The sequence below is a fragment of the Armatimonadota bacterium genome (assembly GCA_037138755.1).
Classification (GTDB): domain Bacteria; phylum Armatimonadota; class Fimbriimonadia; order Fimbriimonadales; family Fimbriimonadaceae; genus Fimbriimonas.
Window position 1 is genome coordinate 450,785 of the sequence record JBAXHT010000002.1, and the last position, 42,824, is coordinate 493,608.

49 protein-coding genes (1 of these 49 cut by a window edge) are annotated in these 42,824 nt (G+C 54.9%); 24 read left to right on the forward strand and 25 right to left on the reverse strand.

The features are described from left to right. The 3 genes in view from gyrA to WCK51_12030 are tightly spaced (at most 45 nt apart) and all read left to right on the forward strand, a layout consistent with a single transcriptional unit that may run on beyond the window. Positions 1-927, forward strand: the 3' portion of a protein-coding gene (gene gyrA, locus WCK51_12020) for a DNA gyrase subunit A (protein MEI7577611.1). Its footprint begins 1,581 nt before the window's first position; 927 of the gene's 2,508 nt are visible here — the last part of the coding sequence; its start codon lies beyond the left edge, outside the window; the stop codon is at positions 925-927. Between the two features lie 29 nt (positions 928-956). Next, entirely contained in the window at positions 957-1,763 is an 807-nt protein-coding gene (locus WCK51_12025) for a hypothetical protein (protein ID MEI7577612.1), read from the forward strand. Positions 1,764-1,808: 45 nt separating this feature from the next. Next, on the forward strand, positions 1,809-2,258 hold the full coding sequence (locus WCK51_12030; GenBank protein MEI7577613.1) for a prepilin-type N-terminal cleavage/methylation domain-containing protein: 450 nt from the start codon (positions 1,809-1,811) through the stop codon (positions 2,256-2,258). Here WCK51_12030 and WCK51_12035 read toward each other — a convergent pair. Next, a complete protein-coding gene (locus tag WCK51_12035) occupies positions 2,252-2,806 on the reverse strand; it encodes a hypothetical protein (protein MEI7577614.1) in 555 nt (184 codons plus the stop codon). The two genes, WCK51_12030 and WCK51_12035, sit on opposite strands and share 7 nt — an antisense overlap. Positions 2,807-2,873: 67 nt before the next feature. On the opposite strand from WCK51_12035, the gene WCK51_12040 reads away from it, so the two are divergent. The 6 genes from WCK51_12040 to WCK51_12065 all read left to right on the forward strand — a co-directional run bounded on the left by WCK51_12040 (position 2,874) and on the right by WCK51_12065 (position 5,440). Beyond that, positions 2,874-3,461 (forward strand): AAA family ATPase, encoded by a 588-nt coding sequence (locus WCK51_12040; GenBank protein ID MEI7577615.1) that lies wholly within the window; start codon positions 2,874-2,876, stop codon positions 3,459-3,461. Continuing rightward, positions 3,458-3,631, forward strand: a complete 174-nt coding sequence (locus tag WCK51_12045; GenBank protein ID MEI7577616.1) for a hypothetical protein — start codon at positions 3,458-3,460, stop codon at positions 3,629-3,631. The genes WCK51_12040 and WCK51_12045 overlap by 4 nt, the downstream gene beginning before the upstream one ends. A 6-nt stretch (positions 3,632-3,637) precedes the next feature. Beyond that, positions 3,638-3,841, forward strand: coding sequence for a hypothetical protein (locus WCK51_12050; GenBank protein MEI7577617.1), 204 nt, complete (start codon positions 3,638-3,640; stop codon positions 3,839-3,841). Positions 3,842-3,948: 107 nt separating this feature from the next. Next, a complete protein-coding gene (rpmG, locus tag WCK51_12055) occupies positions 3,949-4,116 on the forward strand; it encodes a 50S ribosomal protein L33 (GenBank protein ID MEI7577618.1) in 168 nt (55 codons plus the stop codon). Position 4,117: 1 nt separating this feature from the next. Next, positions 4,118-4,300 (forward strand): 50S ribosomal protein L32, encoded by a 183-nt coding sequence (rpmF, locus tag WCK51_12060; protein MEI7577619.1) that lies wholly within the window; start codon positions 4,118-4,120, stop codon positions 4,298-4,300. Between the two features lie 267 nt (positions 4,301-4,567). Then, the gene (locus WCK51_12065; protein MEI7577620.1) at positions 4,568-5,440 is read left to right on the forward strand and encodes a hypothetical protein; all 873 of its coding nucleotides are present in this window, start codon (positions 4,568-4,570) and stop codon (positions 5,438-5,440) included. Here WCK51_12065 and WCK51_12070 read toward each other — a convergent pair. Genes WCK51_12070 through WCK51_12080 form a run of 3 tightly spaced genes read right to left on the reverse strand, consistent with a single transcriptional unit; the run spans position 5,437 to position 9,268 of the window. Further along, entirely contained in the window at positions 5,437-6,408 is a 972-nt protein-coding gene (locus WCK51_12070; GenBank protein ID MEI7577621.1) for an FAD-dependent oxidoreductase, read from the reverse strand. The genes WCK51_12065 and WCK51_12070 overlap by 4 nt on opposite strands. After that, positions 6,405-7,661, reverse strand: a complete 1,257-nt coding sequence (locus tag WCK51_12075) for an FAD-dependent oxidoreductase (protein MEI7577622.1) — start codon at positions 7,659-7,661, stop codon at positions 6,405-6,407. The genes WCK51_12070 and WCK51_12075 overlap by 4 nt, the downstream gene beginning before the upstream one ends. A gap of 8 nt (positions 7,662-7,669) precedes the next feature. Then, a complete protein-coding gene (locus WCK51_12080; GenBank protein MEI7577623.1) occupies positions 7,670-9,268 on the reverse strand; it encodes a hypothetical protein in 1,599 nt (532 codons plus the stop codon). Positions 9,269-9,322: 54 nt separating this feature from the next. Here WCK51_12080 and WCK51_12085 point away from each other — a divergent pair, with 54 nt between their 5' ends. Then, on the forward strand, positions 9,323-9,553 hold the full coding sequence (locus WCK51_12085; GenBank protein MEI7577624.1) for a hypothetical protein: 231 nt from the start codon (positions 9,323-9,325) through the stop codon (positions 9,551-9,553). Here WCK51_12085 and ruvC read toward each other — a convergent pair. Further along, on the reverse strand, positions 9,550-10,020 hold the full coding sequence (gene ruvC, locus WCK51_12090; GenBank protein MEI7577625.1) for a crossover junction endodeoxyribonuclease RuvC: 471 nt from the start codon (positions 10,018-10,020) through the stop codon (positions 9,550-9,552). The genes WCK51_12085 and ruvC overlap by 4 nt on opposite strands. 135 nt (positions 10,021-10,155) lie before the next feature. On the opposite strand from ruvC, the gene WCK51_12095 reads away from it, so the two are divergent. Next, the gene (locus WCK51_12095; protein MEI7577626.1) at positions 10,156-11,409 is read left to right on the forward strand and encodes a dihydrolipoamide acetyltransferase family protein; all 1,254 of its coding nucleotides are present in this window, start codon (positions 10,156-10,158) and stop codon (positions 11,407-11,409) included. A 97-nt stretch (positions 11,410-11,506) separates the two neighbouring features. Continuing rightward, the gene (locus tag WCK51_12100) at positions 11,507-12,475 is read left to right on the forward strand and encodes a pyridoxal-phosphate dependent enzyme (GenBank protein MEI7577627.1); all 969 of its coding nucleotides are present in this window, start codon (positions 11,507-11,509) and stop codon (positions 12,473-12,475) included. 11 nt (positions 12,476-12,486) lie between these two features. On the opposite strand, the gene WCK51_12105 is transcribed toward WCK51_12100, so the two are convergent. From WCK51_12105 to trxB, 3 genes are read right to left on the reverse strand one after another with little or no spacing between them, the layout of a single operon-like run. After that, on the reverse strand, positions 12,487-12,948 hold the full coding sequence (locus tag WCK51_12105) for a VirK family protein (protein ID MEI7577628.1): 462 nt from the start codon (positions 12,946-12,948) through the stop codon (positions 12,487-12,489). A 31-nt stretch (positions 12,949-12,979) separates the two neighbouring features. Then, complete coding sequence (locus tag WCK51_12110; GenBank protein MEI7577629.1) at positions 12,980-13,309, reverse strand: zinc ribbon domain-containing protein; 330 nt, start codon at positions 13,307-13,309, stop codon at positions 12,980-12,982. After that, positions 13,309-14,265 carry a thioredoxin-disulfide reductase gene (gene trxB / locus WCK51_12115; GenBank protein ID MEI7577630.1) on the reverse strand — a complete coding sequence of 319 codons (957 nt, stop codon included), beginning with the start codon at positions 14,263-14,265 and terminating at the stop codon, positions 13,309-13,311. The genes WCK51_12110 and trxB overlap by 1 nt, the downstream gene beginning before the upstream one ends. A 181-nt stretch (positions 14,266-14,446) precedes the next feature. On the opposite strand from trxB, the gene WCK51_12120 reads away from it, so the two are divergent. Next, on the forward strand, positions 14,447-14,803 hold the full coding sequence (locus WCK51_12120; GenBank protein ID MEI7577631.1) for a hypothetical protein: 357 nt from the start codon (positions 14,447-14,449) through the stop codon (positions 14,801-14,803). Positions 14,804-14,835: 32 nt separating this feature from the next. Here the strand turns inward: WCK51_12120 and WCK51_12125 are convergent, their stop codons facing one another. Next, the gene (locus WCK51_12125; protein ID MEI7577632.1) at positions 14,836-16,221 is read right to left on the reverse strand and encodes a deoxyribodipyrimidine photo-lyase; all 1,386 of its coding nucleotides are present in this window, start codon (positions 16,219-16,221) and stop codon (positions 14,836-14,838) included. Positions 16,222-16,266: 45 nt separating this feature from the next. Between WCK51_12125 and WCK51_12130 the strand changes: the two genes are divergently transcribed. Further along, entirely contained in the window at positions 16,267-17,250 is a 984-nt protein-coding gene (locus WCK51_12130; protein ID MEI7577633.1) for an aldo/keto reductase, read from the forward strand. A gap of 1 nt (position 17,251) precedes the next feature. Here the strand turns inward: WCK51_12130 and WCK51_12135 are convergent, their stop codons facing one another. Next, positions 17,252-18,193, reverse strand: a complete 942-nt coding sequence (locus WCK51_12135; protein MEI7577634.1) for a hypothetical protein — start codon at positions 18,191-18,193, stop codon at positions 17,252-17,254. 35 nt (positions 18,194-18,228) lie between these two features. Here WCK51_12135 and tilS point away from each other — a divergent pair, with 35 nt between their 5' ends. From tilS to WCK51_12170, 7 genes are all read left to right on the forward strand, one after another. Then, on the forward strand, positions 18,229-19,629 hold the full coding sequence (gene tilS, locus WCK51_12140; protein MEI7577635.1) for a tRNA lysidine(34) synthetase TilS: 1,401 nt from the start codon (positions 18,229-18,231) through the stop codon (positions 19,627-19,629). Between the two features lie 42 nt (positions 19,630-19,671). Next, positions 19,672-21,633 (forward strand): ATP-dependent zinc metalloprotease FtsH, encoded by a 1,962-nt coding sequence (ftsH, locus tag WCK51_12145; GenBank protein ID MEI7577636.1) that lies wholly within the window; start codon positions 19,672-19,674, stop codon positions 21,631-21,633. 73 nt (positions 21,634-21,706) lie between these two features. Then, positions 21,707-22,051 (forward strand): tetratricopeptide repeat protein, encoded by a 345-nt coding sequence (locus tag WCK51_12150; GenBank protein ID MEI7577637.1) that lies wholly within the window; start codon positions 21,707-21,709, stop codon positions 22,049-22,051. Between the two features lie 64 nt (positions 22,052-22,115). Next, positions 22,116-24,467: a hypothetical protein gene (locus WCK51_12155; GenBank protein ID MEI7577638.1), complete on the forward strand. Its 2,352-nt coding sequence runs from the start codon at positions 22,116-22,118 to the stop codon at positions 24,465-24,467. Further along, a complete protein-coding gene (locus WCK51_12160; GenBank protein ID MEI7577639.1) occupies positions 24,464-24,748 on the forward strand; it encodes an ATP-dependent Clp protease adaptor ClpS in 285 nt (94 codons plus the stop codon). The genes WCK51_12155 and WCK51_12160 overlap by 4 nt, the downstream gene beginning before the upstream one ends. Positions 24,749-24,753: 5 nt before the next feature. Then, positions 24,754-25,035, forward strand: coding sequence for an ATP-dependent Clp protease adaptor ClpS (locus WCK51_12165; protein MEI7577640.1), 282 nt, complete (start codon positions 24,754-24,756; stop codon positions 25,033-25,035). Positions 25,036-25,070: 35 nt separating this feature from the next. Beyond that, the gene (locus WCK51_12170; protein ID MEI7577641.1) at positions 25,071-26,372 is read left to right on the forward strand and encodes a S41 family peptidase; all 1,302 of its coding nucleotides are present in this window, start codon (positions 25,071-25,073) and stop codon (positions 26,370-26,372) included. Here the strand turns inward: WCK51_12170 and WCK51_12175 are convergent. Genes WCK51_12175 through WCK51_12200 form a run of 6 tightly spaced genes read right to left on the reverse strand, consistent with a single transcriptional unit; the run spans position 26,369 to position 32,933 of the window. Beyond that, the gene (locus WCK51_12175; protein MEI7577642.1) at positions 26,369-27,481 is read right to left on the reverse strand and encodes a hypothetical protein; all 1,113 of its coding nucleotides are present in this window, start codon (positions 27,479-27,481) and stop codon (positions 26,369-26,371) included. The genes WCK51_12170 and WCK51_12175 overlap by 4 nt on opposite strands. A gap of 2 nt (positions 27,482-27,483) precedes the next feature. Beyond that, complete coding sequence (locus WCK51_12180) at positions 27,484-28,305, reverse strand: ABC transporter permease (protein ID MEI7577643.1); 822 nt, start codon at positions 28,303-28,305, stop codon at positions 27,484-27,486. Beyond that, a complete protein-coding gene (locus WCK51_12185) occupies positions 28,298-29,290 on the reverse strand; it encodes an ABC transporter permease (GenBank protein MEI7577644.1) in 993 nt (330 codons plus the stop codon). The genes WCK51_12180 and WCK51_12185 overlap by 8 nt, the downstream gene beginning before the upstream one ends. Further along, complete coding sequence (locus tag WCK51_12190; protein MEI7577645.1) at positions 29,287-30,774, reverse strand: ATP-binding cassette domain-containing protein; 1,488 nt, start codon at positions 30,772-30,774, stop codon at positions 29,287-29,289. The genes WCK51_12185 and WCK51_12190 overlap by 4 nt, the downstream gene beginning before the upstream one ends. Continuing rightward, positions 30,771-31,631 carry an NAD(P)-dependent oxidoreductase gene (locus WCK51_12195; GenBank protein ID MEI7577646.1) on the reverse strand — a complete coding sequence of 287 codons (861 nt, stop codon included), beginning with the start codon at positions 31,629-31,631 and terminating at the stop codon, positions 30,771-30,773. The genes WCK51_12190 and WCK51_12195 overlap by 4 nt, the downstream gene beginning before the upstream one ends. Positions 31,632-31,685: 54 nt before the next feature. Next, positions 31,686-32,933 (reverse strand): ATP-binding protein, encoded by a 1,248-nt coding sequence (locus WCK51_12200; GenBank protein ID MEI7577647.1) that lies wholly within the window; start codon positions 32,931-32,933, stop codon positions 31,686-31,688. Between the two features lie 67 nt (positions 32,934-33,000). Between WCK51_12200 and WCK51_12205 the strand changes: the two genes are divergently transcribed. The 3 genes from WCK51_12205 to WCK51_12215 are packed head-to-tail and all read left to right on the forward strand — an operon-like array spanning position 33,001 to position 34,562. Next, the gene (locus WCK51_12205) at positions 33,001-33,342 is read left to right on the forward strand and encodes a P-II family nitrogen regulator (GenBank protein MEI7577648.1); all 342 of its coding nucleotides are present in this window, start codon (positions 33,001-33,003) and stop codon (positions 33,340-33,342) included. 1 nt (position 33,343) lies between these two features. Next, positions 33,344-34,099: a DNA alkylation repair protein gene (locus WCK51_12210; protein MEI7577649.1), complete on the forward strand. Its 756-nt coding sequence runs from the start codon at positions 33,344-33,346 to the stop codon at positions 34,097-34,099. Continuing rightward, positions 34,092-34,562, forward strand: coding sequence for a hypothetical protein (locus WCK51_12215; GenBank protein MEI7577650.1), 471 nt, complete (start codon positions 34,092-34,094; stop codon positions 34,560-34,562). Before WCK51_12210 ends, WCK51_12215 begins: the two co-directional genes overlap by 8 nt. Here the strand turns inward: WCK51_12215 and WCK51_12220 are convergent. From WCK51_12220 to WCK51_12260, 9 genes are all read right to left on the reverse strand, one after another. Continuing rightward, on the reverse strand, positions 34,559-35,263 hold the full coding sequence (locus WCK51_12220) for an FKBP-type peptidyl-prolyl cis-trans isomerase (protein MEI7577651.1): 705 nt from the start codon (positions 35,261-35,263) through the stop codon (positions 34,559-34,561). The genes WCK51_12215 and WCK51_12220 overlap by 4 nt on opposite strands. A 136-nt stretch (positions 35,264-35,399) precedes the next feature. Continuing rightward, complete coding sequence (gene ribD / locus WCK51_12225) at positions 35,400-36,485, reverse strand: bifunctional diaminohydroxyphosphoribosylaminopyrimidine deaminase/5-amino-6-(5-phosphoribosylamino)uracil reductase RibD (protein MEI7577652.1); 1,086 nt, start codon at positions 36,483-36,485, stop codon at positions 35,400-35,402. Next, positions 36,472-36,756: a hypothetical protein gene (locus tag WCK51_12230; GenBank protein MEI7577653.1), complete on the reverse strand. Its 285-nt coding sequence runs from the start codon at positions 36,754-36,756 to the stop codon at positions 36,472-36,474. Before WCK51_12230 ends, ribD begins: the two co-directional genes overlap by 14 nt. A 2-nt stretch (positions 36,757-36,758) precedes the next feature. Continuing rightward, a complete protein-coding gene (gene rpe, locus WCK51_12235; GenBank protein ID MEI7577654.1) occupies positions 36,759-37,409 on the reverse strand; it encodes a ribulose-phosphate 3-epimerase in 651 nt (216 codons plus the stop codon). Further along, positions 37,406-39,202, reverse strand: a complete 1,797-nt coding sequence (locus WCK51_12240) for a PASTA domain-containing protein (GenBank protein ID MEI7577655.1) — start codon at positions 39,200-39,202, stop codon at positions 37,406-37,408. The genes rpe and WCK51_12240 overlap by 4 nt, the downstream gene beginning before the upstream one ends. Then, on the reverse strand, positions 39,199-39,414 hold the full coding sequence (locus WCK51_12245; GenBank protein MEI7577656.1) for a hypothetical protein: 216 nt from the start codon (positions 39,412-39,414) through the stop codon (positions 39,199-39,201). Before WCK51_12245 ends, WCK51_12240 begins: the two co-directional genes overlap by 4 nt. Continuing rightward, positions 39,404-40,411 carry a 3-dehydroquinate synthase gene (aroB, locus tag WCK51_12250; protein MEI7577657.1) on the reverse strand — a complete coding sequence of 336 codons (1,008 nt, stop codon included), beginning with the start codon at positions 40,409-40,411 and terminating at the stop codon, positions 39,404-39,406. Before aroB ends, WCK51_12245 begins: the two co-directional genes overlap by 11 nt. Beyond that, complete coding sequence (locus WCK51_12255) at positions 40,408-40,911, reverse strand: shikimate kinase (GenBank protein MEI7577658.1); 504 nt, start codon at positions 40,909-40,911, stop codon at positions 40,408-40,410. The genes aroB and WCK51_12255 overlap by 4 nt, the downstream gene beginning before the upstream one ends. A gap of 65 nt (positions 40,912-40,976) precedes the next feature. Continuing rightward, entirely contained in the window at positions 40,977-42,650 is a 1,674-nt protein-coding gene (locus WCK51_12260) for a hypothetical protein (GenBank protein MEI7577659.1), read from the reverse strand. Positions 42,651-42,824: the final 174 nt, after the last annotated feature.

A 42,824-nucleotide genomic window follows, 5' to 3' on the forward strand; every position in this document is an offset into this window, starting at 1 on the left:
CAGAAGCGCGGCGGAAAGGGAGTGAACAACACCCTAAAGGCTGATGACGAACCGGCACACCTCTTCCAAATCAGCACCCACCACACGATCCTGTTCTTCACAGATCGAGGCCGGGTCTACAAGCTCAAAGGCTATGAGATTCCCGAAAGCGGTCGCTACGCAAAGGGAATGCCGGTTATCAACTACATCAGCATCGTCGGCGGCGAGCGGGTCACCGCGACCGTCAGTGTCAAGGACCTCTCCAGCGATGGCTTCCTGGCGATGATCACCAAGGGAACTGGACCCAAGCATAATGCCGAAATCAAGCGAACACCGCTGTCCGCGTTCGCCAACATCCGTAACAACGGCCTCATTGCCTTCGACATCGAAGACGGTGACGAACTTGGCTGGGCACTCCGAACCACCGGAAAAGACGACCTCATCCTCGTCACCCGCGAGGGACAATCGATTCGGTTCTCCGAAGAAGACGCGACCTCCCGAAGCCGAGCAGCAGGCGGCGTCCGCGCCGTCCAGTTCAAGGCCGGAAACCCGGATGACCAGGTGGTCACTGCGGCGGTCGTTGACGAAGAACTTTCGCTCTTGGTCGTCTCCGAAAACGGATACGGCAAGCGAACTGGCCTTGACGAGTACCGCGTTCAAAGCAGAGGCGGCTCCGGAATCCTCACAATGAACTGCACAGAGAAGACCGGAAAAGTCATCGGTGCCGAAGTCGTGGAGAACGATGACCGACTCCTCCTGATGTCCACCAAGGGCAAAGGAATCCGAATGAAGGTTAAGGAAATCCGCACCACCGGTCGCGTCGCCCAGGGCGTCAAGCTCGTCAACCTCACTGGGGATGACCAAGTTGCCTCCATCGCTCGAATCGTCAAGGGAACCGACGACGGCGAGGGCGAAGGTGAAGAAGCGAGCGAGGGTAGCGAAGAATAGACCATCCTCAAAAGAGATAGAATTGGGCAGTGCTAAGCACTGCCCTTTTTGTTTTTTCGGTTCAAGCTTCGACAAAAGCCGTAGCGGTCCGCATCGGCGACACCGAACTGACCTGTTTCAATTGGAAGCCCGAAGCGCCCACCAAAGAGGCCAGAACGCTGTTCGTCTTCCACGGCACAGATCGCAACGCCCAAGAATACGGCGACCACACGATCCCTCTCGCCGCCAAAGTTTCATGTGCCCTAGTAGCACCTTTGTTCGACAAAGAGCGATTCCCCAACTGGCGGTATCACCGAGGCGGAATCCAGGACGCCAAGGGCAATCTACAAGCAAGAATCGAGTGGACATACACCATTCTTGAAAAACTCCTTGCCCAAACGCAGGGTGAAAACACCCTCATCGGCCACTCAGCCGGAGGGCAGTTCCTCAACCGAATGTGCGCCTTCGCCGGAACCTCTGCTAAACGGGTCATCGTCGCCAACCCCGGCTCCGTGATCTTCCCACGAAGCGACTGGAGCTTCCCCTTCGGAATGGGCGGACTCAGCCCAGCCCTCAGCTCCGAAGAAGCCATCAAGAGCTATCTTGCCCAACCCATGACCTTCCTCCTCGGAACCGCTGATAACAAACCCGATGAAAACTTTGACACTTCTAAGGATGCTATGCGACAGGGTGGAGGTCGCCTTCAACGCAGCACCAACTGCTTCAACTACGGCAAAGCACTTGCTCAGCGAAACGGCTGGCATTTTAACTGGGGACTCGTTCAAGTACCTGGAATCGGACACGACCATGAGAAGATGTTTAACAGTTTTGAGGCAATCAAAGCCTTTGAGCGATGATGCATCCAACCTACGTGGAATTCACTTTGCGGAAGAATGCGTAACGTGCGAAGATGTGCCAGGGCGTTTACTCTGGTTGAGCTACTTGTCGCCGTCGTGGTTGTCACGATATTGGCAGCGGTCGCCGTACCAAAAGCGGCATCGTCAACAAGGCGAGCCAAAGAATCTGCGCTCCGCCAAACCCTTACCCAGCTCCGAAACGCGCAAGTTCAGTTCCACGTCTTGTACGAAGCCTATCCTAATGCACTATCGGACTTCACCAACCCAAATCCACCGTTGAGGGTGTGGACGGATTCGATTTCTCCAAAGCTCTGGGGAACCCGTGTCTATCGGGGCGCGCTCTTGCAGCCGGGCGTAGCACAGAGTAGTAATTTGATCCTAGATCCTGTCAGTGGAAACAACTTCTCCGTATCGCGACTGGCTAACGGCGAGCTCAGAATCCGGAGTAGTGCTACCGGAAGAGATTCGCGCGGAGTGCGCTTCTCCACTTACTGATTTCTCGACACCTTGAACGCCCCGCAAACAAAGCTCCGATTCACATCTGACAAAACCAACAAAATCTGACCCAAAAACTGATCCCGAGAGGGAATCAGATTGAGCTGCAGCGCAACCCTATCGCGATACACCTTCGTCTCCAACCTCTGAGTCTTCGGATTCAAAAAGGTCATCTGCGCCGACGTCAGTCCGATCGGTACCCGTCGACCAGCCGGAAACATCGTCTTCAAATAGTCCGAACTACCCCTCATCATGGCTGCCTGCCGAATCCCAATCGGAAACGCCAACGAATTCCGAGCCGTCGTGAAATAGGCCGCAAACCCTTGCCCATCATCACCGCGAATCACGAGCGAAAACACATGAGCGGAGTCGACAATCGCCCCTGAACGATCTTTCGTCTTCAGCACCGAAACGGGTTTGATCTGAAACGACACCGGAGTGAATAGCTGGTCCCGAACCCTTCCATAAGCCCTCTTGGTGGGAATCGGTACGCGGCTGTAATCCCCCGCCATGGATGTGGCGGTAAAGAATATCACAGCAACGCTCAAGCTCTTCACAATCAACTGCCTGTGCAATCGCCGTACCAATCGACTCAGGCGAAGTACACTTAATCCAGTGGATTCCACATCTCCTTCTCCGCAAGCCGTTATCATTGCGGGACCTAATGGCTCGGGAAAATCCACTGCCGCCACACGACTCCTTCCCGAAGGAATGGTTTTCGTCAACGCCGACATGATCGCCCAGCAGCTCTCTGGTGAAAAAGGAACGAGCGCCGATATCAACGCCGGACGGCTCCTCCTTTCCCAAGTCGAGGAGCTAGAATCCAGCCGAACCGACTTTGCGTTTGAAACAACGCTTGCTAGCAAAATGCTGGCGACAAGGGTTGCCGGATGGCAACAGAGGGGCTACCAAGTCCACCTCATCTTCTTCTGGCTTCCCAGCGAAGAACTCGCTTGCCTTCGCGTCGAAGGCAGAGTTCGCGACGGGGGCCACCGTGTTCCCGAAGAGACGATCCGGCGGCGCTATCAGTCCGGGCTGAAACTGTTTTTCAATTCGTACATTCCCATCGTTGACACCTGGCGGCTCTATGACAACTCGGTCAACGCCGCGCCGAAGCTGATCGCCCGAGGCGACTCTGCTGGTTCTTGTGTGGTGAAGATGCCCGAGGTCTGGAATAAACTGAGAGAGGAGTTTCAGGCATGAGCAACCGCGACGAGCTGGCGAATCGGTTCAACCGTGATGAAGAAGTTCATCAGGCGGTCAGCGACGCCGTTCGCGACGCCCTTCAAGAGCACGCCCGAAAAGGAAATCATGTCGTGGTTTGGAAGGACGGGAAGGCCGTCTGGGTTCCTGCAACCGACCAAACTGAATAGGAACGAATGTTAAACGAAGAAACCAACGTTGTCGCCGTCCAGATCACCATCGCGGTGGCAACTGTTTTGTTCCTGATCGTAATGTGGGGTGGTTTGTGGTACTTCGTGAAATTCAAGGGTAAAGACACCGCGTATCGCGGAAAAGTGATTGACTACTTCGAGAAAAACCCTCTCGAAGAGCCTCAATCAACAGACGAACAGCAAAGCTGAAACCTCTTTTTCTATCGCGCGGATCGTTTTCGGGTTGCAAACCGTCCCAACAATCAGCCATACTCTTCTTTCGGCAAGACGTATCGTCATGCCAAGAGGTTTGAATCATGGCCAAGAAAGGCGAAGTCCGCGAAATCATCCGCCTCGTATGTACCGAGGATGGCAAAAGCTATTACACCACCACTAAGAACAAGCGGAACACGCCTGATCGACTTGAGCTGAGAAAGTTCAACTCCAACCTCAAGAAGTACACCTTGCACAGGGAGAAGAAATAAAATGCCAAACCCAAAACGACGTTTTAGCCACCAGCGAACCGCTCTTCGCCGAACAAACTACACCGCTACCCTTCCCGAGATCACCCTCAGCAAGCAAGTGGATGGCGAGCCGTTCCGACTCAACCACAACGCAAGTCCAGAAGGCTACTGGAAAGGCCGACGCCTTCCCGGATTCAAAGGCTGATTTCAGTCTAGGCATCGATTTCAAGTCTCAAGCTCCATTTGCTTCGGCAAATGGAGCGTTTTTGTGTGAGCAGCCCTGTTAGCTCCCAACTACCAACTCCAAACGAGCGGCTCGTCCGCGTAGGGCACGGGACCCAAGGCGGCTTCGTTCCCAGAGCAAACGCGGCGGGAACGGAGACGTCCTGGGTGGGGATTGGCCTTGGGCAAGCGCGGGGCCGTCACAGGGACTATCCGCCCGACTGCAACTCCAACAACATATAATCTATTCATGCGCCAGTTCTGGAAGTTTGCGAAGCCGAAGGGGCCGGGGTTTGGGATTTCGAAGAACTTCTATCTGTCTGTCCTCGCCGGAGTTCCGGTTCTGCCACCGATCACCGAGCTAATCGCCCCGAAGCCGGAAGGCGGCTCCCTGGATGGCTTCGGCGTGCCTCTCGTCAACACGAACGACAAATCCCTACTCAAACAGCCGATGCAGCGCGGGATCTATGCGCTCTCGACCAAAGACCAAAAAAACGTCGTCCGCATGATGGTCATGAACGCCGATGAGGCAGGGTTTAGCCCGGAGGCCATCGCGACCTCACGGCTCGCCGAGCGCGTCACCCCGGAAGTTCTCACCCGGATTCGATCCACTTGGCACCTGCTGCAACTCAGCTGGGAAAGTCACGACCCCGAAGTCTATCCAGCGCTGGATTTCTTCTTGAGCATCGCAAACAGACTCGCCGAGATCGCTGACGGAATCGTCGCTGACCCAATCAGCGAGCGCTATCTCCTGCCTGGACAGGTCTTTGTCCAACCAAGAGTGGACCCGCTGGTCGATGCTCGAGAACACGTTTACGTCCACTCCCGGCCCGACCAAGGACAGCTCAGTGTTTACACGAAAGGGCTCGTCAAAATCGGCCAGCCAGAGCTAGAGATCTGTGCTGTCCCGCCAGAGTCTTACGAACAAGCTGGCAAACTCCTGATGTCCGCGGCTCAAGGGGTCTTCATGGGCTTCCTGATCGGTTCCGGTTCCGATGTCGCCGGGTTCGAAGCTCGCGAAGGCGGACACGACAAAGCCCGCTGGGAAGGAATCCCCGTCCTCGAACTCCTGCCGCCGACCGGGGTCCCGGTCGAGCAGGTGCTGAGTAACTGGGAGCGTTAACCAACCATTTCTGCAGCTCGCCAGCCACACTCGAAGGCGTCTTCGATGTGACCACCCATCAGCCCGTCGCTTGCGACGAGAAGAGTTGAACCAGGGGGGTTAACATTCTCGAAGCGAGCCAGCGATTCCGGTTGGCTGTACTTCCACTTCTTGACCATGGCAACCTCGGGAGAATCAAAGCCTGCCCCATACAAGTGCTTAAGAAAAGACGTGACGGCATCGATGAAGAACTCGTCGGGTTGAGAATAGTTTTGCTGCGAGAATCGGGCACTAAGCTGGGCGACAAAGGTCGAGCCCCCTTCGGGCGCACGACCGGGAGACTTTGCGCTCTCGACCGAGAGCCAGGTCAACGGATGAACCTGCTCGACATCGATCAGGGCGTGATAGGGCGTATCAACCTCGGCCTGATATCCCAGCATGACGGAGACACAAGAGCGGTAGGAGACGTTCGCAACTGGCCTCGATTCACCCAGCGACCAAAGCAACTGGCACGTCTGGGGGATTGGCGGAGTGAGGATGACCGAGTCAAACGCTTCGCCGACGAGTTGATAATGATCTCCCTGACGCGCGATTTCCAGGACGTCAGTTTTGAGCCGAATGTCGGTTCCATCACCGAGACGGTTTGCGAACGTCTGGATCCCGTTTTGGTAGGTGTATCGGCTGGTGGAATTCTTGGAAGAACTCCCCGGAGCCGTGCGAAGTCCCGTGTGGGTCCAAATGGGCTTTTCAACCTTAATGAGATCACCACCGGATAGTGCTTCGAGCATGATTCGCTCGATGGTCTTACCCCGCGGAGTGATGCTGGTTGCGCCAACATCGAAGGTGTATCCAAGCTTGTGCTGACGTGAGTTAACCCGCCCGCCGAGGCCGCCGCTCTTTTCGAAAACGACAACTTCCCTTCCAAGTTGCCTCAATCGATAAGCCGCCGCCAGCCCAGAAACTCCCGCGCCAACGATTGCGACTCTCATTTGTTCTTTAAGTATGCCAGAGCGGCTTCGGCGGCAAGCCGCCCGCTCTTGAGGGCGTCGTTGATGCTCGACGAAGTCGTCATCTCTCCAGCGAGGAAGACGCCAGGAAGGTGGGTTTCGATCGAAGGAACCCGATCCTCAAACCCCGGCTCTTGCAGAAGCTGAGCTTCTTTGATTCGGTAAGCCTTTTTGAACTCCAATGGCGGGAGGTTCATCCCCCACGTATTCATCTCGTTGATCGCCATCTGGGCGAGCTCTTCGTCGGACTCCGACCAGTCGCCGATGATGGTTGCGGAGCAGAGGTGCTTGCCTTTCGGCGTGCAGGCTGGGTTGACGTTAGAGAGAGGGACGAGTTGGTTAATAAGAGCGTCTTTCGCTGGATTGAGGATGATGTACTTCTCCTTCGTTACGGGCCGATTCGAGGCGAAGTAGAGGCAGATGGATTGCTTGTACTCGGTTTGCTGGGTTTGACCCAATAATTGAGCAACGGCACCGTGGCCTCCGGCGATAACTACAGACCTCCCTAGGTACTCAGTATCTGCTGAAATGGCATAGATGTCGTCGACTCGATTGAGTCGGGTGACGATTCGATTCACTTCGACTGTCGGGGAGGTATTTGGATCATCGAAAGCCCAGGCGTGATCGATCGCGTGTACGAGCCCGGAGATGCCTCCAGAAAAGGTCGCCGTCCTCCCAATCGAAAGAAAGTGCCAAGTTTTCAAAAACTGCCTCGAACTCCCCCCCAGAGTCCGATCGAGGGATATTCCGCCATAGAACGGAGCGAAAAACCTCTCAACAGTAGATTCAGAGAAACCAAAGCCAAGAAGGAATTCTCTTACTGTTCCCGATGTGGATTCAGACTCCCACTTTCGAGCCCGCAAGTTGAGGGAAAGAAGCCTCGGAAGGTCAATCGGGCTAATCGCCTTGCAGGTCAAAGAACGCAATAGATTCCACTTGCTCAGTGTGCCCATGCCGGCGATTGTCGCCCCTGAGGAATAGAATTGCCAATCGCCTTCGGGTACCGCCGACCAATTACCGAAATGTTTCAACTCTTCGTAGCCCGTAAAGCATACTTGGAAGCCTCGATCATACTGAAAGCCCTGTTCGTCACGGTCAGTTCGCAATTTTCCACCGATGTCGTCGGACGCTTCTAACAGGATCGTTTTCAAACCCGCAGTTGAGCTTTGAACTGCGGCACTGAGCCCCGCCAACCCACCGCCGACTATCGCAACATCGTAGATCACGTCTCTCATCTACGATTTCACATCACGACAATACTGCGGGGTGGAATCATCGTCAGCGGGTTGTGCGACTCTGGGCCAGAGAGGATTTTGCGCCAGTCGGCGAAGTTATCGGCAGTGATGAGGCGGTAGGCGTTCCTCATTCCGTTCTCCATGTTCTCCGGGCGGTCGATGGGACACTGTTTGTAGAGGTCGGTCGGCACCCATCCAAAGTTGGCAAGTATCGTCCGACTTCCGCGAATCATGAGGAAGAACGGCTCCCACTCGTGAATCTCGATCTCCCCCTCAGACCCTTTCAGCAGGTCCAACGCAAGGGCGAAACCGGACTGAGGAAGGCGAGACCCGTCTGCGAAGATTGCGTAGTCTGCATGACCCTTCGCGGCTCCTGTGATTGCCCCAAGCGCGTAGAGTGCGGCTTCAATCGTGTTTAGCCGAGGGTCGGTAGGGTCGTTGGAGAACTCGATTGGGCCGACCAAATTGGTCTTCGATCCAAATCCCCGGGCCGTCTGGATCTGGTCTTGGATCGTCCACCCACCTTCCAGGCAGGTCAGAGTGTCGGGAAGATGAATGTCGGGCCGAACTGACCATGCTGATCCCTCGATTTCATCGTAAGCGGGACGCGAGCCGTTGAGCTGCATGAATGCCCAAGTAGCTGTCGAAAGCCGCTTTCCGCCGCGCACCCGATTTAGTTTCTGCCACTCACCGGGCGGGGCCAGACATATCCCGTCGTTCGGCGATAGTTCAGCAGGATAGGATGCGACTTCAGTTTGCAAAAACACTGGCCCGCCAAGCGTCTTCGCCTGTTCGATACCGTTAGCCCCCGCTAGCCAGCAGCCAAGTCCCAGACTTCGTAGGCTTTCTGTCTCAGATTCTGAGAGGGTGCGATTCACAAAGGTGCCCAGGCTGGGAAGCTTCCCTTGGTGAGCTTGCAATTTGATCTCCAACTTGACGGTCGCAAGGTCAATCACAACCTTAACCCGCTGGTGAATCTTGTCGCCACTCTTGATGTCAAATGGCTTCTGCCACTCCTGTGGTCGGGAGTACGTTTTGTACGAAGCGTCTGAATAGTTGCGCTGATCTTCGGTTTCAAAGACTTCGCCAAAGAACTCGGTGCGGACGTGGATTCCGGGTGCAACATCAAGCGAAATCGCTTTGACATCCTTAAAAGGCTGGTCGGGTTTGATCGACTTGGGGAAGGCCGTTTGGTCGCATTCGCCGTGATTGTGCTCCACCTCGCACTTCATCCCTTGATGCGAGCGCGGATGAAGGACACAGATCCCGGTTCGGTTGGATTTGAAATCAGACTTCCCTTCCCCTTCGAACTCATATTCAATCTCGACTCGGTTCTCGGTGAGAACCGCTGAAACTGATCCTCGCCAGTCGAACTGGACATCACCCTCGGAGACTCGGGCAGTCCAGTTAGCCTTCCACGTTTTGTTGGACGATTGCTGTCCTGTCGAGGTCATTCGGTTGGTAGGTGTTCCCCAATCGGCTTTTCTCACGGCCCCATAGATGCCCCGGATCAGCTCAACCGAGCCGACTCGTACATAACGAAGGTAGCCGGAAGCAGGTTCAAAGTCAAATTCGACCTTGCCTAGTCGAACATGGATTGGGTTCATCCCTAAAGGTTATCTCGCTCGAAGCGCAAAATCTGTCAGAATCATAGGAAAGCCATGACCCAGATTCGCGAGAACATTTTTCGAGTCACCGTCGACGAACTCGGCAACCCGCCAGATCGTGGCTACTATGCAGTCGAAGGTCTCGGAGAAGTGCTGATCGACCAGGCTGATCTCCGGTACATCAAAGAGATGGAGACCTTGGGATTCGAACCCATTTTTCATGTCAGCCGCTCGAAAGCGTTGAATGGCGCTTTCGTCGTTGTCGGGCGTCAGCAAAAGGCCTAACGCGGAGCGCGGAAGGCGTGGCAGATCGCGATGGCTAAGGCATCGGCGACGTCATCCGGCTTTGGATCTTCTTTCAGAGCCAGCAACCTCCTGACCATAAACGTCACCTGCTTTTTGTCGGCACTGCCATTTCCGACAACGGCCTGCTTGATCTCGGGCGGCGAATACTCGGTCCAAGGAATGCTGGTCTCGGCGGTTGCAAGCAGGATTGTTCCGAGAGACTTGGCGACATCCATCGCCGTCGTGACGTTCTTGGTAAACAGAAGCCGCTCCGTGGCAATTGCATCCGGATGGTGCTTATCAATGAGTTCGACCACGCCGTCATGGACCATCCTCAACCGGTCCGGCAGGGCAATCTTGGGCGTCTTGATGAGGCCATAGTCCAAACACTCGAGCTTTGACCCGATACGGCGAACGACGCCGTACCCGACGCGTTCAAGTCCGGGGTCGATTCCTAAGATAAGCATGAGAGAGCTTGCCAAATTATGCATTGTGGAAGAGCGACTCCGTTTGCGCCCTCATACCCACGCTTGTTCCGCACACTCCAAGCGACTCGCCAAGGTAATCTCTCGTAGAACCCGATTGGGTTTGGAAGACGCAATATGACCGAAGTGATCATGCCTAAGATGGGCGACGGAATGGAAGAAGGGACCCTTGTTGAGTGGACCGTGAAGGACGGCGACAAGGTCAAGTCAGGGCAGGTCATTGGGAATATTCAGACCGACAAAGCGGTTATGGAGTTGGAAGCTCCGGGAAGCGGAATTTTTACTGGAGTACTCCTTACCGCAGGTCAGACGGTTCCAGTTGGCGTTCCAATTGCTGTGATTCTTAAGGACGGAGAATCCGTTCCGTCCGGATGGGGGTCAGGTGGCGGTTCGGCTCCGGCAGCGCCAGCGGTTGCAGAAGCTCCGGGAGCCTCGTCTTCCACTTCGGGAACGGACACCTCGAAGCCTGCGGCGACTACCTCTGAGCGTGTCAAGGCTTCGCCTCTGGCAAAGAAGATTGCCGCGGAACTCGGCGTCGATTTGTCTTCCGTTGCCGGAACCGGACCCTCGGGCCGAATCGTCCAGAAAGACGTCGTTGCCGCAGGAGCCGGCGGCGGTTCGCAATCAGCTGCGCCAGCAGCTCCAGTGACGAAGGTTGCACCTGCTTTCGCTCCAGTCGCAGCTTCAGCTGAAGATGTAAAAGTTTCACTCAACAAGATTCGACAAATCACCGCGAAACGAACCCAGGAGAGCAAGCAACAAGTTCCCCACTTCTATGTCACCGTGGAAGTTGATGTCGAGAAGATCATGCAGCTTCGCGAGATGTTCAAGGCAGAGGACAGCGGGAACGTTTCGATCAACGACTTCGTGGTGAAGGCATCGGCTCTGGCCCTGCAGGACATGCCGCAGGTCAACAGCGTATTCCAAGGCGATCACTTGCTCCAGCACGGGGGAGTTCATATTGGAATCGCAGTTGCGCTTGAGGATGGACTAACGGTCCCGGTAGTCAAGAATGCGAATCTCAAGCCAATTCGCCAGCTCTCGGCAGAAGTCAAAGATTTGGCGTTCAAAGCAAAAAGCAATAAGCTGTCGATGGACGAGCTAACCGGTTCGACGTTTAGCATTTCCAATATGGGAATGCTGGACGTAGACACGTTCCTCGCGATTGTGAATCAGCCAAATGCAGCAATCGTTGCGATTGCTTCGGTGCGGAAGAAGGTTGTGGTCAACGACGAGGACGAAGTCGAGATTCGCCAAAAAATGAACATCACTGGTTCGTTTGACCACCGAGTCGCCGACGGCGCAGTTGGCGCGAAGTTCATAAACTTGATCAAGGGCTATCTCGAGAATCCCACTCGGTTGCTGAGTTAGTTTTCGCCAGTTACAACAGCTCCACCGGTTCGACCGGACTCTCACCGACTCCCCAATTCTGGGGAGTTTTGCTTTGCCCGTCTGCCACAATAATAGGGTGGCTACAACCGTTGCCCTCCCGAAGCAAAACTTAATCATTACTCCCACACCGCTCCATCCGCTTCCGCGGCTTTCGGAGGAGTTAGGGATTGATCTTTGGATCAAGCGCGACGATCTGACCGGGTTCGCCTTCGGCGGAAATAAGGGCCGTAAGCTGGAATACCTGCTGGGCGAGGCAGTCGCCCGTGGGTACGACACGATTGTAACCTGTGGTTCAGCCCAATCGAACTTCATTCGCCAGCTTGCTACGGGCTGCGCGATGCTAGGAATTCGGTTCATCGCGGTGGTGATGCAGCTTCCTTACGAGTTCGAGCCAGCGGTCGGCGGGTTGCAGACTTCGGGCGGAAACCTCCTTTTGGATGAATTTGCAGGTGCCGAGATGCGGTTGATCCCCAACGACAAGTGGGACGTTCTCATGGCGGCATCGACGGCTCTTAAGGCCGAACAAGTGGCACGAGGTCACAACGTTTTTGAGATACCAATTGGCGGTTCCTCACCTCAGGGAGCATATGCTTTTTACGAAGCCGCTTCCGAGCTGACAGAGACTTTTGATGTCGTGATTTCTGCTTCGTCTTCGGGCTCAACCCAAACCGGGCTGACCTACGCATTTAACGGTTCTGCAACTCGGTACCACGGAATTGCTTGTGACCCAGAACCGGAAATGATTCTGGAGTTCGTCGCGCTAGCGCGGCAATTGGATGAAATGACTGGACTCGGTCGCGGACTGACTCTAGAGGACTTCACTTACGATTTACGGTTCGTGGGCCCTGGCTACGGAGTGCCGTCAGACGGATCGATGGACGCAATTCGAGTTGTTGCTCAGCGCGAGGGCATCTACCTCGACCCCATCTATACGGGTAAGGCATTTCACGGCCTGCTTGAGATGGCGCGTAGCGGAGAGTTGAGTGGCCAGAAGGTCTGTTTCTGGCACACGGGCGGTACTCCCGCATTGTTCGCGTTGGGATAGTTTTTACGGATTCACCGGTAAAAGCTGACGCCTTCCACGTCCTTGCCGTTCGAAAGCTTGCCTTTGAAGGTTTCGTCCATAACGACTTTGTAAGTGCTTGCTTCCAGGTAGCGGGCAGTGATTTCGATAGAGTTGTCTTCGAAGATGCGGAATCTGACGTAGTTGTGGACGTGTCCGTACCGAGGATGAGCGATGAGGTTAGTTTGCGAGAAACCGATGTAGGCTTTGTCGTTTCGCACAACGCCTTTAGCGAACTGCTCCCAGGCTCCGACCGTCAATCCGCCCGTTGCGTCGACGGACTCCTCTTCTTTGCCATCGCTAAAGAGCTTCATCTTCTTGTATTCCGCCACAACTCGCACTTGTTTTCCCGCTTTCAGGGATTTGAAGAGGTCGGCATAGTTGCTGATTCGCTGCTGAGCGGCGGCAAAGGCAGTGGTCGAGAGAAGCGTAACGATAACGATACTGCGGAGCATAGGCTTCACTATACTTCGGAGCGCGGGCAGGCTAGAGCGGGTCGTCGTCGAGTTTCCCTTCCAGGTCGGCTTCGAGCATTTCTTCCATGTCGTCCGCTACGTCATCATCAGCGGCGCGGCCAAGCTCTCGAACTAGTTCGCGCATTTCCGCCGTTGATTCGGGATCACCGAAGTGTTCAAGTCGGTCCGCGATTTCGTCAATGCGGTCGTCCTCGGTTCGGAATTTTCCGGGGCGACTGACAAGCTTTTCGCCCCTGGAACTGTTGCAATGCTCACACTCAACCGAAGCATCGGCAGTCATTCCGACAAGGGCGCGGTATTTACGCCCACACTCAAGGCAGCGGTACTCAAAGATCGGCATTAGTCGCTGATGGGAACGTGATGGGCGAGCCAGCGTTCGGCATCAATGGCGGCCATGCAGCCCGAACCGGCAGCGGTGATCGCCTGTCGATAGGTCGAATCGCTGATGTCTCCGGCGGCAAAAACGCCTTCGATGTTGGTTCGCGTCGTCCCTGGTTGGACGAGGAGATAGCCGGTTTCATCCATGTGGAGAACGCCTTTGAATAGGTCGCTGTTCGGCTTGTGGCCGATGGCAATGAACACGCCATCAAGATCAAGATTGGTGAGTTCGCCTGTGACCGTGTTCTTCAAGCGAACGGCATTGACCTTCGGGAACGGATCAGTTTGCCCAAGAATTTCGTCGAGAGCGGTGTTGTAGATCACCTCGACCTTTGGGTTAGCAAGAACCCGGTCTTGCATGATTTTGCTGGCACGGAATTCGTCTCGACGGTGGATCAGATACACCTTGGCGGCGTGCTTTGTGAGATAGTCAGCCTCCTCCATCGCGGTGTCCCCACCACCGACTACCGCGACGGTTTTGCCTCGGAAGAAGAAACCATCGCAAGTTGCGCAAGCACTGACTCCGTAGCCGCCGAAGGTGACCTCTGACTCAAGTCCAAGCCACTTGGCGGATGCGCCAGTGCTGATGATGATGCTCTTCGCTTGGTACTCCTTTTCGCCAACCCAAGCCCGGAAAGGACGTTGGGAGAAGTCGACTCGATCGACATGTTCATGAATCACTTCGGTCCCAAATCTCTCGGCTTGCTTCTTGAACAGCTCCATCATTTCAGGTCCCATGATGCCGTCTGGGAAGCCGGGATAGTTCTCCACATCGGTGGTAATGGTGAGTTGTCCGCCGGGCTGCGAACCCGCAAGGACAACCGGGTTCAGATCAGCGCGGGCCGCGTAGAGGGCGGCTGTGTAGCCAGCGGGACCAGAGCCGATGATGAGCACGTTGTGAACCATATTTGTTGCCATAAGGGTACCTGGCAGATGCTCGGCGGGGACTTGTTGTTCCACGAACAGTCTCGAAGGCGGTGACTCGGATGAGTAGATGCCTGGAGGGCAGCAAGGGGCGCATTAACGGAAATGGTACTTTTTACCAGTTATTATAAGTATATAGTATACTGTATAAATTGATTAGTAATATTTAAGTGTCATGAAATTAACACTTAAGCTACTATTGACAACTCTCGTCATCGGTTCCGTCGCCGCCGCAGGTCTGGCTGCAGGTCAGGTCACCTGGGAGAACGTGACTACTTTCGTCGGCTCCAACGCCACTTACGTTCATCCGAACGCTTTGGCGGACATCCAGGCCGAAAAGAATGCCGGTATGAAGACCTGGCAGGTCTTTACAGGCAGTTCAAACGGTGTGGTTTGCTGTCACGGGGTTGGCTGGCCATCAACTGGTGAAGTTATCAACTTCGAGACGGCTACGGAAGCCACGATCGCTGGCTCCATGATTGATGCATGTCCTACGGGAGTCGATCCAGGGCAACTCGCAGCAACCCGCTAACTTAGCGAGCGGCACCCGGTGCATTCAAATTTCTACCGGGTGCTTTCACCAAAGAGACTCAGTGCGAGCTGTTTCTGGGTCGCATGGTCAACGATCTGAGAGACGTAACCTAGTGCCGCACGACGGAGCGGCGGTAGGTCGTGCAACTCGGGAACCGAAGCTTCCCGGAGCTCGGGCACCCATTCTCGAATAAATGTCCCTTCGGCGTCAAACTTGACGCTCTGCAAGTAAGGATTAAAGATCCGGAAGTAAGGCTGGGCATCCACTCCGACCGAAGCCGCCCATTGCCAGCCGCCGTTGTTGCTCGCAAGCTCAAAGTCGAGAAGCTTGGAGGCGAAATAGGCTTCGCCTTTCTTGTAATCCACTAACAAGTCCTTCGTGAGAAAAGAGGCGACGATCATGCGGAGGCGGTTGTGCATCCAGCCGGTTTCTTTGAAGCAGCGCATAGCCGCATCTACAATCGGATATCCTGTTTGTCCTGCCTTCCAGAGTTCGAAGTGCTCGTCGGAACCCGGCCAAACCAAATCTCGATAGGCTGGGTTAAAAGTGGTTTGCACGACATGCGGATTGTTCGCCAGAACATCAGCGTAGAATTCTCGCCAGATGAGTTCATTCAGCCATTTCTCCGACCCTTTTGATTCCCTCGAAAGGGCTTGCCGGAACAGTTCGCGAATTGAAATCGTTCCGAATCGGAGATCAACAGATAGGTAGCTCGTCCCCTCATTTGCAGGAAAGTCTCGCTCGTCGCCGTAGGCATCCATCTTGGGAAGGAACTTCGCCAAACGGTCCTTTGCCGCGTCTTCTCCTGCCTTGAGCCAAGGGTTTTTCGGTTTGAAGCCGATGTCTTCAATAGTCCAAGGTCGTAGGACATCCGTAAGCTCCGATTTAGGAAGCAGTTTTGTGAGATCAGGCGTGTACTCGACAAGGTCTTTTTCTGGAACGAGTGCAGCTTTCCACGCCTTGCTGTAGGGGGTGTAGACCCTAAACGGCGTGCCGGACTGGCTCAGAACTTCGTTCTTCTGCCGTACGAGATGATCTTTGCAACTTCGAAACTCGGTGCCTTGATCAATGAGCCTTTGCCGAACCCTAAGATCGCGTTCGAGCGCATCAGGTTCAAGGTCGTGCGCAGTAAAAACAGCCTCCGCGCGCAGTTCTCGAGCGAGGTTAGGAACGATCTCAACGGGGTCTCCATACCGAACCACTAAGCTTGAGCCTTGTTGCTTGAGCCTGCTATCAAGTTCTATCAAGGATTGATGAATAAAGTTGACCCTTGAGTCGTCCCGCTCCAGCGGATCAAGTATCGCTGGATCGAAGACGAAAACGACCGCGACAGCAGCAGCGGCTTCCGAGGCGAGAGTCAGCGCTCGATGATCCGTAAGTCGCAGGTCGCGGCGAATCCAGCAGATGGCACGTTGCACTCTCGCGTTCTACGCGGGCCAACAGGGAAAGGTTAAACTCTGCCCGTGAAGTATCGATCTTATGGCCGGACAGGATGGGAAATCAGCGAGGTCTCGTTTGGAGCTTGGGCAATAGGGGGGACCTGGGGGCCGGTTCAGGATGAAGAGTCGATGGCCGCTCTTAACAAAGCTCTCGAATGCGGAGTGAACTTCATTGACACGGCCGACGTGTACGGAGATGGGCACAGCGAGCGATTGATCCGGAAGTTAAGATCGGAAACCACAACACCGTTTTACGTCGTTACAAAGGCGGGAAGGCGGTTAAACCCACACAACGCCGATGGCTACAACGCAACGAACCTAGAAGCATTTGTCGATCGATCCCGGGAAAACCTGGGAATGGACACGCTTGATCTAGTTCAACTTCACTGCCCGCCTACCGACGCCTACTACCGCCCGGAGGTTTTTGGAGCACTTGAGGAGCTGAAATCCAAAGGCAAAATCCAGAATTGGGGTGTCAGCGTTGAACGCGTCGAGGAGGGTATGAAGGCGATGGAATACCCCGGTTGCCAGTCGGTTCAAATTATCTTCAACGCTTTCCGTCAACGACCCTCAGAGCTATTCTTGGAGCAAGCCAAAGCCAAGAGAGTTGGCGTCCTCGCTCGACTGCCTCTCAGCAGTGGAATGCTGACCGGAAAGCTTACAGCGGCATCGACATTTGCGCCCGACGACCACCGAGCGTTCAACCGTGATGGAGCGGGTTTCGATAAGGGTGAAACCTTTTCCGGTGTCCCCTACGAAGTCGGGCTAGCGGCCGTCGAGGCAATGCGACCGCTAGTGCCGAAAGAGTTGACGATGGCGGAGTTTGCTTTGAAGTGGATACTGATGCACGACGGGGTAACTGCCGTGATTCCCGGTGGCAAGAGGGCCGAGCAGGTAGCTATGAACTGTTCTGCCTCCGATGTGTTGCCGCTGGGAGATGCCGTGATGACAGCGGTTAGGTCGGTCTATGACCGTCTGATCCGCAGTCATGTTCACGATCGCTGGTGAACTAGCTTTCAGGATCAATATCAAGCGTTGCGGTCTTTTCGGCCCCGGCCTTAGACTTGTAGACGAGAGATTCTATTTTGCGTAATCGCTTAATGGCAGCAAACCGATCCGAGCGAAGAAGTGACAGAATGTCTATCGCGGAAAGTCCACCACCGCTGATAACTTCCCGGAAGGGCTCCTCTTCGTCCTCGGACGAATCTTCGTGGGCGTAATAGGCAAGTGCGATGGATTCAATCTGAAAAATCTCGTTGACTCCAACGTATTCGCCAAGAATCAACTCGTTGTCGTCGTCCTTCTCTGCCGACCATTCGAGTTTGTTGTTCGCTAAGTCAAACCTAACAACGCGACCAGGAACAAGTGTAAGTCCAAATCTCGGACTCGGTCCGGTGCTGAACCAGACTGGCCAGTTCAAGGAGGTCAAGGCAAAGTTTGAGACATGCCGATCCGTGTTCCATTCGGCGGGGACTCGGTCAAACTTTCCTCCGTACCTGAGTACACCCAAGGGCATTGAACCCGAGATGTCGCACGTACCGTTCATCTCTACTTCGACAGCGTCATCTCTCGGCTTCAATGTGACTGATCCTGTGATGGATTCCAATGCCTCCTCGCCAATGCTGATTGAGTGATAGTTTCGATCAAAGTCGAGCTTGTGCGCGAGGAAGAAGTCTCTTCCAAAGACGTAGGTGCAAGAACTCAGAACATCGTGGGGCAGAGTATCAATCTTTTTGAACTTAATCGAGTTTCCGCCAAGGAGCACTTCAGTCGACGGAGCTTCCGGTGAGCAATACGAGGTTTCCGCTGTGAAATCGAATCCGAAGTAAAACTCGCCTTGCTCGGTGTCGGCATGTCCCATCGTGACCATAGTGTCGTTGGTCAAGTAAAGTGAGTCACCACAATCAAGCGGCTCGGTTGACAGGATGGCGGCAAGCAGGAGCGGTACCATTGGCACTAATCATACGCGACTGGTACGCTTTAGCGGTGCTTGACAAGCTCCAAGGGCATCTTTTTGCAGCAAATCTGATTCCAGCGGGTTCGCGGGTTCTGGTTGGTTACAGCGGCGGAGCCGACAGCACTTGCCTAGTTCACCTTTTGGCTCAACTTAAAGTTGATTTCGTGGCGGCCCACTTGCACCATGGTCAGCGCACAGATGCTGACAAAGAGATGGCCCTTTCCGAGGCGTTTTGCCAATCGCTCGATGTACCTTTCGTGAGTGGAAGAGCCGACGTTCCTCGGATGTCGCGGGATCTGAAGATTGGGTTAGAAGAAGCTGGCCGAATGGCTCGCTACAACTTTCTGAATCAGGCGGCGAAACGATTTGAGTGCGATCTTGTTGCGACCGCTCATACCGGAACAGATTCGGTTGAAACGATTTTATTCAACCTCGTACGCGGAACCGGGCCGAGCGGTCTCACTGGCATTGATTCTTCTCGAAATGGATTGATTCGACCATTGCTACCGTTTTCGCGTTCCGAAACTTTGGCGTATTGCCAAGAGAACGGCCTCTGGTTCCACAATGACCCTGCCAACGAGTCCATGGACTTTTCCCGGGCCCGGCTGAGGCACCGAGTTTCGCCGGAGCTGGCCCTTGTGAACCCTGGGTACGAGTCGGCGATCCTCCGATGCGCTTCGATCATTAGCGAAGAAAATCAGTTTTTGAATGGCGCAGCCGCCAACGCCCTGGAGCGAGCCGAGATACCACTGAACGGCCCTTTGGGATTCCTCACCCGAGATGCCGAGGTCGCGTTTGACCGGGAGTTGATCGGTTCGTTACCGCCCGTCCTGTTCAAGCGCGCTTGTAGGCTGGCCGTTTCTGCCCTTGGAGCTTCGATTGATTTCGAACAAACGGAGGCGATCACTTCGGGATTTGGATCAGGGGTCTCAGGCTCGGTCACCTCAGACGGAGGCACGGTCGTTGCAGAGTGGGATGAAAAGCTGCTCCACTTCCGTCAGCTTCAACCAACTGAGCCGTTTCGATTTATGCTCACCTGCCCTGGCGAAACCGAGAGCGAAGAGTTCGGGTGGAAAATCACAGCCCACCACTCGCCCAGGACAAAAAAGAGGAACGACCGGACGGCGTTGCGCGTCGAAGTCAGCATAGCTAAGACTCAAGGCGAACTTTATTTCCGCTCCACTCAACCTGGCGACTCGATGCAGCCTCTAGGATTTGAGGGAACGCGAAAGCTGAGCGACCTACTCTCGGAGGCCAAACTGACCAAAGCCGCACGGTCGCGATTACCGATTATCTGCGACTTTGTGGGTCCGATTTGGGCACCTGGGGTGTGTTTATCGCACAGAATAGATAAGGAACCCGAGTGTGAGCGGGTGTTGGCGCTTGAATTTGAGCCGATGATAGGTTCTACTCAAAGCGGCAACGATTGATGCCGCAAGCGCGTATTTGAGCTTACATCTGTTGGAGAAACATTGAGAAATAACCGAAATGCCCTGTTCGCCGTGGTGTCACTGATCGTAGTGTCGCTGCTCGTGATGATGGTGGCAAATCCAAACAACCTTCGCCTTGCAGGCAAGACTGAAACTTGGGACAATTCAAAGTTTATCGATCGACTAGAGAAAGGCGAAATCGCCGAGATCACGTGGAGAGGACGCGAAGTCTCTGGCAAAGATTCCAAAGGCGAAAATTTTGAGTTCAATTGGGCCGAACAAAACTCAGAGGCTGGCAAGTCGCTACTAGGTCGAATTGACAAGGCCAACGATAAGTTGACCGGTGAGGGAAAAACGGCTATTCAACTCAAGTTTGAGGAGAATACGGCCGGAAACGCACTGATCGGACTCCTCTCCTTCTTGGCTCCGATGGTTCTCGTTGGGCTGATGTTCTACTTCCTGGTGTTCCGCGCTGCTCAACAGAACGGCAACCAGGCGATGAACTTCGGCAAGAGCAAGGCTCGCCGGGTCGGAGAGAGTGGACCAAAGGTCACATTCGATGACGTTGCAGGAATCGATGAAGCAAAGCAAGAGCTCTTTGAAGTCGTCGACTTCCTCAAGAACACCAAAAAATATGCCGCTCTAGGGGCAAAGATCCCCAAGGGAATCCTGCTGACGGGCCCTCCAGGTGTTGGTAAGACTCACTTGGCCCGAGCCATCGCTGGCGAAGCGGGAGTTCCGTTCTTCCACATTTCCGGTTCTGACTTCGTGGAAATGTTCGTCGGTGTCGGTGCGGCACGAGTCCGAGACCTGTTCGAGACCGCCAAGGCTCACCGACCTTCTCTTATCTTTGTTGACGAAATCGACGCAGTCGGTCGTCAGCGAGGCGCCGGCATGGGGGGCGGCCACGACGAGCGCGAGCAAACCCTTAACCAGCTCCTGGTTGAGATGGACGGCTTTGACCCCAACTCAGGTGTCATCATGATTGCTGCAACGAACCGACCCGATGTCTTGGATCCGGCACTTCTTCGGCCAGGTCGCTTTGACCGTCAAATCGTTGTCGATGCTCCGGACCAATCCGGTCGCAAAGCGATTCTGAACATTCACTCCAAAGGCAAGCCGTTGGATAGCGATGTCGATATTGAGACCCTTTCCCGGCGAACGCCCGGTTTCACCGGTGCGGACTTGGCAAACACTTTGAACGAGGGAGCCCTTCTCGCCGCACGGCACAATCGAACGAAGATTGGTATGCGCGACCTTGAAGAAGCGCTTGATCGTGTCATCGCCGGTCCTCAGCGCAAGAGCCGGATCATGGACGAGGAAGAGCGAAAGGTTATCGCTTTCCACGAAGCTGGTCACGCCGTCATCGGTGAGGTACTGGAGCACTCGGACAACGTTCACAAGGTCACGATCTTGCCACGAGGCATGTCGCTTGGCTCGACCTGGCACTTGCCTGACCAAGACAAGTACCTCGTTTCAAAAGAAGAGCTTCTTGACGACATCACTTCGCTACTCGGTGGTCGCGTGGCAGAGGAACTGGCGTTTGGACGAGTTTGGACGGGAGCTTCAAACGACCTTCAGCGAGTCACTGCCATCGCTAGAGCCATGGTGACAAAGTACGGCATGAGCGAAAAGCTTGGAACTTTGGCGATCGGGACCTCGAAGGAGAATCCGTTCCTTGGTAGGGACTACTACGAAGAGCGCAACTACTCGGAGGATATCGCCAAAGCGGTTGACGAGGAAGTCCACGCCATTGTTGATCGATGCCGAGCACGAGCGATTGAGATTTTGACGTCTCACAGGGAGCAGCTCGACGCAGTCGTCGCCGCTCTTCTGGAGCGCGAGACGCTGGACCGAGAAGAGTTCCTAGCCGTAATGGCGGGCAACGAGCTTCCCGCACTCAAGCATGTGGAAGAGCCTCCTGTCGCGACGGAACTCAAGGAAGCCGAAAAGCCGTCGACCCCAGCAAAAACGCCCCCAAGGTTAGAACCAGGGACGATTTAAGCGAAGAATGCGGGACTGAATGCTTTACAGTCCCGCGATGATTTCTGTATAATCGGCGGACACATCATTTTCCATGAACATTGAGGATCTTTACCAAAAGGGTTTCGAGCAACGGTGCGAGGGGAACTACGGAGACGCGAAGGCGACTCTTAGTCGCGTTTTAGCGGCGGATCCGAATCATGTGAATGCTCGTCACCAGCTTGCCCTGATCCAGGGTTTCGAGGGGGATTTCGACGGTTCGCTTGCCGCACTTGAGGCACTCGCTAAGCAGGCCCCCCAGAATCTTGATGTCCGCTACGACTTCGCAATGACCATGATGATGCTCGGCGACTACGAAGGCGCTTGTAGCCACCTTAAGTTCATTCTGAGCGTGAATCCTAACCACGACAAGGCAAAGCAGCAAGCGATTTATTGCTAACTTAGTTTGCAGTTAGCGGTTGGCAGTTAGCAGATTTGGCACGGGTCTGCGCCAAACTTATGGAATGACCAGCGGCAAGTCGGTTCGGCTCCCTGTTATCCTGCTGTTCCTCGCGGCCCTGATTCCTTTTTTGCCTGCCATTCTCGGCGGGAAGCAACTTGGACCGACCGAGCATGTTCAGGCAATGGTGGGCGGGCCAGCGCCATCTTATGGCTGGGACGTTCTCCAGGCGGACGGCGTGCTTCAGTTTTGGCCTTGGAGAGACATTGTCTTTGATTCCTGGCGGCAGGGACAGATGCCGTTGGTCAATCCCTACCAACTCGCCGGTCAGCCCCTTGCCGCAAACTCGCAGAGCGGAGCCTTTTACCCTCTCCACATTCTGTTTGCCTTCTTGCCGGGATCGGTGCCTTTCAAGATGCTCGTGCTGGGAGTGATCCATGCGTTTCTGGCGGGGCTTGGACTGTTTGTTTGGTTAAGGCGGCTTCGAGTATCGGAGACCGGCGCCGTGGTGGCCGGAATTGGGTTTGCCATGTCGCAGTTCATGATCGCCTGGGCGCCTCTGGCTAGCGTTCCCACAACCGTGGCATGGATTCCTTGGGCTTTGGCCGGGCTTGTTGCGGCTTCTTTGCCCCGGCGGGTCGCAGAGGTCGGACTGGCCGTCGGAATGATGCTCCTTGCGGGACACTTGCAGTTTGCGGCTTATGGCTTGATGGCCGTGGCTTTGGCAGGTTTGCTTGGAGCACTTTCGGATCGTCGGGCTCTGGTCGGGCTTCTAGGGGTTGTCTTTGGAGCCGTCATTGCCTGGCCGCAAGTCTCGCTCGTTCTGGAAAATTCAGCGAATTCACACCGCAAGAATGTGCCTTCGGAAGAGGGGTATTCGGCCTACGTTGCGGGTGCTTTGAAGCCCTTTGAAGCATTATCGATCGTCCACCCAAGACTGCTTGGAGATCCTTCGGCGGACAACTCGGTGTTGGGAGATTCCGGATTGCCAAATGCCTACTGGCCGATGTACGCCAAGACAGGTTCGAATCCCGCTGAGTGTGCGCTCTGGGTTTCGCCGGTGGTTCTGGTGCTGGCTTTGGTGGGTGTGTTTGCTCGCAAACAAGTCTCAAGCGATGACAGCAGCCCCACCGGTTCGTCAGGAGACTCACCGACTCCCCAACGAGTGGGGAGTTTTGGGTTCCCAGCAGTTCCGTTTTCGTTGGCTATTCTCGGGCTCCTGCTCGCCTTCGGCACGCCAGTGAACCGCCTCCTGTTCTTCTACTTCCCGGGGTGGAGTGCGACAGGATCGCCGGGTCGGTCGCTGGTTCTCATTGTTTTGGGGGTCTGCGCGCTTGCGGGTTTTGGGTTTGATCGGTTGCCGGAGAAGGCGGTCAAGAAGTGGTTCGGACTGGCGGCAGTGCCGATGTTGCTGTTGGCAATTGGCTATAACGGAATCAACATTGCGGGCTCGACCATGGAGGTGGAGAACATGCTCAAGATCATCACAGGATGCACGTTCCGTCAGCTTCCACTAGTTGGATTGACAGCCGTGCTGGGTTCTTTGATGGTGGCTTTAGTGGTTCGTCAGCGGTCTTTGGTGGCGGTAGGGATTGCGGTGGTGTTTACTGCCGCATGGCAGTTCCCGCTGAGCGGCAAGCCAGTGGAGTTGCCGAAGCTGGATGTTCCGGCACAGGAGCGGGTGGCGTTTGAGTCGAAGGCTTGGAACATCGCGAAGACACCACAGGCGTTTTGGCCGCCAAATTTGGCAACGGTGGCGCGGGTGCATGATCTGTTTGGATATGACTCGATCCTTGACGGGCGATTCGTGAATCGGTTGAAAATGGCAAGTGGCTCCGAACCGGCTCCTCCCGAAAACGGAAACATGATGTTATGTCGAAGTTCAATCTTTTCTTCTCCTGCCCTCGGAGATTTGGCGACAAAGCGAATGCCTGAGCGAGGGGAGCGAATCAGTGATGACTTTCCGTCGATGAGTCCGAGTCCAACTGACCAAAGAGAAGCAGGTTTAATCGAGCTAAATCCAAGGATCGAATCCCTTGAAAATAGGGCTATCATAGAAAGCCCAGCCAAGCTCATAAGAGATGCGCCGCAACCAGGGAGAGATGTGCTGAAGTGGTTTGTCAAGTATCGAATCGAACACCCTTCCATGATCACTGAAGACGGTTTCGACCACCAAGTCTTGGAGATGCCCCGATCCGGAAGGTACGTCTTCGTCCGCGACCGATTCATCGAAGGAATGACTTCTGACACCCCAGGTTGCGAAGTTTCGGACAAAGACGGCTTTCGTTTTGTACAATGTAAGGAAGGAACGACGCGGGTGGTGCTTCGCTACCCTGGTCCGAAGGCGATTTACCTTGGGCTAGCGGCTTTGGCGACGTTGGCGAGCCTCGCGGTCGTGTTCCGAAAGACGAAATGAGTCAGACAATTTTTGAGCAGCAGAAGGACGAGACTGGTTATGCCGGTCGCTACATGGCGGTGATCCATAATAACGATCACACGCCTTACGATCTTGTGCTTCTGACCGTCATGGCCGCCACCGAATGCGGCGTAGAGGAAGCGGAGATCGAGACCTGGGAGGCGCATCACTATGGCAAAGCCCCGATTCACTTTGACACTCAAGCGGAGTGCGAGCGGATCGCACAAGTCGTCGGAGCTATTGGAGTGAAAACCACCGTCTGTCCGGAGTGGAACGACTAAGCAGAATGACTGAGACGATCACAAGGCCCGACCTCGAAGGCGGAACAAACACCCAGACCGAGAGCTGGATTGTCGTCGTTTACAACAACGAGCAGAACACCTATGACGAAGTCATGATGATCCTCATGGTCGCCACTCATTGCGACGAGGAGGAAGCCTACATCGAGACCTGGGAAGTGGACCACCTCGGAAAGTCCGTCGTCCATAACGCCGGAAGAGAAGAATGCGACGATGTGGCAAACATCATTCGACAAATAGGCATAAAAGTCGAAGTCATCGCTGAGTAATCTGGTCTAACTCCGCGTAAAGCATTACACATTGTATGAAAACCTTCCGCCTTCTACCGTTGGTCGCCTTGCTGATCGCAAGCAACGGATTTGCCCAAACCATCGACAAAAACCCAGAGGCACGTGCGGAGGTCCTGGAATCGCTCACAACAAAGATTGAGCAAACTGCCTTCATTCCGGGAATCGACTTCAAGAAGTTCAGGGAGTTCCTCGCTGCTGAGAAGCCGCGAATCGACGAAGCGAAAAACGACGAGGAGTTTCGAAACTCGGTCAATGTGGCCCTTCGAAAATTTGGCTTCAGTCACATCCTTCTCGCCACGCCCAAGGACATGGATCAGCGAACCACCGGGAAAACAACCGGAATCGGGATCACCAGCATCTTCTCTGACGGTGGTCGACTCGTCACGCGAGTAGTCGAGGATAGCCCCGCGTCAAAGGCTGGCCTTGAAGTTGGTGACCTCATCATCGAGATTGACGGGAAGAAGATCGACGAGAAGACAGTGATGGTGGGCGAAGCAGGCACCATCGTCAAGCTCCGAGTTAAGAAGGCGGATGGCAAAACATATGACTTCACCATCACACGACGACTAGTTTCTACCGTCGTCAAAGACACGATTAAGGAGATCGCTCCAAAGACGATGCTCCTGACCATCCACACGTTCGACCGAGCCTACGACCGGTCGGCAGTGGATGCTCTGATGAAGCAGGCAATCGGTTCGGACAATCTGGTCGTGGATTTGCGCCTGAATGGTGGAGGCGCGGTCCTAAACCTTTTCCACTTGGCTGGCTACTTCTTAGACTCGGACGTCAGGATGGGAACGATGCTCAACCGCGCTTCGCTCACCAAGTTCCGCTTAGAGCAAAAGCGCGAGCCGGCCGACCTGAAGGAGCTTGCGCCTTACTCGACGATTCAACTCAGCGCGGACGAGCAGTCGATCGGTTTCCGTGGGAATGTGGTGATCCTCATCAACGGCGGAACCGGAAGCGCCAGCGAGATTTTCACGGCCTCGATGCGCGAACAGTACGGCAAGATCGTGAACGAGAACGGTAATGAAGAGTACGACCCAAAGATCGGACAACTCAACGTCGTCGGCCAGAAATCTGCAGGTGCGGTGCTATTCTCCACCTATAATCCCATTGCCCAGGGCTTTTATGTTCAGCTTCCGATTGCAGATTATCTGACCAGCGCAGGTGTCCGACTCGAGGCAAATCCTCTATCACCAGACGTTATGGTCGAAGCACCGCCCTTCATCTTGCCTGGAAAGCCAGACAAGGCCCTGGAAGCTGCCCTCGCAATATTTGAGAGGATCAAGATTAGAAAACAAAGAGGCGGTTAGCGGTAGATCAGCTTTAGGCGCGAAGCCGTGATCCAGTTTCCGCGCCGATCCCGAGTCTCGTTAGAGACCATGACGATACGGTTTGAAGCCGCATCGGCATACAACCGTATCCGATTCCCGCTCCGTTCCAAATTAATGATCTTTGACATCTTGCCGTCCACGCTGATCGAAGGACCGTCAGAAATCTTGTCAGCGCGATTGAAGATATCTAGAAATGGGATTTGACCATTCATCAGGTACCGCGAGATCGGTGAGACATAAACGCCAATTGCTTTCAGGTTATCCAGAGCCATGCTGGCGGAAACGGGCTTGGTCGATCCACTCACCGTGAGCTTTCCACCGCTGAAACTCCACGGCTTGGCTCCGCCTTTTTCAGAGATCATCCCCGGACCAAACTGGGTCTCGAACTTTCCGCTATCGCTGACTTGCTTCACTGAGCCTGCCCCGAGACGAGACATAGATCGCCAGACAGCGAACACCGAGATCATGATCTTTGGGCTGGTGGTGATCGGAACCTGGGGACGAGCTTGTAGTGCCGGCTTGACTTTAGCTGTAGATGGGATCCTGGGCACTTGAGAGTCTGAGACGTGCTCGAAGATGTTGTCGAGGATCGGCTTCTTGTTCTGGGTCACCGTGAGCCTGGTGATCCGATTTTGAGAATCGAACTGAATCATGGTCACACCTTTATTGCGATCCGTAGCCTTCAAAGTGCGCCCGGCGAGTTTCCAACCTGGGATCTTTGAGACGGTGGTCAGAAAATCTTTCTTGATTCCGTCATCGATAAGGAACGCCATTGCTCCACGATGGACGACTGCGGACGCAACCAAATCCTTTTCAGGATGCGCGGCGGTCCGAGCTTCTGCCGTCGCAACTTGGCCGAAGATATCGTCATAGAATCGCATCTTCGTTGCGCTGGCCTCGACAATTGTCTGATTCGGCAACCAGGCTCTCCCTCCTTTGGGTGAGAAAGTGACCTTGATTGGTAGTGCGTTGCTATTTCCTTCCCGCACAAAGACCGAACCGCTGGTCATGGCGAGGTGCTTTGACACAACTTGTTTCAAGACGCTGTTTGCGTCGGCATGTGTTACAAAAAGGAATACTGGAAGCATTGCTAGGGTTTACCGAGTCCAGCCGGTGTTCGGTTCTTTCCCAGGAAACCGGCGATGGCGAAAAGTGTCACGATGTACGGAAGGCTCTTCCAAGCTTCCGAGGGGATGTATTGCCCATTGTACTGAATCTGAAGCGCGCTGGCGGCTCCGAAAAGCAAGCAAGCCAATGCGGCATTGACCGGTCTCCACCCACCCAAAATGAGCGCGGCAAGGGCAATGTAGCCTCGTCCAGATGTCATTCCGTCGGTGAATTGAGGCGTTTCGGCGACGAGCAGGGAACCGGCCAGGGCGCAAAGCACTCCGGTTCCGACCAGAGCCGAAAAGCGTATGTTTTGGGGGTTGATGCCGAGCAGACGCGCCTTGTCGGGATCGCTTCCGGCGCTGCGATGCTGGAGGCCAAACTTTGTCTTGTGGCTCAGCCAGTAGAGCGCGATCGGAGCGATGATTCCTAGCGCGTAGAGAAGCATCTTGGGCGGAACGGCGGAGTCCTGAAGCCCGTCGGCGGCGAACCTGAACTTGAAGAAGCTCGTCGCCCCGGTGGCAAGTAGGTTGATTGCCATTCCGCTGATGATGTGGTCCATCCGGTAAACCTGCGTTAGTAGCCAGTGGATCAGCGAAACCAGGCTCGTTGCGATGATGGTGAGAGCCAGGCCCGGAATCGGGCCAAACTTCGAGGAAAAGGCCACGGAGAAGAAGCAGGCGAGAAGAGTCTTTCCTTCCAGGCCAATGTTGATCACTCCACCACGTTCGCTGAAGAAACCTGCCAGGGCGATGAGCACGAGCGGGATCGACATTGTGATGCACTGCTTCACAAGATCAATCATTTCGACCTCCTCGCTGGCGATACTTAACCGCCGCGAAAATGATAATGACAATGGCGAGCACCATCGTCGTAATACCCTTATCGATGCCCAGCCCCATCAGGCTCGTTCCGCCCTTGTTGAGGGCACCGAAGAGGAAGCTGCTTGCGAAGAGACCGTAGGCATTCCCGCCCGCCAGGAGAGCGACACCGAGCGCGTCGAAACCATAGCCTACGCTTGAACCGTCATAGAATCGGTGCTCGAACTGAGCGATTTGAAGGGCACCGGCAATCCCGGCGATCGCTCCGCTGAGGAACATCGCCTTGACGGTAACCTGCTTAGTCTTAACCCCCGCGAACTCAGCGGCGGTAGGGTTTGCTCCGGCAGCCCTCAGTTCATAGCCGCTCGTCGTTTTTGAGAGCCAATACCCAACTCCAATCGTTAGCAATACGCCTACGACCACCGCTTGAGGAAGCTCGAACTGACCGATCTTGAAAAGCGGAGTGAGCTGAGAGTTGACAGGAAGAGTTGCACTGGTTGCGCTCACCGCTTTTTCGCCCTTAAACGGGCCGCTCACTAACCACTTCGTGAGGTTGATCGCTATGTTGTTAAGCATAATCGTCGTAATGACCTCGTGCCCGTTGCGGAACGCCTTGATGTAACCCGCCGGAAGTGCCCAGAGTCCACCGCTAATCGCTCCAACCAAGACTCCGGCGACGACCCCTAGTGGTCCGCCGATGGCGAGCATCGTCGCTGCAGAGAAACAAGCGCCAATCACGAACTGACCTTCGGCACCGATATTAAACAGACCCGCCTTGAGCGCGAGAAAAACGGAAACCCCGAGAATGAGGAGCGGGGTCATCTCTCGGACCGTTCCGCTCAGAGCACTTGCCGAGCCGACAGAGCCCGTGACGAGCTGGCTTATTGCCGTCACGGGATTCGCTCCGGCAGCCCATAGCGAGGCTAAAAACAGGACAATTCCACCGGCGATCAGAGCGAGGATCTTCATGCCGCTCCCACCATCAGCCGCCCAATGGCGGCTCGATCACGAGCTTCAGCCGGCTGAGGCTCAAACATCTCGCCGTGATTCATCACGAGGATTCGATCACAAAAATCGAGGAGCTCGTCCAGATCAAAACTGACAATGATTGCTGTCGCGCCTTCGTCGCAGCGGCGACGGATCTCCTGATAAACCTTCGTCGTACTGTTCAGATCGAGGCCGCGAGCCGGCTGGAAAGCAAGGATGAGGTTCGGAGACAGTTGCAACGCCCTACCAGCAACGAATCGCTGCTGGTTGCCGCCGCTGAGGCTGCTCATCGGCTGACTCAAGCCACCATGCTTGGTGCTAAACTTTTCCGCCATGGTCGCGGCAAGCTCTTGTTGACCGCTGGCGATTTTCGCAAACTCTGGGAGCCGCTGGAGCCCGAGCGAAGAGTTTTCGTAAAGACTCCAGTCTTCGATAACGCCTTCGTGGTGGCGGTCTTCAGGAATTACCCGCAGGCCCGCAGAAATTCTCTCTGCGATGCTCGAGGAGGTCCAATCCTTTCCATCGTGCTCAACTGAACCAGCAATCGGCTTGGAGTGACCGATGATCGCATGAAACAGCTCTCGTTGACCATTCCCATCGACTCCGGCGATTCCAACGAGTTGCCCCTTTTTGAGTGCAAACGAAACGCTCTTGACCGCGATTTGCCCCTTGTCGCCCTTGACCTGCAGGTTGTTGATTTCGAGGCTGTTCGTGGTCCGGGCGTTGGAAACCGGAGTTGGCCGTTCGATGACGCTTCCACCGACGATCTCCTCCGCAAGCTGGGTCGCAGTAACCTCGCTGACTTCGTGGTCGGCAATGTGGAGTCCGCCCCTCACGACGGTGACCCGCCTGCAATGCTCGAAGACCTCCGGAAGGCGGTGGGTAACGACAATAATTGTCGTCCCCTGCTCTGCAAGCTGCTTCAAGCTGGCGTAGAGCGCATCGCTGTCTTGCGGCGACAGCATTGCGGTTGGCTCATCCAGGATCATGATCTGGGAGTTGCGCCACAAAAGCTTGAGAATTTCGAGCTTCTGCCCACCAGCCGGGCTCAACGTCGAGCTTTCGGCAGTCCAGTCAAACTCAAATCCCATTTGTTGAGCAAGGTGCTGCGCACGCTCTTCATTCCAAGCCGAATTCAGGACCGAACCATCTTCTGCTCCAAGAATCAAGTTTTCGAGGTTGGTGAGCTCTCCGATGATGCCGTAGTGCTGGCTCACCATTCCAACCCCTTGGGCAATTGCCTCTCGGCTGGTCCGGAGCGTGACCGGGGCACCATTGATTGAGATCGAACCTGAATCCGGAGACATCGCCCCGTATAGAGCCTTCATTAGGGTCGTTTTTCCTGCGCCGTTTTCTCCGACGAGGGCGTGAATCGTTCCTTTTTCGACTCGCAGGGAAACCGAATCCAGAGCCTGTACGTCGCCGTACCGCTTGCTGATCTGGCTCATCTCAACAGCGAGGTTCATAGGCGATCAAGGTATACGTCGTAAAGTGCGGCGGTAGTGTCTTCTTCCCGTCCGACTTCGGAGAGCCGCTTTAGGAGTTGATTGACCAAAGCGGTCATCGGAACTTCAACGCCGAGCTCAGCAGCAGCCGACTCACAGTATCCAAAATCTTTCGTCTGGTTTTTGACACTGAATCCCGGAGTCCAGTCAGCCGTCAACAGCTTTGGTCCGTAGTTCTGAAACGCCCAGCTACCCCCGGCTCCACCGCCAATCATAGCATGAGCTTGCTCGACATCAAGTCCAGCTTTGGAGGCAAAAGCAAGGCTCTCACAGAGTCCCACAAGCGCACCGCCTACGGCAACTTGGTTGGCAAGTTTCATCATCTGACCAGCCCCAACCTCGCCGACTCGCTCGGCTCGTTTGGAGTAGGGTTTCATGACATCGATTGCTTCCGAAACATCTTCATTGGAACCGCCGCAGAAGATGGTGAGCGTTCCGTTTTGGGCACCCATCGAGCCACCAGTGACGGGCGCATCTACGAATCGAAGTCCTTTCTCGGCAAGCCGCAACGCGAGTGAGCGCGCCATAGCTGGTTCAATAGTGCTCTGATCGATGAAGAGCGTGCCTTCGGTTGCGCAGTCAGCCATCGCGACGACGACTTGCTCGACATCTTCGCTTCGGCCAACGCAAGAGATGATCACATCCGACGACTCGGCGAGCGAGGCAAGATTTGGTGCGAGTTTGGCTCCTTTCTCGACGAGCCAGTCAGCTTTGCCCTGAGTGCGGTTCCAAACGGTGACCGAGTGTCCGGCGGACACAAGATGCCCTGCCATCGGCGCGCCCATGACCCCTAACCCTACAAAGCCAATCCGCGCCATTACTAGGTGTTAAGGTACCGCATCCGGCCGCTCCGTTGGAAGTCAGGCTGGAAGTCAGGCCGACTCGGCGTCGGAGACAACTTGGCCAATTGGGAGTTGGATCGTAAACGTTGAACCTTGGTTCAACGAAGAGTCGACGCTGATGCGTCCTCCGTGGGCTTCCACGATATGCTTGACGATGCTGAGCCCAAGTCCGGTGCCGCCAAGATGGCGGCTGCGGCCCTTGTCGACGCGATAGAATCGCTCGAACAGGCGTGGAAGATGCTCGGTCGCAATTCCCATTCCGGTGTCGGTGAAGTCAACTCGGATTCCAGCCGGTTCCTCCTGGAACTTCACCATGACTCCACCATCAACGGTGTATTTAATCGCATTCTCCAGCAGGTTTACAATCACCTGGGTGATCTGAGAGCTGTTTGCCTCGATGAAGAATGAATCTGGTGCCTCACGGGTGAGCGAGAGCCCTTTCTCTTTGGCTCTAGGCTCGAGTAGGTTATGAGCATAGCGGATGATTTCGCCGATGTCGCAGGGCCCCTTGCGAACGAGGCTGGACTCGGCGGTGCTGAGGACCAGCAGATCGTGGGTGATGCTCGTAAGGCGATCTACTTCGTTTATGATTCGGGTCAAGTACTTCTCGCGAATCTCCGGGTCGTCATCGTCGAGCATCGTCTCGCTGAACGAGCGGATAATGGTCATCGGCGTGCGAAGCTCGTGCGAAACGTTCGCAACGAAGTCCCGTCGGACTCGTTCCAGCCGCCGAATATCTGTGATGTCGACTAGTGCCAGGTAGATCCGACCCAAGCCCGATGGAGCTCGCCAGGCGCTGGCTCGGCATATTCGCTCTTGCGGAAAGCTGAACGAGAGTTCGGCTTCGACCCGGCCCTGATCTTCATCTGCCTGCAGGACAAGCTGTTCCAGCTCGACTGAGAGTGTCACGGCCAGGATCGAACGGCCCTGAGGGTTTTCAAACCCGAAGAGTTGCTGAGCGAAGGAGTTCGCGTAGCTGATGTGTGCTCGGTCGTCGCAGACGAAGATTCCGGCGTCAAGGCCGTCGGCAAAGGCATCAACAGCGGCCTTCTGTTCGAGCGCGGCGGTGGTAGATCGTTCAAACGACTCGGCCTGAGTAACCATGTCGTGTTGGAGCAGTCGCTCTTGATCGTCGCAGAGGAATGCGAATGCCGAGACGGCCACGGCCACCAAACCGGTAACCACGATGTTGTGCGTCAGAAAAACCGTGGCGGCCGCCAGCACAACAGCCAGACATATCCCAATCAGCAGGGTGCGCCGGGCAGCAAATTGACCCACACTCTTACAGACGGCTCACTCAGGTTCTTCGGAGCGTTATAATTGAGGGAGGAAGGTCAGGGAAGACATGAAACGAATCGAGGCATATATTCAGGTTGGAAAGCTGGACGCGGTCAAGCAAGCTCTCGACGATGCGGGCATCCAGGGGATGACTTGCGAGCAGGTGCGAGGCTATGGACACCAGATGGGGCGAACAGAGCAGTTTCAAGGTGTTCGGCCCGCAGTGAACCTATTGCCCAAGATGAGGGTGATGGTGGTTGTCAAAGATTCTGATCTGGAACGCGGAATTGAAGCGATCATGTCAGCCGCTCAGTCAGGCGAGATTGGTGACGGCAAGATTTTTGTGACTCAAGTGGTTGAGGCCATTCGTATTCGGACCGGTGAGCGCGGGGACGCCGCGCTTTCTTGATATGAGCGAACGGAAGGGGTACCCGAGCCGAACCGCGATCCCTCCGCATATCCTGGATCGGCTGAATAAGGGTCGCGAAGAGACGAAGACACTTTCGGAGTGTCTTGCAATGAATCAATCGACCTTAATTAGGGCGTTGATCCCGTCGTTGATGTCGTCGGGTTTGCAGCACGATTTGCGGGATGCGGATGGCATCGTGGCTCGAATGCGGCTCATCGGCGAGGTTCTTGCTCACCGCCCCGAGGAGCTTGCTGTTGCAGCGACCTCGGAGGTGGACACCCCTCGTGGCTGGGCATGTTTCGCAGTCGGAGCGATGCCTTCGCAGTCGCTTTCGGAACGTCTCGACATGATTCGTCCGTTCGCGGCTGACAAGCACTTCGGCGTGCGCGAGTGGGCCTGGCTTGCGGTTCGCCCGCACATCCACGAATCTCTCAGCGAGGCGTTGGTTCTGTTGCAAGAATGGACACAGGACGCGGATGAGAACATTCGACGCTTTGCATCAGAATCGACCCGGCCACGGGGCGTTTGGTCGAAACACATCATGGAGCTTCGAGAGAATCCCGCGCCGGGTCTGGTGATCTTGGACAAGCTCAAGAGCGACCCCTCGAAGTATGTCCAGGACTCGGTCGGTAACTGGCTCAACGATGTTGCGAAAGATCGTCCCTACTTCGTTCGCGAGACTCTTGATCGTTGGCTAGCCGAATCCGATACCGACGCTACTCACGCCATCGTCAAGAAGGCGAGCAAGTATGTCTAAGTGGGCGAACTTTCACATCTGGCGCGGGCGGTTGCCTCACTGGCGCGCAGATAACGTCACCTATTTTGTCACGTTTCGACACCGCAGGCCCCTGACTCTTTGGGAGTGTGATCGCGTGCTTTATCACCTTCGGCGCCCCGATGGGCGCAAGTGGGACCTAGTTATTGCCTGCGTTTTGCCAGAGCACACGGACTTGATCTTTCGCGTAGGCGAGAAGGCGGAGGGCGTTCCTTGGGAACTGAGCGATATCGTCGAGAAAGCCAAGCTCAAGGCGGGCAAGGACATCGTCAAGAAGTCCGAAGAACGCTTTCCTCCGTTCTATAACGAGAGCTTTGATCGGATCATTCGTGACGACGGTGAGTTCGAGGAACTTTGGACAACAATCTTAGAGTCTCCGGTCACGGCCGAGCTTGTCGAGGAACCGGGCGAGTATTCGCCGCTGTTTGTTCCGGATGCCCCCTAGAGATTCACGAGCCGAAGAGCTTCGACTTCGAGGATTAGGGTTGCCTTTCCGGGGATGATTGAGCCTTTTTTGCCGGTAGGAGTGTCCCGATTGGGGACTCCCTTATCGCCGTACATGAGATCGCTGTTTAGGGTGACTTTGCGTTTTTCGCCGGCCTTGATTCCGTTGATGGCTTGATTGATTCCATACGGAAGTTCTGGAGATAGGGAAAGCACAACTGCCTCGTCCTTGTCGGGAGTCAGTTTCTTTCCGTCTTTGATGCTAAGAACGATCTTTGCCTCGACTCCTCTCTTTCCAGTCATGGCCTCGCCGGTTCCCTCTTTGAGCACTTCAATCACCGCAGCGGGGATGATCCGAATTACCTTGACATCGAAATCTAACGTCGCGTTTGGAGGAATCACGTCTCCCGAACCTTGAGCTCCGTAGGCTTGATCTGGAGGGATCACGAGTTTCTTCGAGTGCCCTTCACCAAGTCCAAGTACCCCCGTATCCCAACCTTTGATAACCGCGCCGACGCCAACTTGAAATCGAAACGGTGTTTTTCCAACACTGGAGTCAAAGACTGCCCCGCTCGTCAGTCGACCGGTGTATTCCATGTCCACGACGTCGAGGGTCTGGATGACTCGAATTGGTTTTTCTTCTTTCACTGGGGGTGGAGTCGTACCTTGTTGGAGAGCCAGAAAAATCGCGGCGGTGAACATTTTCGTTACGTTACCCAAAAAGATGCCCCGGCCATTGGGGGAGACAGGCACGGGGCTTGGGGAGGGATGAAAGCTACCTTTCGGCGGCTTTCGCTATTCAGTGCTTGGAGTTCACTATCGATCTCTCGACCGACACTTATTCTGACGCTAGAAAACTTGAAAGGTTCCGGGAATGGAGGGTGATTCGCAGATTTGAATGATCTTCGACATTATTGTCCATTTTCTCTACTTCTTGGACTGTCGAAACAACGAAAGATGGAGCTTCGGTAAGTGTTATCAGCCCCAGATGTTCGACCCACGACGGCCCGTCGCCCAAAATAATTGGGGCAACAAACAGCTCAATCTCATCGACAACACCCGCCTTTATGAAGGCCGCGTGGGTTCGTGCGCCGCCCTCAACTAAAAGGCCCGTGTGCCCCTCTTGATACAGCGTCTCTAGGACATTAAGAATCGACTTGAACGGGCGATCCATCGGCCAGGAAGGCGTCGGGGTAAACCTCATAGAGGGTGCATCATCGTTGAAAACAGGCAGTGACAGAGGAAGGGCGCCTCGGCTATCGATGACGACTCGAGTAGGTTGATTCTTGAGAGCGAACGCTCTAACCGTCAACTTGGCTCGATCCACAAGCGCAGTGTTGGCGCCGATGAGGACGCAACCCCTTTCGGCACGAAGCTTTTGGACGGCACTTCGGGACCCCTCGGAAGTGATCCACTTTGACTCGCCCGACGGCAATGCGATTCTGCCATCAAGCGAGACTCCCGCTTTGAGCGTTACGAACGGTCTCCGACGGGTGGTTGCAAACAGAAACTGCCGGTGAAGGTGGCGGGCCGTCGAAGCTAGCACACCGGTCAAGACCCTTACCCCAGCCTCCGACAGAACTTCCCCGCCGCCCTTGGCAATTGGATTTGGGTCAGGGACCGCGTAGACGACTTCGGCGACGCGTGCTCGGATCAGAGCTTGCGAACACGGTCCCGTACGTCCTTGGTGGTTACAGGGTTCGAGCGTCACGTAGACGGACGCTCCGTTTGCTTCTGCTCCCGCCATCTTAAGCGCGTTGATTTCGGCATGCGCTCCGCCAGCAGGGTCAGAGTGTCCTTCTCCGATCACTTCGCCATTCTTGACGATCACGCAGCCGACGTGCGGGTTTGGTGCACTGAAGCCGTTTGAGCCCTCGGCGGCAAGGCTCAACGCCTTTTGCATCCAAAACTCATGCTTGCTCATGTTTTCGTTTGATCGCCTCTTGGGTTTCGGTCACGAGGTCTTTAAGGTTCTCGTTCAGTTCCTCACGATACTCCTCGCGGGCCGCTCGGGCGAGGATGACAGCACCGATGGAAGCGGTGATGAGGCAACCTAGGGTCAGAAAGACTAGCACTCCGCCAGTCTGCAGGAAGTCTAGTTTCGACTCGATCGTCGCCTTAGCATCCGGAATTCTGCCAAGCGTCCAAGGCCAGCTTGCGGCGAGGATTAGCCCTACCACAAGGGAAAGGGTCACGACTATTTTAAGGGGAAGCCACTTACGATTGATTGCACTCCCTCCTCTAGGCTTGGGGCGCGGAGCAGGTAGCTCCCTACAACAAAGCTATTTGCGCCCGCTTCAATGACTTGGGGCAGGGTGACGGGATCAATTCCGCCATCAACTTGAATATCCATATCGGGCCGTTGCTCGCGGATCCAGCGGATTTTTGGCATGGACGAGGCAATAAACGATTGTCCTCCCCAGCCGGGGTTTACGGTCATGACCAGTGCCATGTCGAGGTCATCGATCACGGCTTCGAGCGCGGAGACGGGCGTTCCGGGGTTGATGGCGATCCCTGCCTCGACACCCTGGATCTTAAGGCTCTGGATGAGGCGGTGGGCGTGTGACGTTGCCTCGGCGTGGAACACGATGCGTTTACATCCGGCTTTGATGAAGGCATCGAAGTGTCGCTCGGGGGTGAGCGTCATGAGGTGGGCCTCCATTGGCGCTTCTGTGTGCTTTCGGAGATTTGCGGCCAACGCATCTCCGAAGGTGATCGGAGGGACGAACTGGCCGTCCATCACATCTAGGTGAACAATGTGCGCTCCGGCCCCCATCAGTTTTGGAACAGACGTCGAAAGCGACGTAAGGTCAAAACTGAGGATGGAGGGGGCAAGTTCGTAGTTCATGGCTTGGGAGCAGCTCCGGTTAGCTTCGGTTCGACATCAACCGTCTCTTGAAGCACGCCATCATAGTAAACCTTGAATGTGGCTTTGGGTCCATAGCCAATTTTGTTGACGTCGATCTTATCGCCGTTGGTGTAAAAGTCGTTGTGCACTTCGGTCGTTCCAGCTTCGTCGGTCATCTCGATATTGACTCGGACTTCCTCTCCACCGTTTTTGACGGTGTGAGAAAATTTAAAGCTTCTGGCCATCGCTCCGCCGTCACTGTCGCTCTCGCCGGGGAGTGAGCCAAGGGGGTTGTCGGAGTAGGCTGCGATCCAGATTCGCACTTTACTGAACCGACTGACATCGGTTCCTGCTTCCGGCAGTTGCTTAATGATCGCACCAGGAACGGCTTCGTTCTTTCGGATCGTGATTCGGGCGGGTTTTCCTTCTAATTCCAGGTTCATCGCACCGAGAGCAATTTTGGCTTCGTCGGCTGTCATGTTCAAAAGGCTGGGCATCTTGACCCGCCGCGACCCGGAGCTCACGACGAGATCGATTGTTCCACCCTCACGAATCATTTGGCCCGGCGCTGGGCGCGTGCTGATGATGTGGTCGGGTTCGAGCCGCTCATTGGGCTCTTTTGCAGAGACTCGGACGCTGAGTTTGAGCTTCCGGACTTGCTCCCTCGCTTCAGCAACGCTCACGCCTCTGATATTCGGAGTTTTGATCTCTCGGGGTTTTTGGGCAAGGTCAACAACGAACGCTATGACAACTCCTGCTGCACCGAGAATGGCGAGTGCGAGCAGCGCCATAAGCCATCCGGGGACGTCACGATCTTTCTTGACTCGTTTGGCTCTTTCCTCTCCGTCTTTGTCAGGCGTCGGTTCTTGTCTGACCTTTGCTGGCTTTTTTTGTGGTTTGGTTGGAGCGGCGGCTTCGACGATGGGAGCTTGGACGGGGACAGGTGCCTTTTTGGCAACCGGGGTTCGACCAAATCGGATCTGATCATTGATCTGTCTAAGTTCGACGACCAGCTCATGCGCAGATTGAATTCTTTGCTCGGGCTTCTTTGCGAGCAGACGGTTCACTAGCTGCTCGACGGCGACGGGTATTGCGGCATTGATTCCACGTAGGCTGGGTACGGGGCTACTGATGTGACGCATGGTTGTGGCGGTGGGGTTTTCGCCTTGGAACGGAACAGAGCCGATGAGTAATTCGTAGAGAATGATTCCCAGGCTGTAGAGATCGGAAAGCGGATTGGGTTTTGCGCCGGTGCAAACTTCCGGTGCGAGGTAATTTGCCATCTGAGGTAGCACGGCTGCTCCCGCAGTTCGGCTGAGCGGATAGCACTGCCAGATTCCAGCGAGTTCGAGTTTCGCGCTTCCGTCGTGTGTAGCGACAACGTTATGGGGTCCGACATCACCGTGCGCGATTCCGGATTGATGGAGAGCATCTAGTGCCTCGGCGACGGCTTGGGCAGTGGTGAGGGCGACGGGGACGGTGAAAGGGGCGAACCGTTTGATCCTTTCTCGAAGCAAGGAGCCCTTTGGCATCTCAGAAAGGACGTAGTGCTGCCCGTTTTCTTCAAAGATCTCTTGGAGGTTTTCGAGGGCCGGGTGTCCAACCGTTAGTTTCGGAATCTGATCCAGAAGGCCTTGAATAAATGCAGGTTCGTCGTTGAAGGGCTTATTGATTTCCCTGATCCCAACACTTCGACCTGTGAGCCGGTCTCTTGCGGAATACATTGTGAAGATGGGACCCTCGACGATTTTCGCTTGGATTTCATACCTCAGGCCAAGCGTTTCGCCGATCATGCTTCTTCCTCGGATTTGGGTTTCGTCGCGGCTAGCGCGATAAGGATGATCAGCAGGATTGCGTTCAGGATTTTGACCTGGGGCATGTCCCACTTAGCGGAGTAATTGGTGACGGTACGGTTGGAGTAGGCGAGCAGGTAGGCAAGATTGGTGAGAGTGAGGATCGCAATCATTAGGACGGCGATGATCGGTCGATAGCGATCAATGTTCACGCAGCACCTCTTGAACGAGTGCTTCAGGAATGTCATGTACGAGTTTGCATTCGCCGATGTTTGTGATCAGGCTCATGGAAAGTTCTCCTCGCATCGACTTTTTATCCCCTCGCATTGATTGTATTATGTTTTCAACATCTTGGGTAGTACCGGCGTTCGTGGGAAGTCCGTGGGCTCGTAGATCCTTTTCTATTCTTTGGCTGAGTCCCGAGTCGCAGATCCCGAGCTTTTCTCCGATTTTGGTCTCGATAACCATTCCTACTGAGATAGCTTCCCCGTGGGTGTATATATCATAGTTAGTGAGTTTCTCGATTGCGTGCCCTACCGTATGGCCGAAGTTAAGGATTGCTCGGTAGCCTGTTGTCTCAAACTCGTCGGCTTCAACGACTTGCTTCTTGTGCTGAATGCACTTTGAGATCATTGTTAGAGTTCTATGATCTAGGTGATTGTATAGGGGTTGTTCGCTTAGGCTAGATGCCAGTTCTGGATCCATGATGAAGCCGTATTTCAGCACTTCGGCCATGCCGCTTTGCCACTGACGATTCGGGAGGGATTCTAGCCAGGTCGTATCGACGTACACCTTGTCTGCAGGATAAAAAGCTCCGACGAGGTTTTTGCCAAACTCGGTGTCGATGCCGACCTTGCCTCCGACCGAACTGTCAACCATGGCAAGTAGAGTTGTTGGAACCTGGATAAAGGGTATTCCCCTCATGTAAGTAGCGGCGGCGAAGCCAGCTAGATCGCCGATGACGCCGCCACCGACAGCGACGAGGGCGGTTTTGCGTTTCGCTTGCCTCGTTGCGAGCTCGGCGAGGAGGCGCTCGTACTGCTTTAGGTTTTTGGAGCTTTCTCCGGCCGGAATGATAATTGGATTGTGATTTTTGAGCTTTTCTTCGAGATTCGAATCGCACACGATAATCGCCGAATCCGGAATCTGAACTGGCTCGAATTGGACCAGTGAAAACCCAGCCCGCAGACTGATCTCTAGTGTCTTCACTGGTTCAGCTCCGCAAACAGTTTTTCAGCTGCTTCTTCTAGAGTCAGGCTATCGAGTTCGATGGTGATTTCGGACTGCTCGTAGATTGTGGATCGCTCATGATAGAGCCGCATAAACTCCTTCTCCCAGTCGTCTCGCATAAGCAGGGGACGCTTTTTTCGACTAGTCTTGAGCCTCTCGATCAGCTGCTCGGGCGAGACTTTCAGATAGATGGTTACACCGATGCGCTTTAGAGCCTCAAAGTTTTCGTCTCTTACCACCGCACCACCGCCAGTTGAGATGACTTTTGCCCCGGCTTCCAGGCTACCAATGATGCTGCTCTCGTGATCTCGAAACGTCTGCTGGCCGTACTGTTCAAAAATGCGATCGACCGGTTTACCTAGTCGATTGACGATCAGCTGGTCTGTATCGAGGTATTCCCGACCGGCTAGATCTGCTAGTCGTTTGCCAACAGTACTCTTGCCCGCTCCCATCATTCCGATCAGTATCCAAGCTTTCATGTTCAGAATTGAAAAAGGGTGGTGAACGAAAAGTTCACCACCCTTTATTCTATTTGATTTCCGAATTAGGGGTTGATTCCTGTGTCGGAGTCATCAATGATCTTCGGAGTAACAAAGATCAAGAGCTCGCTTGAGGTCTTTTGCTTTTGTGTTCTCCTGAAGAACTGACCGACAATCGGTAGGTCACTGAGAACCGGTACTCGGTTAACAAGAGTGTTGGTTGAGTCAGTATTCAATCCACCTAGAACAATCGTGTCTCCGTCCTTGACAATCGCAACAGCGAAAACCGAGTTCGATGTGAAGATCGGAAATTCCTGCGTGACACCGTTTGATACTGGAATCGAACGTGTTCCGGTCGGGGTCGAAACGAATGGTGAGAGAGCCATAGAAATGGTTCCGTCGCCGTTGATTCGAGGAGTTACCGAGAGCGACGTTCCAATCGTCAACTGCTGCGGAGTCGTGGTTGTGAAGACACCACCGTTAGCGGTTGTTTGAGAGTTCGACACCAAAATGAAGTCGAATGTGAACGCCGAAACGGTAGCAGGAGTGTTGTTGATCGTTCGAATAATCGGAGCCGTCACAACGCGTCCGTAGCCGTTCGATAATCGAGTTCGAAGTCGGAATACTGCGTCCCCAGAAGCGTAAGTGAAGAATACTGGGTCTGTAGCTCGCTGGAATTCTGAGGCGTTCATTCCAGCGATGAGAGCACCGCGAGAATATTGAATGCTGTATCCCAGAGACTGATCGATATTTTCTGTCGTCGTGATGAACTCAACTTTGATGCTGACCTGCTTAGGCGCGACATCGAACTGAGCGATAATGTTCGCGAGTTGGTTGATGTCCTCTTCGCTCGAACCACGTACGATCAGGCTGTTGTCGGTCGGGTCGTAGGTTATGAAGTCAATGGTGCTAGGAACAAGCCCTTGACCGCCCTGAAGCTGCGTACCGCCGCCTTGTTGACCGCCCAGTCCGCCGCCGAGACCACCGCCTCCACCTTGACCACCGCCGACGCCACCGCCGACGCCACCGCCACCACCGGCAAATCCGCCGCCACCTCCACCACCGCCACCGCGCTGGTAAGCAGCTTCACCTGGCAAAGAGATTGATGAACCGGAGCCGTTGAGGTCAGAACTTGCTGGCTCACTCACACCTGGCTGGGGAGTTGACTGGGGTCTAAACTGGTTTATTTTCTGGGCCGAATCAAAGAAGCTCGTTGCCGCAGCGCCTACTTGAGAACCTGGTGCGACTACTCTTCGAGCCATCTCGACAGCTCTGCCCATGTCTCTGTGTTTGGTAAGAGGGTCCAGTATTCGCCCCATAACGACTTGCGTATAGATGTCGTCGGCTCCCTGGTGGAGAAGTTTTATCTTCTTAAAAATGCTTGCTGATGCTCGATTTTCGATCGGGGCTACCGCTACTGAAGGCTTGTCCGCACTGATTCTGTAGACACCATTGGCATCCTTCGTCACGTATGCACCTGCCGCATCGCAAATGTAGCGAATCACGTCATCTGCGGTTTGATCCTTCAACGTTGTTGTAACTCGGCTAAAGCTCTTGGTGCCAGTGAAATAGAACTGAACGCCCGTCTTCTCGGTAATCATCCGAGTTGCTGTAACCAGGTCTGCATCCTTGAGGGACACATTCATACGAACTTCCGAGTTCTGCGCTGTTGCCAGCGCAGAACCCAGGATGAGCGAAGCAGTGAATGCTACGCGAATTGACTTGAACTTTACTTGCATTTGAACTCCCACAATAAACTAGTTTGATCGGGCCTTAGAAGCCACCCATCATGCCGCCGCCCATACCGCCGCCGCCCATGCCGCCCATGCCGCCGCCCATGCCGCCCATCATGCCGCCACCCATGCCGCCGCCCATGCCGCCCATCATGCCGCCACCCATGCCGCCGCCCATGC

Excerpts from the sequence above, each read along its gene's own strand:
- WCK51_12045 (MEI7577616.1), top strand. The coding sequence starts at position 3,458 with ATGAGCAACCGCGACGAGCTGGCGAATCGGTTCAACCGTGATGAAGAA.
- WCK51_12050 (MEI7577617.1), top strand. The coding sequence starts at position 3,638 with ATGTTAAACGAAGAAACCAACGTTGTCGCCGTCCAGATCACCATCGCG.
- rpmG (MEI7577618.1), top strand. The coding sequence starts at position 3,949 with ATGGCCAAGAAAGGCGAAGTCCGCGAAATCATCCGCCTCGTATGTACC.
- rpmF (MEI7577619.1), top strand. The coding sequence starts at position 4,118 with ATGCCAAACCCAAAACGACGTTTTAGCCACCAGCGAACCGCTCTTCGC.
- WCK51_12065 (MEI7577620.1), top strand. The coding sequence starts at position 4,568 with ATGCGCCAGTTCTGGAAGTTTGCGAAGCCGAAGGGGCCGGGGTTTGGG.
- WCK51_12070 (MEI7577621.1), bottom strand. The coding sequence starts at position 6,408 with ATGAGAGTCGCAATCGTTGGCGCGGGAGTTTCTGGGCTGGCGGCGGCT.
- WCK51_12075 (MEI7577622.1), bottom strand. The coding sequence starts at position 7,661 with ATGAGAGACGTGATCTACGATGTTGCGATAGTCGGCGGTGGGTTGGCG.
- WCK51_12080 (MEI7577623.1), bottom strand. The coding sequence starts at position 9,268 with ATGAACCCAATCCATGTTCGACTAGGCAAGGTCGAATTTGACTTTGAA.
- WCK51_12085 (MEI7577624.1), top strand. The coding sequence starts at position 9,323 with ATGACCCAGATTCGCGAGAACATTTTTCGAGTCACCGTCGACGAACTC.
- ruvC (MEI7577625.1), bottom strand. The coding sequence starts at position 10,020 with ATGCTTATCTTAGGAATCGACCCCGGACTTGAACGCGTCGGGTACGGC.
- WCK51_12095 (MEI7577626.1), top strand. The coding sequence starts at position 10,156 with ATGACCGAAGTGATCATGCCTAAGATGGGCGACGGAATGGAAGAAGGG.
- WCK51_12105 (MEI7577628.1), bottom strand. The coding sequence starts at position 12,948 with ATGCTCCGCAGTATCGTTATCGTTACGCTTCTCTCGACCACTGCCTTT.
- WCK51_12110 (MEI7577629.1), bottom strand. The coding sequence starts at position 13,309 with ATGCCGATCTTTGAGTACCGCTGCCTTGAGTGTGGGCGTAAATACCGC.
- trxB (MEI7577630.1), bottom strand. The coding sequence starts at position 14,265 with ATGGCAACAAATATGGTTCACAACGTGCTCATCATCGGCTCTGGTCCC.
- WCK51_12120 (MEI7577631.1), top strand. The coding sequence starts at position 14,447 with ATGAAATTAACACTTAAGCTACTATTGACAACTCTCGTCATCGGTTCC.
- WCK51_12135 (MEI7577634.1), bottom strand. The coding sequence starts at position 18,193 with ATGGTACCGCTCCTGCTTGCCGCCATCCTGTCAACCGAGCCGCTTGAT.
- WCK51_12150 (MEI7577637.1), top strand. The coding sequence starts at position 21,707 with ATGAACATTGAGGATCTTTACCAAAAGGGTTTCGAGCAACGGTGCGAG.
- WCK51_12155 (MEI7577638.1), top strand. The coding sequence starts at position 22,116 with ATGACCAGCGGCAAGTCGGTTCGGCTCCCTGTTATCCTGCTGTTCCTC.
- WCK51_12160 (MEI7577639.1), top strand. The coding sequence starts at position 24,464 with ATGAGTCAGACAATTTTTGAGCAGCAGAAGGACGAGACTGGTTATGCC.
- WCK51_12165 (MEI7577640.1), top strand. The coding sequence starts at position 24,754 with ATGACTGAGACGATCACAAGGCCCGACCTCGAAGGCGGAACAAACACC.
- WCK51_12170 (MEI7577641.1), top strand. The coding sequence starts at position 25,071 with ATGAAAACCTTCCGCCTTCTACCGTTGGTCGCCTTGCTGATCGCAAGC.
- WCK51_12175 (MEI7577642.1), bottom strand. The coding sequence starts at position 27,481 with ATGCTTCCAGTATTCCTTTTTGTAACACATGCCGACGCAAACAGCGTC.
- WCK51_12180 (MEI7577643.1), bottom strand. The coding sequence starts at position 28,305 with ATGATTGATCTTGTGAAGCAGTGCATCACAATGTCGATCCCGCTCGTG.
- WCK51_12185 (MEI7577644.1), bottom strand. The coding sequence starts at position 29,290 with ATGAAGATCCTCGCTCTGATCGCCGGTGGAATTGTCCTGTTTTTAGCC.
- WCK51_12190 (MEI7577645.1), bottom strand. The coding sequence starts at position 30,774 with ATGAACCTCGCTGTTGAGATGAGCCAGATCAGCAAGCGGTACGGCGAC.
- WCK51_12195 (MEI7577646.1), bottom strand. The coding sequence starts at position 31,631 with ATGGCGCGGATTGGCTTTGTAGGGTTAGGGGTCATGGGCGCGCCGATG.
- WCK51_12205 (MEI7577648.1), top strand. The coding sequence starts at position 33,001 with ATGAAACGAATCGAGGCATATATTCAGGTTGGAAAGCTGGACGCGGTC.
- WCK51_12210 (MEI7577649.1), top strand. The coding sequence starts at position 33,344 with ATGAGCGAACGGAAGGGGTACCCGAGCCGAACCGCGATCCCTCCGCAT.
- WCK51_12215 (MEI7577650.1), top strand. The coding sequence starts at position 34,092 with ATGTCTAAGTGGGCGAACTTTCACATCTGGCGCGGGCGGTTGCCTCAC.
- WCK51_12220 (MEI7577651.1), bottom strand. The coding sequence starts at position 35,263 with ATGTTCACCGCCGCGATTTTTCTGGCTCTCCAACAAGGTACGACTCCA.
- ribD (MEI7577652.1), bottom strand. The coding sequence starts at position 36,485 with ATGAGCAAGCATGAGTTTTGGATGCAAAAGGCGTTGAGCCTTGCCGCC.
- rpe (MEI7577654.1), bottom strand. The coding sequence starts at position 37,409 with ATGAACTACGAACTTGCCCCCTCCATCCTCAGTTTTGACCTTACGTCG.
- WCK51_12240 (MEI7577655.1), bottom strand. The coding sequence starts at position 39,202 with ATGATCGGCGAAACGCTTGGCCTGAGGTATGAAATCCAAGCGAAAATC.
- WCK51_12255 (MEI7577658.1), bottom strand. The coding sequence starts at position 40,911 with ATGAAAGCTTGGATACTGATCGGAATGATGGGAGCGGGCAAGAGTACT.
- WCK51_12260 (MEI7577659.1), bottom strand. The coding sequence starts at position 42,650 with ATGCAAGTAAAGTTCAAGTCAATTCGCGTAGCATTCACTGCTTCGCTC.